The 57671-nt window shown below is 70.1% G+C and carries 48 protein-coding genes, 1 tRNA gene and 5 pseudogenes (1 of these 54 running past the window's edge); 30 read left to right on the plus strand and 24 right to left on the minus strand.

The features are described from left to right. The 5 genes from AB0H81_RS05870 to AB0H81_RS05890 all read left to right on the plus strand — a co-directional run. A partial coding sequence (locus AB0H81_RS05870; RefSeq protein WP_358369815.1) for a hypothetical protein occupies positions 1-739 on the plus strand: 739 nt, incomplete at its 5' end. Positions 740-837: 98 nt separating this feature from the next. Continuing rightward, the gene (locus AB0H81_RS05875; RefSeq protein WP_358369818.1) at positions 838-1590 is read left to right on the plus strand and encodes a response regulator transcription factor; all 753 of its coding nucleotides are present in this window, start codon (positions 838-840) and stop codon (positions 1588-1590) included. Beyond that, positions 1553-2575 (plus strand): ATP-binding protein, encoded by a 1023-nt coding sequence (locus tag AB0H81_RS05880; RefSeq protein ID WP_358369821.1) that lies wholly within the window; start codon positions 1553-1555, stop codon positions 2573-2575. Before AB0H81_RS05875 ends, AB0H81_RS05880 begins: the two co-directional genes overlap by 38 nt. Positions 2576-2703: 128 nt before the next feature. Next, positions 2704-3555 (plus strand): zinc metalloprotease HtpX, encoded by an 852-nt coding sequence (gene htpX, locus AB0H81_RS05885; RefSeq protein WP_358369824.1) that lies wholly within the window; start codon positions 2704-2706, stop codon positions 3553-3555. A gap of 28 nt (positions 3556-3583) precedes the next feature. Further along, a complete protein-coding gene (locus AB0H81_RS05890) occupies positions 3584-5071 on the plus strand; it encodes a hypothetical protein (protein ID WP_358369827.1) in 1488 nt (495 codons plus the stop codon). On the opposite strand, the gene AB0H81_RS05895 is transcribed toward AB0H81_RS05890, so the two are convergent. Both AB0H81_RS05895 and AB0H81_RS05900 read right to left on the minus strand, forming a co-directional pair. Further along, on the minus strand, positions 5046-5516 hold the full coding sequence (locus AB0H81_RS05895; protein WP_358370053.1) for an NUDIX domain-containing protein: 471 nt from the start codon (positions 5514-5516) through the stop codon (positions 5046-5048). The genes AB0H81_RS05890 and AB0H81_RS05895 overlap by 26 nt on opposite strands. A 269-nt stretch (positions 5517-5785) precedes the next feature. Continuing rightward, a complete protein-coding gene (locus AB0H81_RS05900; RefSeq protein WP_310707134.1) occupies positions 5786-6286 on the minus strand; it encodes a YajQ family cyclic di-GMP-binding protein in 501 nt (166 codons plus the stop codon). A 263-nt stretch (positions 6287-6549) separates the two neighbouring features. Between AB0H81_RS05900 and AB0H81_RS05905 the strand changes: the two genes are divergently transcribed. Then, a tRNA-Tyr gene (locus tag AB0H81_RS05905) sits at positions 6550-6631 on the plus strand. A 344-nt stretch (positions 6632-6975) separates the two neighbouring features. Here AB0H81_RS05905 and istB read toward each other — a convergent pair. Further along, positions 6976-7767: pseudogene (istB, locus tag AB0H81_RS05910) on the minus strand (IS21-like element helper ATPase IstB). After that, positions 7767-8411: pseudogene (locus AB0H81_RS05915) on the minus strand (IS21 family transposase); the annotation flags it as partial. The pseudogenes AB0H81_RS05915 and istB, both read right to left, overlap by 1 nt. Between AB0H81_RS05915 and AB0H81_RS05920 the strand changes: the two are divergent. From AB0H81_RS05920 to AB0H81_RS05935, 4 genes are all read left to right on the plus strand, one after another. Continuing rightward, entirely contained in the window at positions 8356-8916 is a 561-nt protein-coding gene (locus AB0H81_RS05920; protein WP_358370063.1) for a hypothetical protein, read from the plus strand. The pseudogene AB0H81_RS05915 and the gene AB0H81_RS05920 overlap by 56 nt on opposite strands. A gap of 126 nt (positions 8917-9042) precedes the next feature. Continuing rightward, positions 9043-9612 (plus strand): sigma-70 family RNA polymerase sigma factor, encoded by a 570-nt coding sequence (locus AB0H81_RS05925; RefSeq protein WP_358369830.1) that lies wholly within the window; start codon positions 9043-9045, stop codon positions 9610-9612. Continuing rightward, positions 9609-10484 (plus strand): hypothetical protein, encoded by an 876-nt coding sequence (locus AB0H81_RS05930; RefSeq protein WP_358369833.1) that lies wholly within the window; start codon positions 9609-9611, stop codon positions 10482-10484. Before AB0H81_RS05925 ends, AB0H81_RS05930 begins: the two co-directional genes overlap by 4 nt. Further along, the gene (locus AB0H81_RS05935; protein ID WP_358369835.1) at positions 10481-13612 is read left to right on the plus strand and encodes a S8 family serine peptidase; all 3132 of its coding nucleotides are present in this window, start codon (positions 10481-10483) and stop codon (positions 13610-13612) included. Before AB0H81_RS05930 ends, AB0H81_RS05935 begins: the two co-directional genes overlap by 4 nt. Before the next feature lie 116 nt (positions 13613-13728). On the opposite strand, the gene AB0H81_RS05940 is transcribed toward AB0H81_RS05935, so the two are convergent. The 5 genes from AB0H81_RS05940 to AB0H81_RS05960 all read right to left on the minus strand — a co-directional run bounded on the left by AB0H81_RS05940 (position 13729) and on the right by AB0H81_RS05960 (position 17928). Continuing rightward, complete coding sequence (locus tag AB0H81_RS05940) at positions 13729-13854, minus strand: hypothetical protein (protein WP_358369838.1); 126 nt, start codon at positions 13852-13854, stop codon at positions 13729-13731. A gap of 70 nt (positions 13855-13924) precedes the next feature. Then, positions 13925-14506 (minus strand): hypothetical protein, encoded by a 582-nt coding sequence (locus tag AB0H81_RS05945; RefSeq protein WP_358369841.1) that lies wholly within the window; start codon positions 14504-14506, stop codon positions 13925-13927. 35 nt (positions 14507-14541) lie between these two features. After that, the gene (locus AB0H81_RS05950; RefSeq protein ID WP_358369843.1) at positions 14542-15696 is read right to left on the minus strand and encodes an IS5 family transposase; all 1155 of its coding nucleotides are present in this window, start codon (positions 15694-15696) and stop codon (positions 14542-14544) included. A 232-nt stretch (positions 15697-15928) separates the two neighbouring features. Beyond that, complete coding sequence (locus tag AB0H81_RS05955; RefSeq protein WP_358369846.1) at positions 15929-17521, minus strand: multicopper oxidase family protein; 1593 nt, start codon at positions 17519-17521, stop codon at positions 15929-15931. Beyond that, entirely contained in the window at positions 17518-17928 is a 411-nt protein-coding gene (locus tag AB0H81_RS05960; protein ID WP_358369849.1) for a hypothetical protein, read from the minus strand. The genes AB0H81_RS05955 and AB0H81_RS05960 overlap by 4 nt, the downstream gene beginning before the upstream one ends. A 70-nt stretch (positions 17929-17998) precedes the next feature. Between AB0H81_RS05960 and AB0H81_RS05965 the strand changes: the two genes are divergently transcribed. Both AB0H81_RS05965 and AB0H81_RS05970 read left to right on the plus strand, forming a co-directional pair. After that, on the plus strand, positions 17999-18439 hold the full coding sequence (locus AB0H81_RS05965) for a MarR family transcriptional regulator (RefSeq protein ID WP_358369851.1): 441 nt from the start codon (positions 17999-18001) through the stop codon (positions 18437-18439). A 795-nt stretch (positions 18440-19234) separates the two neighbouring features. Then, entirely contained in the window at positions 19235-19609 is a 375-nt protein-coding gene (locus AB0H81_RS05970; RefSeq protein ID WP_358370066.1) for a hypothetical protein, read from the plus strand. Between the two features lie 276 nt (positions 19610-19885). On the opposite strand, the pseudogene AB0H81_RS05975 reads toward AB0H81_RS05970, so the two are convergent. Both AB0H81_RS05975 and AB0H81_RS05980 read right to left on the minus strand, forming a co-directional pair. After that, a pseudogene (locus tag AB0H81_RS05975) lies at positions 19886-20092 on the minus strand (ATP-binding protein); the annotation flags it as partial. A gap of 202 nt (positions 20093-20294) precedes the next feature. After that, positions 20295-20837 (minus strand): dihydrofolate reductase family protein, encoded by a 543-nt coding sequence (locus tag AB0H81_RS05980; RefSeq protein ID WP_358369853.1) that lies wholly within the window; start codon positions 20835-20837, stop codon positions 20295-20297. A gap of 139 nt (positions 20838-20976) precedes the next feature. Between AB0H81_RS05980 and AB0H81_RS05985 the strand changes: the two genes are divergently transcribed. The 6 genes and pseudogenes from AB0H81_RS05985 (at position 20977) to AB0H81_RS06010 (ending at position 28736) form a co-directional block, all read left to right on the plus strand. Next, positions 20977-21567 carry a TetR/AcrR family transcriptional regulator gene (locus tag AB0H81_RS05985; protein WP_358369856.1) on the plus strand — a complete coding sequence of 197 codons (591 nt, stop codon included), beginning with the start codon at positions 20977-20979 and terminating at the stop codon, positions 21565-21567. A 1251-nt stretch (positions 21568-22818) separates the two neighbouring features. Next, positions 22819-22947 (plus strand): annotated as a pseudogene (locus tag AB0H81_RS05990) (IS481 family transposase); the annotation flags it as partial. A 607-nt stretch (positions 22948-23554) separates the two neighbouring features. Next, positions 23555-23960, plus strand: a pseudogene (locus AB0H81_RS05995) (transposase); the annotation flags it as partial. 234 nt (positions 23961-24194) lie between these two features. Continuing rightward, entirely contained in the window at positions 24195-24470 is a 276-nt protein-coding gene (locus tag AB0H81_RS06000; RefSeq protein ID WP_358369859.1) for a hypothetical protein, read from the plus strand. A gap of 388 nt (positions 24471-24858) precedes the next feature. Next, positions 24859-28440 carry a hypothetical protein gene (locus tag AB0H81_RS06005; RefSeq protein ID WP_358369862.1) on the plus strand — a complete coding sequence of 1194 codons (3582 nt, stop codon included), beginning with the start codon at positions 24859-24861 and terminating at the stop codon, positions 28438-28440. Between the two features lie 155 nt (positions 28441-28595). Further along, positions 28596-28736 carry a hypothetical protein gene (locus tag AB0H81_RS06010; protein WP_358369865.1) on the plus strand — a complete coding sequence of 47 codons (141 nt, stop codon included), beginning with the start codon at positions 28596-28598 and terminating at the stop codon, positions 28734-28736. A 165-nt stretch (positions 28737-28901) separates the two neighbouring features. Here the strand turns inward: AB0H81_RS06010 and AB0H81_RS06015 are convergent, their stop codons facing one another. Next, entirely contained in the window at positions 28902-29186 is a 285-nt protein-coding gene (locus tag AB0H81_RS06015) for a hypothetical protein (protein ID WP_358369866.1), read from the minus strand. 233 nt (positions 29187-29419) lie between these two features. Between AB0H81_RS06015 and AB0H81_RS06020 the strand changes: the two genes are divergently transcribed. After that, positions 29420-30025 carry a hypothetical protein gene (locus AB0H81_RS06020; protein ID WP_358369869.1) on the plus strand — a complete coding sequence of 202 codons (606 nt, stop codon included), beginning with the start codon at positions 29420-29422 and terminating at the stop codon, positions 30023-30025. A gap of 35 nt (positions 30026-30060) precedes the next feature. On the opposite strand, the gene AB0H81_RS06025 is transcribed toward AB0H81_RS06020, so the two are convergent. Together AB0H81_RS06025 and AB0H81_RS06030 are read right to left on the minus strand one after the other, a co-directional pair. Further along, positions 30061-30516, minus strand: a complete 456-nt coding sequence (locus AB0H81_RS06025; protein ID WP_358369872.1) for a S26 family signal peptidase — start codon at positions 30514-30516, stop codon at positions 30061-30063. Further along, positions 30513-33338, minus strand: a complete 2826-nt coding sequence (locus AB0H81_RS06030; RefSeq protein ID WP_358369874.1) for a BTAD domain-containing putative transcriptional regulator — start codon at positions 33336-33338, stop codon at positions 30513-30515. The genes AB0H81_RS06025 and AB0H81_RS06030 overlap by 4 nt, the downstream gene beginning before the upstream one ends. 113 nt (positions 33339-33451) lie before the next feature. Between AB0H81_RS06030 and AB0H81_RS06035 the strand changes: the two genes are divergently transcribed. After that, entirely contained in the window at positions 33452-34333 is an 882-nt protein-coding gene (locus AB0H81_RS06035) for a family 16 glycosylhydrolase (protein WP_358369876.1), read from the plus strand. A gap of 149 nt (positions 34334-34482) precedes the next feature. Here AB0H81_RS06035 and AB0H81_RS06040 read toward each other — a convergent pair whose 3' ends face one another. Next, entirely contained in the window at positions 34483-35175 is a 693-nt protein-coding gene (locus tag AB0H81_RS06040; protein WP_358369879.1) for a glycosyltransferase family 2 protein, read from the minus strand. Beyond that, a complete protein-coding gene (locus tag AB0H81_RS06045) occupies positions 35172-36152 on the minus strand; it encodes an NAD-dependent epimerase/dehydratase family protein (RefSeq protein WP_358369881.1) in 981 nt (326 codons plus the stop codon). Before AB0H81_RS06045 ends, AB0H81_RS06040 begins: the two co-directional genes overlap by 4 nt. Before the next feature lie 129 nt (positions 36153-36281). Between AB0H81_RS06045 and AB0H81_RS06050 the strand changes: the two genes are divergently transcribed. Genes AB0H81_RS06050 through AB0H81_RS06060 form a run of 3 tightly spaced genes read left to right on the plus strand, consistent with a single transcriptional unit; the run spans position 36282 to position 38832 of the window. Next, entirely contained in the window at positions 36282-37598 is a 1317-nt protein-coding gene (locus tag AB0H81_RS06050) for a glycosyltransferase 87 family protein (protein ID WP_358369884.1), read from the plus strand. Next, positions 37595-38224, plus strand: a complete 630-nt coding sequence (locus AB0H81_RS06055; RefSeq protein ID WP_358369886.1) for a TIGR04282 family arsenosugar biosynthesis glycosyltransferase — start codon at positions 37595-37597, stop codon at positions 38222-38224. The genes AB0H81_RS06050 and AB0H81_RS06055 overlap by 4 nt, the downstream gene beginning before the upstream one ends. Continuing rightward, complete coding sequence (locus tag AB0H81_RS06060; RefSeq protein ID WP_358369888.1) at positions 38221-38832, plus strand: methyltransferase domain-containing protein; 612 nt, start codon at positions 38221-38223, stop codon at positions 38830-38832. The genes AB0H81_RS06055 and AB0H81_RS06060 overlap by 4 nt, the downstream gene beginning before the upstream one ends. 133 nt (positions 38833-38965) lie before the next feature. Here AB0H81_RS06060 and AB0H81_RS06065 read toward each other — a convergent pair whose 3' ends face one another. After that, the gene (locus AB0H81_RS06065) at positions 38966-40192 is read right to left on the minus strand and encodes a serine hydrolase domain-containing protein (protein ID WP_358370056.1); all 1227 of its coding nucleotides are present in this window, start codon (positions 40190-40192) and stop codon (positions 38966-38968) included. Positions 40193-40559: 367 nt separating this feature from the next. Between AB0H81_RS06065 and AB0H81_RS06070 the strand changes: the two genes are divergently transcribed. After that, a complete protein-coding gene (locus AB0H81_RS06070; RefSeq protein ID WP_358369890.1) occupies positions 40560-41339 on the plus strand; it encodes a helix-turn-helix domain-containing protein in 780 nt (259 codons plus the stop codon). On the opposite strand, the gene AB0H81_RS06075 is transcribed toward AB0H81_RS06070, so the two are convergent. Beyond that, positions 41332-42111 (minus strand): SDR family NAD(P)-dependent oxidoreductase, encoded by a 780-nt coding sequence (locus tag AB0H81_RS06075; protein WP_358369893.1) that lies wholly within the window; start codon positions 42109-42111, stop codon positions 41332-41334. The genes AB0H81_RS06070 and AB0H81_RS06075 overlap by 8 nt on opposite strands. A 260-nt stretch (positions 42112-42371) precedes the next feature. On the opposite strand from AB0H81_RS06075, the gene AB0H81_RS06080 reads away from it, so the two are divergent. Further along, entirely contained in the window at positions 42372-43313 is a 942-nt protein-coding gene (locus AB0H81_RS06080; RefSeq protein WP_358369895.1) for an RNA polymerase sigma-70 factor, read from the plus strand. A gap of 96 nt (positions 43314-43409) precedes the next feature. Here the strand turns inward: AB0H81_RS06080 and AB0H81_RS06085 are convergent, their stop codons facing one another. Further along, positions 43410-43583: a hypothetical protein gene (locus AB0H81_RS06085; RefSeq protein WP_358369898.1), complete on the minus strand. Its 174-nt coding sequence runs from the start codon at positions 43581-43583 to the stop codon at positions 43410-43412. Between the two features lie 37 nt (positions 43584-43620). Continuing rightward, positions 43621-44217 (minus strand): TetR/AcrR family transcriptional regulator, encoded by a 597-nt coding sequence (locus AB0H81_RS06090; RefSeq protein WP_358369900.1) that lies wholly within the window; start codon positions 44215-44217, stop codon positions 43621-43623. A 66-nt stretch (positions 44218-44283) separates the two neighbouring features. Here AB0H81_RS06090 and AB0H81_RS06095 point away from each other — a divergent pair, with 66 nt between their 5' ends. The 3 genes from AB0H81_RS06095 to AB0H81_RS06105 all read left to right on the plus strand — a co-directional run bounded on the left by AB0H81_RS06095 (position 44284) and on the right by AB0H81_RS06105 (position 47872). Beyond that, complete coding sequence (locus tag AB0H81_RS06095; RefSeq protein ID WP_358369901.1) at positions 44284-45210, plus strand: NAD-dependent epimerase/dehydratase family protein; 927 nt, start codon at positions 44284-44286, stop codon at positions 45208-45210. A 167-nt stretch (positions 45211-45377) separates the two neighbouring features. Next, the gene (locus AB0H81_RS06100; protein ID WP_358369904.1) at positions 45378-46763 is read left to right on the plus strand and encodes a hypothetical protein; all 1386 of its coding nucleotides are present in this window, start codon (positions 45378-45380) and stop codon (positions 46761-46763) included. After that, positions 46760-47872: a hypothetical protein gene (locus AB0H81_RS06105; RefSeq protein WP_358369906.1), complete on the plus strand. Its 1113-nt coding sequence runs from the start codon at positions 46760-46762 to the stop codon at positions 47870-47872. The genes AB0H81_RS06100 and AB0H81_RS06105 overlap by 4 nt, the downstream gene beginning before the upstream one ends. A 92-nt stretch (positions 47873-47964) precedes the next feature. Here the strand turns inward: AB0H81_RS06105 and AB0H81_RS06110 are convergent, their stop codons facing one another. Then, positions 47965-48261: a DUF3817 domain-containing protein gene (locus AB0H81_RS06110; protein WP_358369909.1), complete on the minus strand. Its 297-nt coding sequence runs from the start codon at positions 48259-48261 to the stop codon at positions 47965-47967. 217 nt (positions 48262-48478) lie between these two features. Between AB0H81_RS06110 and AB0H81_RS06115 the strand changes: the two genes are divergently transcribed. Next, the gene (locus AB0H81_RS06115; protein WP_358369911.1) at positions 48479-48955 is read left to right on the plus strand and encodes a DUF2690 domain-containing protein; all 477 of its coding nucleotides are present in this window, start codon (positions 48479-48481) and stop codon (positions 48953-48955) included. A 107-nt stretch (positions 48956-49062) separates the two neighbouring features. Continuing rightward, positions 49063-53247, plus strand: a complete 4185-nt coding sequence (locus tag AB0H81_RS06120) for a hypothetical protein (protein ID WP_358369914.1) — start codon at positions 49063-49065, stop codon at positions 53245-53247. A 36-nt stretch (positions 53248-53283) separates the two neighbouring features. On the opposite strand, the gene AB0H81_RS06125 is transcribed toward AB0H81_RS06120, so the two are convergent. The 3 genes in view from AB0H81_RS06125 to AB0H81_RS06135 are tightly spaced (each overlapping or abutting the next) and all read right to left on the minus strand, a layout consistent with a single transcriptional unit that may run on beyond the window. Next, positions 53284-55776, minus strand: coding sequence for an NACHT domain-containing protein (locus tag AB0H81_RS06125; RefSeq protein ID WP_358369916.1), 2493 nt, complete (start codon positions 55774-55776; stop codon positions 53284-53286). After that, positions 55773-56465 (minus strand): hypothetical protein, encoded by a 693-nt coding sequence (locus tag AB0H81_RS06130; protein WP_358369919.1) that lies wholly within the window; start codon positions 56463-56465, stop codon positions 55773-55775. Before AB0H81_RS06130 ends, AB0H81_RS06125 begins: the two co-directional genes overlap by 4 nt. Beyond that, on the minus strand, positions 56456-57671 hold the end of the coding sequence (locus tag AB0H81_RS06135; RefSeq protein ID WP_358369921.1) for an AAA family ATPase. 2342 nt of this gene lie beyond the right edge of the window; the window shows 1216 of its 3558 coding nt (coding positions 2343-3558); its start codon lies beyond the right edge, outside the window; the stop codon is at positions 56456-56458. The genes AB0H81_RS06130 and AB0H81_RS06135 overlap by 10 nt, the downstream gene beginning before the upstream one ends.

Below are 57671 nucleotides of genomic sequence, written 5' to 3' on the forward strand. Positions count from 1 at the left end.
CCGTGTGGCGGGTCTCGGAGACGTGCACCGAGCCGCAGTCGACGCCGTGGCGCTCCAGCCAGGAGTGGTAGTCGGCGAAGTCGTTGCCGACGCCGTCGCGCTGCTCGCCCTCCCGGTGGCGCCCGCCGCGCCCGCCCCCTGCGTCCCGTGGGCGGAGGGGACCATCCGAGCGGGGCTGTCCCTGGCGTACGACGGGTACGGCAGGGCGTGCACGTACCAGGACGGCGGCCGGTGGGTGTGGCGGCTGTCACCGCGGCCCGCGCGAGCCCCGGCCGAGACGCACGCCGCGCTGGCCCTGACCACCGGCCGCTACACGGACGTCCGGATCCGCGTACGGGCCAGGACCCTGCACCAGCTACGGCGCCCCACGCCCAACGCCTGGGAGGTCGCCTGGGTCGTGTGGCACTACACGGACGACGACCACTTCTACTACCTCGTGCCCAAACCCAACGGCTGGGAGCTCGGCAAGGTCACCCCCGGCTACCCGGGCAACCAGCGTTACCTCGCGACGGGCGCCCGGTCCTACGCGCTCGGCGTGTGGCACACGATCGAGGTCCACCAGGTGGGCGCCACGATCACGGCCAAGGTCGACGGCCGCCACCTGGTCCGCTTCCACGACCGCGAACGGCCCTACCGGGGCGGCCACGCCGGCCTCTACAACGAGGACGCGACGACCTGCTTCACCGACCTGCGCGTCGCATCCGCGGCGCGGCGGTTTCGCGGCGGCTCGCTGCGGTAAGTGAGGCCTGAACGGGGGAGGGATCGCCGGGGTCACGGTCGTGCGACCGCGCCGCCACCGCGCTCGCCGGCGATCGGTGGCTGACTCGAGGTGATGGCGTGGTGGAACGGCCGGGGGCGCTGGTCATCGAGGACACCGCGGAGATGCGCCGGCTGTTGTGCGAGGTCCTGCGGATGGCCGGTTTCGAGGTGTCGGAGGCGGCCACCGGGGCCGAGGGGCTGGACCTGGTCGCGCAGAGGCGGCCCGACCTGGTGACGCTCGACCTCATGCTGCCGGACATGGACGGCATCGAGGTGTGCCGGCGGCTGCGGGGGATGACGAGCGCGTACGTGATCATGGTGTCGGGTCGTACGGAGGAGGCCGACCGGCTCATCGGCCTGGAGGTGGGCGCCGACGACTACATGACCAAGCCGTTCTCGCCGCGGGAGCTGGCGGCGCGCGTCGCGGCGATGTTCCGGCGGCCCCGCCGCGAGCGGGAGAGCGCCTTTCCCGAACGGGCGGGGGTCCACGAGTTCGGCGACCTGGTCGTGGACGAGGAGAGCCGCGAGGTGCACCTGGCGGGCCGGCCCGTGCCGCTGACCCGCATCGAGTTCGACCTGCTGGCGCTGTTCGCCTCTAACCCCAGGCGGGTATGGCCACGCGAGACGTTGACCCGGGCGATCTGGCACACCGACTGGCCGGGCAACGCCCACGTGATAGACGTCCACATCGCCAACCTGCGGCGCAAACTCGGTGACGACGCCCGGTCCGGCCACTGGGTGCGCACGGTGCACGGTGTGGGCTACAGGTTCGGAGACGGAGGGGACATGCGCGATGGTCCCGATTCACGTTCTGCTGTGCGGGAGCGATGACGACGAGGCTCGCCGCATCGTCTCCCGTCTGGAGCACGACGGGGTACGGGCCACCCACGAACGGGTGGACAACGCCGAGGCGATGACGGAGGCGCTGGGGCGGCGGCCGCCGGACGTCGTCCTCTCCGGCGACCGGACGCCGTCCTTCACCGTGCTCGACGCGCTCCGGGTGCTGCGCGAGGCCGGCCTGGACATCCCGATCGTCCTGGTCGCCGGGCCGATCGCCGGCGAGCGGGCCGCGACGCTCGTACGGGCCGGCGTCCGCGACGTCGTGCCCGGCGACCGGCTCCACCTGCTCGCCCCGGCCGTACTGAGGTCGTGTCAGGCCGACCGGCTGGAGTCCCTCGGGCGGCGGGCCGGTGGATTCGCGCACGACCTCAACAACCTCCTCGGGGTGATCCTGGGCCACGCCGAGCTGGCCCTCGACGCGCTGCCCGAGGACGCTCCCGGCCGCGCCGACGTCGAGCGGATCCGCCAGGCGGCCGAGCGCGGCGAAGCCCTGGCCCGACGGCTCCTGGCGCCGGCCCGCGTGGACCGGCCGGGCCCGACCGATCTGAACGCGGTCGTCGAGGAGACGGCGAGCCTGGTGCGCCCGACGCTCGAGGGCGGCGTCGAGCTCGACACCCGGCTGTCTCCCGGGCTGCCCGCCGTCGGCATCGACCGGGCCCCGCTGGAGAACGCGCTCCTCAACGTGCTGGTCAACGCGCTGGCCGCGATGCCCGACGGCGGCCGGCTGACCATCGAGACGGCCCGGGCGGAGGGCGGCGAGCGGGTCCGGCTCACCGTCCGCGACACCGGCCACGGCATGCCGGCCGAGGTGGCCGAGCACGCCTTCGAGCCGTTCTTCACCACCAGGGAGCAGGGCACCGGCCTCGGCCTGTGCAGCGCCCGCGGCGCGGTGGAGGAGGCCGGCGGCCGGACCACTCTGGCCTCCGGGCCGGGCCGCGGCACCAGCGTCCACATGCACCTGCCCGAGGCTCGCTGACCTGCGGCGGACGTCGCGCTGCGCCGTCAGGCGCGGTCGCGCTGTGCCCTCATGTGCGCACGCCAGGGAACGATGGACCCCGCCATAGTCGTTGGAGCGGGTGAACCCCCACCACGAAGGGAGGGACCTTGCACCACAACGGCCTGCGCACCGCCGTCCTGCTGGGCGGCATGTCGGCGCTGATCCTCACCGTGGGTGCGTGGCTGGGCGGCGGCACCGGCCTCCAGGTCGCGTTCGTGCTGGCCGTGGCGGGCAACGCCGTCGCCTACTTCTTCTCCGACCGCATCGCCCTGTCCGCCATGCGGGCGCGGCCGGTCAGCGAGGTCGAGCATCCCGCCCTGTACCGCATCGTCCGCGAGCTTTCCACGCAGGCCCGGCAGCCCATGCCGCGCCTGTACGTGTCGCCCACGGTGCAGCCGAACGCGTTCGCCACCGGCCGGAGCCCGCGCAAGGCCGCCGTCTGCGTGACGTACGGACTGACACAGCTCCTGGACGAACGGGAGCTGCGCGGCGTGATCGGGCACGAGCTGTCTCACGTCTACAACCGCGACATCCTGGTCTCGTCCGTGGCCGGGGCGCTGGCCACGATGATCACCTGGCTCAGTTACGTGGCGGTCTTCTTCGGCGGCTCGGACGACGACGAGGGGCCCGGGTTCGTGGGGGCGCTGCTCATGATGGTGCTGGGCCCGGTGGCCGCGGGCATGGTGCAGATGGCGATCTCCCGTACGCGGGAGTTCCAGGCGGACGAGTCCGGGGCCCGGCTCACCGGCGACCCGCTGGCCCTCGCCTCCGCCCTCCGCAAGATCGAGATGGGCGCCCGCCGCCTGCCGCTCCCCGAGAACAGCCGCCTCACCTCGGCGTCCCACATGATGATCGCCAACCCGTTCAGCGGCTCGGGCTTCGGCCGGCTGTTCTCCACGCACCCACCCACGTCCGAGCGCGTCGCCCGGCTGGAACGCATGGCGGGCTACCGACGCTGACCTCCAACAGACGGACATAATCATCCCCATGGCCCGATCCCCCCGGCTCAGCGAGGCCGAGCGCAAGCTGTGGAACGCCTTCCCCACCGGGGAAACCGTGGAGCTCGCCCCCGTGACGACCGGCGTCGGCGCGACGGCGGGGGAGAACGCCCCCAAGGACGGCGACACCTGGGGCCCTGACCGGACGATCCGCGCCAGTGTGATCGCGTCCCTGCTGCTGGGAGCGCGCGAGGCCGCGCCCGGCTCCGTGGCGGCCGTGCGGTTATGCGGCGCGCGGATCACCGGCTCCCTGTCCATCCTCGGCGGGCGGGTGGAGCACGAACTGGTGCTCAGCGGCTGCCACCTGGACGAACCCGTGCTCTTCACCAACACGTCGACCCGCACCGTACGCCTGACGGACTGCGCGCTGCCGGGCTTCAGCGGCGGCGGCATGCGGGTCGCCGGCCACCTGAGCCTGTCCGGTTCGAACATCACCGGCACCGTGCGCCTGGCCCGTGCCGTGTTCGAGAGCGGGCTGTGGCTGGGAGGCACCCGCCTGACCGCCGACGACGTGTGGGCCCTGTCGGCCGGCTCGATGGTGGTGGAGAGCGGCGCGACGTTCCGGGGCGCCGACATCACCGGCGGCGTCCGCCTGGCCGGCAGCCGCGTGAACGGCGACCTCAGCTTCGAGGGGGCGGCCGTCCGCAACCCCGGCGACTACGCGATCAGGGCCGACGACATGGTGGTCGAGGGCACGGTCCACCTCTCGCGCGGCTTCACGGCGACGGGCTGCGTCCGGCTGCGCGGCGCGCGGGTCAGCGGCACGCTCTCCGTCAACGGCGTCCTGAGCAGCCCCGACACCCCGTACGCGCTGCACGCCAGCCACGCGGAGATACGCGAGCTCTACCTCAAGCCCGCCGCGCCCATCGACGGCGTCGTCAACCTCACCTACTCCCGTGTCGGCACCCTCCAGGACGATCCCGACACCTGGCCCGAGAAACTGCGCCTCAACGGCCTCACGTACGACCGGCTGCGCGGCAGCGGCGTGACGCGGCGCGTCGAGTGGGTCGCCCGCGACCCCGAAGGCTTCCGGCCGCAGCCGTACGAGCAGCTCGCCGCCTGGTACCTCCGCGACGGCAACGACGGGCTCGCCCGGCGCGCCCAGCTCGCCAAGCTCCGCGCCAGACGCCGCACCCAGGGACCGGGCCAGCGGACGTGGGGGCGGCTGCTCGACGTCACGGTCGGCTACGGGCACCGCCCCTGGCTGGCGGGGGTCTGGTTCGCCCTCCTGCTGCTCACCGGCACCGTCGCCTTCGGCCTCAACCCGCCACGTCCCCTCAAACCGGACGAGGCCCCGGTCTTCGATTCGTTCGCGTACAGCTTCGACCTGCTGCTCCCGCTGCCCACGTTCGGGCAGCGGGAGATGTTCGACCCGGCCGGATGGACGCAGGGGCTCGCGTACGGGCTGATCGTCGCCGGCTGGATCCTGGCGACCGCGCTGATCGCGGGCGCTACGCGGGTGCTCCGCCCCCAGTGACCTTGATGTGTCGGAGTATGCGAGCCAGATCCGGAGGATGGACGACCTCGTCCGTGGCGTCGAGTTCCTCGGCGCTCCACCACCGATGACCCACGGTGGTGGCCTTCTCGATCTCCTCCATGTCGTCGAACGAGACCTCGGCCATGCCCACCCGCACCGCGAAGAACGTCTGATCCTGCGTGACGGCGTACTCGGCGAACGAGAACTCGACCGTGCTCGTGCCGTACGGACCGGTGAACTCGCTCACCTCGGCCCGGATGCCGACCTCCTCACGCAGCTCACGCGCGGCGGCCTCCTGGAGCGTCTCACCCGCCTCCAGCGCCCCGCCGATCGTGAACCAGAAACGCTCATCGGGCCGCGCGGGCTCGAACCCGTACAGCAGCAGAACCCGGTCCAGGTCGTCGATGGGCAGAACCCGCGCGGTGAAGCGCCGAAGGGGAATCATCGTCACGCGGCCCGAGCCTACGCCTCACCCGCATCCGCGAAGCCGGGTCATCCTCCGCTCTCAGCTCGACTGAGGCCGCCCGGCGAAGGCACCCGTTCGGCCGACCTGGGGCCAAGGCCCAGGAGCAAGGGTGAGCTGCTCGCTCGACCTGGGCCCGAGGCGCGGGAACAGGGATGAGGTGCTCGGCCGGCGGGCCGGGGCGCGGACAGACACCGACGAAGAAGACCGATGGAAGAAGACCGCGCCCCGGAACGCCCCGCCCTCACGACCTAGCGATAGTTGACGAACTGCAGCGCGATGTCGAGATCCTTGCCCTTGAGCAGGGAGATGACGTCCTGCAGGTCGTCCTTCTTCTTCGAACTGACCCGCAACTCCTCGCCCTGGATCTGCGCCTTGATGCCCTTGGGCCCCTCGTCGCGGATCAGCTTGGAGATCTTCTTGGCGTTCTCCTGGTCGATGCCCTCCTTGAGGCTCACCAGCATGCGGTACTCCTTGCCCGACAGCTTGGGCTCGCCCGCGTCCAGGATCTTCAGCGACAGACCCCGCTTGACCACCTTCTCCTTGAACACGTCGAGCGCGGCGTTCGCCCGCTCTTCACTGTTCGCCTTGATCTCGATGTTGTCCTGCCCGGACCAGCTGATGCTCGCCCCCGTGCCCTTGAAGTCGAAGCGGTGCCCGATCTCCTTGACGGTCTGGTTCAGCGCGTTGTCGACCTCCTGGCGGTCGATCTTGCTGACGATGTCGAAAGACGAATCGGCCAAAACGCACATCCTCTCAGCTGCGTACGCATGTCTGCGGTGTCCGGCCCCGGCCTCCAGGCTCGCCGACCACGCATCGCGCCCCCGTGAACACGGACCCAGCGCACGAGCCTAGCCAGCATCGGCCCGTAGTGCAGTCCACCAGGCCCGTACCCCTCCACCCTGCCACCATCCCGGGAATCCGGGACCGCGATCCCCGGGCGGTACAAACCGGTGTCACGTGCACCCCGGAAGTCCGCTATTCTTCTGTCTGTCGCCGCGAGAGCGGAAGACACGGCAGGTTGCCCGAGTGGCCAAAGGGAGCGGTCTGTAAAACCGTCGGCTCAGCCTACGCAAGTTCGAACCTTGCACCTGCCACACCAGCAGAAAGAGGCCCTTCACCAGCGGAAACGCGGTGAGGGGCCTCTCTCGTTGTGTCCGGCTGTCCATGGTCATCGACGGCGGGCTACGGCCATCCGCGGCTAATACGCGGCTAAGTTTGAGGGCGCTGTGGCATCCCAGATCTTGGGATGCCACAGCGCGAAACCATCCCCGTGTGCGCAAGGAGCACCGCAACGCCCTGTGCACCTTCTGGGCGACCGTGGGACCATCCCCGCGTGCGCGGGGAGCACTCTTCCTGACCTGCGGCGATCTAATGTCAATGGCCATTTAGTGCGCCCCGCTGGCGGCCAGATATCGCCCCGCCGTGGTGATGGAGTGGATCAGGTGAAGGGCTTCACCCCCTGCCCCGAAGTGGCCTGAGTGAGCCGGAAGCTGTCACCCTGCGTCACCGCGACATGAGCGGGTGCAGGAGCCGATCGACAGTCGCGGTGGCGAGGGTCTTGGGCATGATCTCGTCGAAGCCAGAGGGGTGCAGGTTGGAGCTGACTGCCATAGCCCGCCGTTCGTAGGCGGCATCGACCAGGCGGAAGAAGCCCTCAGCGGCGTCTTGGGGAGACGGGCAGCAGACCGATGTCATCGACGATGATGCGGTCGCTGCGGATGAGCCGGGTCATCGCTCGGGCCAGGGAGTCGTCGACGCGGTGCCGGCGGACCAGGGCGCCCAGGTCCTCGATGGCGAACCAGGCGACGGTCAGCCCAGCTGCGATGGCGGCCTGGCCGAGTGCTTCGGTGAAGTGGCTCTTGCCCGTGCCCGACGGGCCGCAGACGCAGAGATTCTCGCGGCGGCGCACCCATTCGAGCGCTTTGAGGGCGTCTTGGGTGTGGCGCGGGATGGAGGAGGCGGTCTCGTCCCAGTCGCCGAAAGTCTTGCCGGTGGGAAACGCGGCCCGCTTGCGGCGGGTGCGCAGGTTGGCCGCATCGCGCCCGGCTGCTTCTTCTGCCAGTAGAACACGGACGACTTCGGCGGGATCCCAGCGTTGGGCTTTGGCCGTGGGGATCAGATCGGTCAGCGCGCGGCGGATGTGCGGCAGCTTCAGCCGTTTGGTGAGCTCGATGGCCTCGGTGAGCGGGTCGCCGTTGGAGCGGTGAACGGAACGCAGCGGAGTGGCCATCAGAGGGAGTCCTTGGGGTCGGTGTCGTGGTCGATGCTGTGGTCGATGTCGGCGGTGGTGGTGCCGAAGTGGGCCCAGGCCGAGGTGCCCGGCTGCAGGCTGTGGGTCTCGCTGGCGCGGGTGGGCTCAGCGCTGTCGACGCCTGCCTGGTAGTCCAGGATGGACATCAGGTCTTTGTCAGCGAAGCGGCCGGTCAGCGCGGCGGTGCCCAGCGCCCGGTCGACCTGGGCGACCGAGTAGAGCTTGGCCAGCGTGACGGCCTCGGCCATCTTGGCCTTGATCCGGCGCGTGCCCGCGGCCGCGGCTTCCACCAACCAGGACGCTGCACCCGGCCCGATCATCAAGAATGCCGCCTCCTCAGCCGAGGTGGCCTTCGGGGTCCGGTCGCCTTCCTTGTCTTCCCGGGGCGGGTAGTGCGCCTCGTCGATGACGGGGCTTCCAGGCTTGCTGCGCTGGTGGCGGGCGACCTCCCGTGCGGCGCCATCAGCGCCGATCGCGGTGACGATGAGCTCGTCACAGTGAAAGCGCGCCCAGACCCGGGTGTCGATCAGCTCGTGCGGCACCGAGTAGCGCACCGACTCCACCGAGATGGTGGAGCTCCACGTCACCCGGCGAGTGGTGCCGAACGCCGCGGTGAACGGCGAATACGAGCCCATGACCTTCCGCCCCGGGCTCGGCGGGCCAACGCTCATCGAAACGGAGATCAGCCTGGACTTCGTCAAGCTGCCAGCCGAGCACCTCATGGCCCTGAACCAGCAGACCTTCGCCTTCCCCGCGGACTTCCAAGAGGGCTTCATCGACGGCTCGATCTATCTCCTCTCGGCACACAACCGAGTGAACGTGACCCGCATCGGCTTCGGCCCGGCTGGCGCGGACCAAATCACCGCCAGCTTGCACGCCGCCTTCGACTTCGAACACGCTCGCACGGGAATCCGCAACCGCACCGCCGAACTGGACACCACCCTCCTGTTCCAGCTCGTGGACAGACTCCCCGCCCCTCAGCCGCCAACAAGACTGGGAACCGCCACCTATAGCTGGTGGTCACAGCCCACCTGTCGCTTGGCCGTCGAGCAGGGCCACCTATCGTTCACATGGCCATCTATCGTTCACAGGCACAGTGAGACTGTGAGCGATAAGTGGCGGATGTGAACGATAAGTGCCGCCGCCCACCTCACGAAGGGGTGGGTCCATCTGGCCGAGCAGGTGGGATAGCGTGACAGGTTTTCACCGGGTCCTCGCTGTCACGCCCGTACACTGCCGGACATTTACTGTCATGTGACATTCCTGAACCAGAAGGAAGCAGTGGAGCCCCGGCAGCGCTTTGAAGAGCTCTACATGGGGCACTACGCGGCCGTCTCCGGCTATGTCCGGCGTCGTACCGACCATCCGGACGACTGCGCCGACGTGATCGCCGAGACGTTCACCACAGCCTGGCGGCGGCTGGCGGACGTGCCGGCCGGTGACGAAGCCAGGCTGTGGTTATACGGAACGGCCCGGCGGGTCCTGGCCAATCATCACCGCGGCACCCTCCGTCATACGGCCCTGACGCTGCGTCTTTGCGAGGAGCTCGCCGCCTGCGCGGGCACGGCGGCAGACCGGGCGCCGACGAGGGCCGGGGACGCCTTCGCACGCCTGTCAGAGGACGACAGAGAGCTGTTGTCGCTGGTGGGCTGGGAAGGGCTCGGCACCGCCGAGATCTCCAAGGTGCTGGGCTGCTCGCGCATGGCGGTCCGCCAGCGCCTGCATCGTGCGCGTAAGCGCCTGGCCACCGAACTGGCCGCCATCGACATCGACCTGAGCACGTATGGCCCGCGCGCTGTGAGCCTCGCCAAGGAGAGCGCATGACCCCCGACGACATCGTCAAGACCCTGGCTCCCGACCCCGGCCCCGGGCTCACCCCTGTCGCACGGGAGATGCTGACCCAGATCATGGACACGGCCGAGCCCGAGCCGAGTGCCCGGCGCCCGCGGTGGCGGCCGCTGCTGGCGCTGCCGATCGCGGCGGCGGTCGCCGCGGCGGGCTGGTCGGCCACGGTCGTCTTCGGCCCCGCACCCGCCTCCGCGTTGGACATCAAGGAGGAGGGTGACCACTACGTGATCGCCGTCAAGGACCTGTACGCCAACCCCAAGGTGTACGAGACCCAGCTCAAGGACGCGGGCATGGACATCTCGCTCAAGGTCGCGCCGGTCACGCCGTCCTTCGTGGGCGAGATCTCCACCGACACGGCCGGCTGGAACAAGGGCCCGTTCCCCTACGCGGACAAGATCAAGACGATCGACCGTCCCGAGAACTGCGACTTTCGCCGAAGCTGCCCGATCGGGCTCACCATCGCCAAGGACTTCACCGGCAAGGCCGATATCCTGCTCGGCCGCGAGGCCCGCCCCGGGGAAAAGTACGAGGTCATCGGCATGCTGGAGGCTCAAGGCGAGCCCATGCACTGCCGGCCGTTCTTCAACCACCGGGTGAGCGAGGTCCGGCAGACCCTAGCCGGGCTCGGCCTGTCCATCGGTGAGTTCGTGGTCAAGGAGCCTGGCGAGCGGGCCGCCGAGGCGGAGACCAGGACGTCAGTACCCGACTCCATGTACGTGACCGGCGGCGCACTGTTCGAGTACGGCAAGGTCGGCCTCACCGTCAGCGAGAAGCCGATGGACGAGGAGCTCAAGCAGACCCTCCTGCGCAAGTACGGCTGCTCCGCGAACGACGGGAGCACGTCATGAAGGCGCTGATCGGCACGCTGCTGCTGGCGGCGACAGCCGCGACGCCGTTATCGACCGCCCAGACGAGCGCCGAACCCGCACGGAACAGCGCCGGATCCACGGGGAACGTGGTCACCCTCATCACCGGCGACCGCGTCATGGTAGCCGGCAAGGGATACCACGTGACGCCCGGCGACGGCCGCGAGGTGACGTTCACACGACAGGTGCGTGGGGGCCACCTGTACGTGATCCCGTCCGACGCCGGCCCGCTGATCGCCAAGGGCGTGCTCGACAGGCGCCTGTTCGACGTCACCCAGCTGCTGCGGTGGGGCTACGGCGACGCCACCCGTAAGGACATTCCGCTCATCCTCCAGTCGGCCGACGAACCCACCGCCCGGCTGCGGGGCGCCGGGCAGCCCCGGCGGCTCGCCGACGTGGGCATGACCACGCTGCGCCTGTCCAAGGCGAGCACCGCCCAGACGTGGCGAGACCTCACCAGCGGGGGCGCCCGCACGCTGGCCGCGGGGGCGGCCAAGCTCTGGCTGGACGGCCGTCGTTCCTTCAGCCTCGACCGGAGCGTCGAGCAGATCGGCGCCACCGAGGCGTGGAAACAAGGCTTCACCGGCAAGGGCGTCAAGGTCGCCGTGCTCGACTCCGGGTACGACCCCGACCATGCCGACCTGAAGAACGTGGTCAAGCAGTCACGCAACTTCAGCGAAGAACCCGACATCCGCGACAACCTCGGCCACGGCACCCATGTGACGTCGATCGTCGCGGGAGCCGGCGAGAAGTACAAGGGCGTGGCGCCGGACGCGGAGATCGCGGTCGGCAAGCTGGGCAGCAGGGAATTCACCGAATCGGCCCTGCTGGCCGCCATGGAGTGGGCTGCCGTCGAGGTCAAGGCCAAGGTCGTCAACATGAGCCTCGGCGGACCCGACACCCCCGAGCTGGACCCCGTGGAGCAGGCGGTGAACGTGCTGTCGGAACGTACCGGCGCGCTGTTCGTGGTGGCCTCCGGCAACGACCCTGTCAACCCGGTGGCAAGCCCCGGCACCGCGGACGCCGCCCTGACAGTCGGTGCCGTGGACCGGCAGGGCCAGCTGGCCGGCTTCTCCAGCAAAGGGCCGCGCGACGGCGACCACGCGATCAAGCCGGACGTCACTGCGCCCGGCGTCGGCATCGTGGCGGCGCAGGCCGGCGGCACCCATGTCGCGATGAGCGGCACCTCGATGGCCGCGCCGCACGTGACCGGGGCCGCCGCGATCCTCGCCCAGCGCCACCCCGACTGGACCGGTCGCCAGTTGAAGGCCGCGCTCATCGGCAGCGCGGCGCCCGCGGCGGACGTGACGCCGTACCAGCAGGGCGCCGGACTGGTGGACCTGGTCCGCGCGCTGGCCCAGCCCGTGGTGGCCGAACCTGCCAACCTGCATGCCCTCTTCCCCTTCGGCGCGGCCGAGCAGGTGGCGACCAGGAGCATCACCTACAGCAACTCCGGCGACACCCCGGTCACGCTCGACCTGACCGCCGAGGGCGACCTGCTCCACCTGTCCGCCAACCGCGTCGAGGTGCCCGCGCACGGACAGGCGCCGGTCACGCTGACGATCGACGCGCGCGGCAAAGCGACCGGCGACTATCCGGGAACCGTCACCGCCAGATCAGGAGAGCAGGTGATCCGGACGCTGGCTGGCATGTACGTCGAGCCGGAGGCCCACCACGTGACCATCACCGCCGTCGGCAAATCCGGCACACCCGTCGACCCGAGGGCCACCATCTACAATCCGGACACCGGTGCCGAACGCGACCTGTTCTTCGAGCAGGGCCGCGCCGACATCAGACTGCCCAAGGGCCGGTGGAACCTGCTGACCGACACCTCCGAGAGAGAAGGCACCACGATCGCGCACACCATCATCACCGTGGGCGAGAGCGACCAGCAGGTGACGCTGGACGCGCGCTTGGGGAAACAGGTCCGCTTCGCGATCGATGACCCGGACGCGGTCCAGGACAACGGCTTCGACTTCCAGGTGGCGTTCGGGAAGTGGTCCACGGCCTGGGCCTCGTTCAAGAAGTATCCCGACAGGCTGTTCGTCGTCCCGGCCCGCCAGCCCGGGCTGAAGTTCATGATCAGGAACATCTGGGCGAACAAGGCGGCCTCGTCCGTCTATGATCTCGCCCAGCGCCACATCGGCGAGCTCCCCGACGAACCCGTTTACGCGGCCAAGCGGCGGGGGCTAGCGAAGGTGACGGCGACGTACCGGGCCTCCGGCGCGGCCGCCCAGGCCACCCCCATGACGGGGGCGCGCCTTGGCGATGCCCCTGACGAGTTAATGATGGCGCCCCTGAAGGACATGGACCTGCCCGGCACGCTGACCCATCACCGGACACCCGGCCTCGTATGGGACAGCACGCTCCTGGCCGGGACCGCGACGATCGTGGACGAGGGAAGAACCGCGCGGCGCGGATCCGCCCGGGAACTGTGGAACGCCGCGGTGACGGGACCTTCGCTCGCCGGGCTCGGCGCGCGGCGTACCGGTGACAAGCTGGTGCTCAACGCCGGAGCCCTCTTCGCCGATGGTGTCGCCGGGCGGGCCGGGACGGACTCGGCCGCCACGGGTTCCGTCACCGTCGCCAGGGACGGGCAGGTGCTCGCCAGGGCCGACATCGCCGGTTGTGGGATCGACGATCCCGGTGCGTGCGCATTCCGCGCGAACCTGCCGGCCGAGGCGGCCACGTACACACTCAGCGCGTCCATGCGCCGGCCATCGTCCTCGACGCTGTCCACGGCCCTAGACGCTGTCTGGACGGTGCGGTCCGCGCGCACAGAGGGAGAACGGCCGCTGCCCCTGATGGCGATGCGGTACGCCCCGGCGGGACTCGACGAGTTCAACCGTGCCGCCGCCGGCTCACTGACCCGGCTGCCCATGTGGCTCGACGGAAGCACCCAGGTCGAGAGCGTCCGGCTGGAGATGTCCACTGACGACGGCGCGACCTGGCACCATGTTCCCACGGTTCGCGCAGGCTCAGGCTGGACGGCCGCCGTGCTCAACCCACGCACGCCGGGACATGTGTCGCTACGCGTGCGGGTCGCGGGAGCGTCCGGCACCGGTCTCACCCAGACCGTCATCCGGGCCTACGCCGTGCGGTCGAAATAACCGACCGTGAGCCGCCACCAAGGCTACGCCATTGTCCTGGGAGAACGGCCTGACCTCGCCGGTCTCCAGATCCCCATGCGCGTAGCCTCAGCGGCGGTGAGCTCGTGTAGTCGTCCTCAGGCGGCCGGCACGCCGGCCACGGCGAGCACCGCCATGAGGACGCACAGCATCACGCGGCGGTCCAGGCGCACGGTGGTCTGCAGCTTCCCGATGTCCCTGGCGAGCCGCTCCAGCGGCGCCACCTGTCGCTCACATCCGCCGTCTATCGCTCACAGCCTCACACAGGCGATCGCAGGTTCATCTGCTCCCGTTCTACGGCCACTCGATGACGAGTCGGCTGTTGGGCTTGTCGATGATGAAGCGCGGGTCGGCGACCTTCAGCTGATCGCGGTGGGCGGCTGTGGCCATCCGGAAGCCGGGGGTGGGGGCGTCGTTGCCATAGTTGCGGTCCCACTCCTGGATCGCGGCGACGACCTGCTCAGCGAGCCAGGCGGCGCGCGGGCCGTGGCCGATGACGCCGATCTCCCAGAACCGGCCGTCCGCGTCGTCGCCCTCGCGGACGGTCAGGTAGGCCAGGCTGTCGCCGTCGAGCGCGGCCATGGAACCCCATCCGAAGTGCGGGGTGAACCCAGGTCGCTGGCCGGGCATCCGGGACAGGCCGTTGGGCAGGACGCACGCCAGCCACAGGTAGACCCACTCGAAGGGTGAGCCCTGCCGGAACTTCACGCCGGCGTAGAGCTTGTGGGAGGGCTGGTCCAAGACGGTCCGCATCGCCTCCCGGTCGACGAGTTGCTCGCTGTAGGTTTCCAGCCGGACGTTGCCCTCCCCGGCCATGGAGATCAGGGTGCGGACGTCGTAGCAGATGCCCTTGCGCAGCGCGGGACGAATTGTCAATGGCCATTTAGTGCGCCCCGCTGGCGGCCAGATATCTAAGAGCCTGCTGACAAAGGCTTAAGAGCTTGTGGGCATGGGGCCGTAGAGGGCTGGTCCGATCTTGTTGATGTAACCCTGGTGGGACCATTGGGACAGTTGGACGCGGAAGCTGTTGATGTTCTCGATTCGAGGATGGCGGCCAGTTCGACCCCTTTCCAGGCTCGCCAGGGTTCGGCGGCCAGGAGTTGCAGGACCTTGCCGCGCCGGTCGGGGCTGGACAGGTTCGGAAGCGGGGGCGGGTCGCTCCAGCGGCCAGGGGGCGGTTGGCCTGCCAGTTCGCGGGTCAGGCGGCGGGTCATCTGGTGCACCGTGGCCCACCAGATCATGGCTTCGTGGTGTTCGGGTTTGCGTTCGTAGATCCGTACGAGCCGGCGGTAGCGGGTCAACCAGGCGAATGTTCGTTCTGCCACCCACCTTCGGGGCAGGATGAGGAAGCCGCGCAGGTCGTCGGAGCGCTTGACGATGGTGACGGTCAGGTGGAGGACGTCGAGTGCCCAGGCGAGCAGGCGTCCGGCGTAGCCGGCGTCCGCCCACACCAGTTCGATGGTGGAGAACTTCTCTCGCAGCCGGGCCAGCAACAGGTGTGCGCCGTCACGGTCTTGAACCGACGCGGCGGTGACGATCACGCACAGAAGCAGCCCGAGCGTGTCGACGGCGATATGCCGTTTCTGCCCCTTCAGCTTCTTGGCCCCGTCAAAACCGCAGGCCGCTGCCCCGACGGTCTCGGCCGCCTTGACCGTCCGGGAGTCGATGCACCCGGCCGTCGGCAACTCGTCGCGTTCGGCTATGACCCGCAGACGGCCGCGTAACCGCCCGGCGAGCCGTTCGGGCAGGCCACGCCGGGACCAGCGCAGGAAGAACGCGTACACCGCCTCATGCGGCGGGAAGTCCACCGGCAGAGCCCGCCACTCGATTCCGTAGCGGGTCATGTAGGTGACCGCGTCGAGCACCGCTCGCAAGTCATGCACCATCGGCCTGCCGGTGACTGCGACCAGCTCGGCCATCACCGCCCGCGCCTCACCTTCCAGCACCGCCCATTCGGCATCGGTCAGGTCCGACGGATATGACGGTTTCCGGCCGCGACATTGGCACCCCGGCGAGGCGCAATCGCCGGCGTTCACGAGCGCGGCGGCCAGGCCGATCCGGTCCATCGTCTATACCCGGTCGAACCCTGGCCTGCGCAGCCGCAGCGCGGCTTCGAAGTGAGGGCTGGCGGGGGCGAGGTGGGTGAGGTCGCGGGCGCTGACGGCCCTGGCACCGGCGTGTTCGGCGGCGTCGCAGTAGGCGTCATGTGTATGCCGAAGCCGCTGGGCGCCCCGAGACGAGTCTTCTCCGCCTGGCTGCCAGCCGGTAGGGATCCGACCGCACCGGAGACTTCCTCGGTCATCGGGTGGTGAAGTTGGCCATCATGGCCATGTCCTCGTGTTCCAGATTGTGGCAATGGAAAACGTACTTGCCGGGATAACCGTCGAATCTGATCGCGATTGCTGCTTCTTCCGAAGCCCGCAGGTCGATGGTGTCCTTCCATCCGGCGTCGAAGGCCCCGGGGCCGCCGATACCTCGGGAGAGCACCTGGAAGGGGCTGAGATGGAGGTGCACGGGGTGATGGAAGTCCGCGATGAGCCGCCAGACCTCCACGGTGCCGAGCTTCGGCGCGGCGGCGATGTCGTCGGGGCTGAATGGCCGCCCGTCGATGAGCCAGCCTTTCATGTGGTTGACGTCTCCCGATTGAAAGCGGAAGGTGCGGGTCATGACGGCCTGGGCCGCGGTGAGCGATTCGACTGTGGAGAGTTTGTCGGGAACGGTGAACGGCTCGTCGGCTTTCTCGCCGACGATGAAGCGCATGACCTGGGACATGTTCCCATCACCGAAGTCGTTGAGCAGCGTCACCGCGGTTCCAGGTTTGTAGCTGGAGAAGTCGATGATGACGTCGAGACGTTGCGCGGGGGCGAGCTCGACATGCTCATGACGAATTGGTGCGGCAAGGAGTCCGCCGTCGGTGCCGATCTGTGTCAGGAGGCCATCAGGCTGCGGGTCGAGACGCAGGTCGAGGCGTCTGGCATTGCAGGCGTTGATGATGCGCAGGCGGTATGTGGCGCCGTCGACTCTCGCAACCGGCCAGGGCGTGCCGTTGACGAGCATGACGTCTCCAAGGATGCCGGCGACGAATGAGCCGGTGACGCCGGGTGTCCTCATCAGGCTCCCGTCGATGCTCGGGTAGGCCAGAGAGCCGTCAGCGGCGAAGCTGCGATCGGTGATCATGACAGGGAGCTCGCGTGGGCCCGAGGGCAGGCCGAGAGCGTCCTCTTCGTCGTCTCGCACGAAGTGGAGGCCGGCGAGTCCGCGCCATACGCTCGGGCCGGTGAAGTCCATCCGGTGGTCGTGGTACCAGAGCATCGCCGCGCGCTGGTCGAGTGGATAGGTGTAGGAGCGGTGGCCTTCGGTGGTATCTCCGACCATCGAGCCGCCCATGTTGATGTGCTCCATGTTCATGTGCTGGTTCACGTAGGACCTGTCGACGGGGTAGACGAAGTCGATCGGGTATCCGTCGCTGTCGGGCGGGGTACGGCCGCCGTGCAGGTGCACCACCGTGGGAACGGGAAGGTGGTTGGTGTGCCTCACCACGGTCGTGCGGGCACGCCGGCTGACGATGGTGGGGCCGGGGAAGATCCCGTTGTAGCCCCAGATCACCGTCTTCACCCCCGGCAGGATCGAGGCCGTCGCCGCGGTCTGAGTGATCTCGTAGTAGTCGGTATCGGCGTCGCTGCGCACCGGCTTCAGTACGGGCGGGGTCTGGAAGGGCATCGTGAACGGCTGCGGGAGCGGCAATCGGCTGCGGAGCAGATTGCCGGTCGAGGTGAGCCCGCCCGCGCCGAGCGAGAACGGGATCCCCACTCCCAGGCCGATGCCGGCGATAAGGCCGGCGCCGATGAACGCCCGGCGGCTCAACGTGATCCGGTGGTTCTTCTCGGTCATCGGCGTCGCCAGGCCCAGACAGCCAGAGCGGTGGCGAGGAGGATGATCGCCACACCGAGCGGGATATGCAGGCTGATCGCTCGCGAGAAACCGAGAACGATCTGCAGCCCGATCAGGCCGAAGAGGCCGAGGCAGGCCAGGATGGGCCACCAGGGTCCGCGTCCGGGCCACCGCTGAAGTACGGCCGCAACAGCGGAGATGAGGATCGAGATGCCGGCGAAGGTCGCGTTCTCGCGGTGAACGTGCAGTGAGTCGTAGCTGCCGGAGAGGAACTGACCGGCGAGGACCGCCTGATCAAACAGCATGATCGCCGCGACTGTGCTCGCGATGCGGAACGCCCAGCACGGCCAGCGCGGCGCGGACCTGGATACCACGCCGGCATCCCCCGTTGATTGTGTCGTCGTCACACGCCGTCCTCGTCTCGCCAAATAGATTCACTTGAATCCGATCCATATGAATCTAACATAGGATGGAACCATGCCGAAGCCGCGCGGAGTCGACCTCCAACTCGGCCTGTTGCTGCGCCAGTCGCACCAACGAGCCGCCGGGGCACTGAACAACGCGCTCTCCTCACTGGGCCTGACCGGCCGCCACTTCGGCGTGATGATGCTCCTGCGCCGCGACGGCGTCTCGACCCAGCGCGACTTGATCCGACAGACCGGCAGCGACAAGGCGGGCATGGTCCGTACCGTCGAAGACCTCGAAACCCTCGGCTACCTCTCCCGGGCCCGGTCCACCACCGACAAACGGGTGGCCAATCTCAGCCTGACCGACAAGGGCATCGACGCTCTCGACATCGCCCAGCGCCTCGCGGCCGGCGCCGCGGAAGACCTGTTCGGATCATTCACCGACGCCGAGCTCGAAACCCTCCAAGCTCTCCTGACCAGGTTCGTCGCCCCGACAGAACGCGACGCATGACTCGCCTGACACGGGCAAGCGCGGGCCCGGGCTCGCCCAGGGCGAACACGGAGACGCAAGCCAAGCGGCCAGTTGCGTCGAGATCGGCGATGCCCTGTAAATGCGTCGGCTCAGCCTACGCAAGTTCGAACCTTGCATCTGCCACACCAGCAGAAAGAGGCCCTTCAGCGGCGGAAACGCGGTGAGGGGCCTCTCTTGTTGTGCCGGGCTGTCCGTGGTCATCGACGGCGGGTTACGGCCATCCGCGGGCAATACGCGGCTAAGTTTTGAGGGCGCTGTGGCGTCCCAGGTCTTGAGGTGTGTCCCAGCGCGGAACCATCCCCGCGTGCGCGGGGAGCGCAGCTCGATGACTGCGGCAGTGTCGCAGCCTGAGCTCGGTCCTGAAGCCTGGCCCTTGTCCGGCGTCTTAGCGGAGAACGGGAACGCATCGTTGACCACCAGTGCCGTCACCTTGAGCAGGCGGCGTGGTAGTCGTAAGCGTCGTGAAAGGGGGAGAGAGCCAAGCGTTCCGGCTGAGTTCCAGCATGTCCAGCGCCCGGAATGCCAACTCATCGTGTCGAAGTTTTCCTGCCGTGGTCAGGTAGGACCAGGCCGCATTGAAGCCGATCGGGCGATAGCAGCCGACAGTGCACCTCAGCGCGCGGAAGGGCCTCCGTAAGGAAGATCACCGTCGCGAACACGTCTGGCGTATGTCCCGAATCCCACAGCACGATCATCTCTTACTCACCACGAGAAACCGGCGGAGCAGTTCCTCGGGCGTCGACCTGTCCACCCCTGATCCGCGACAATCACGCTGTGCGTCTCTTGTTGAGGTCGGCCTTGGCCGGGGCCGCCGTGGCGGTCTTACTGCTGCTCCTCCTCGCCTGGCCGGCCACCGACTCCGAGCTTGAGCTGGCAATGGCGTTCGCGCTGGCGCCCTTCCCTCTCGGCATGGTGGCCGCGTGGGTGGCCCGCCTGCCCCACTGGCCGGCCGTTGGTCTGGTGGCTCCCTTCGTCATGCTGGCGGTCGTCGTCATCCAGCCGGACTATGACTCCTGGGTGTCCAACGAGACCCTTGCACTCGGCATGCTGATAGGGGTCCCCGGGGTGGTCGGCTTCATGCTCACGGCCCTGTTCTGTACCCTGCTCACCGAAAAGACCGCACGCCCAGCAGGAGGAGATACGGCGTAGGGCGCAGGTGGAAGCCCGATCACCGTGTCCAGTTCTCCGGCTGTTCCGGTCCCAGCGGCGGGCATGCAAATATGCGTGCAGCCTACGCAAGTTCGAACCTTGCACCTGCCGCATCAGCGGGAAGAGCCCCGTCACCAGCGGAAACGCGGTGGCGGGCCTCTCGCGTTGATCGCCCGTGAGTTCCGGTGATTCCCTCTGATCTCCCGTGGCATCCGGCACGGATCCGGCTCGACGATCATGCGACGGTTTCCCTGTGTGGACGCACGCGGCCTTGAGCAGGTGCGACTTGCCGGTTCCGGAGTCACCGCAGAGCGGCTGGCCCTTGTCGACCCACTCGCAGGTAGCGAGGGTATGGATGACGGCGGGATCAACGTTGGGGTTACTGTCGAGGTCGAAGGCCCGCAGGGACTTGTCGCGCGGGAACTGGGCGGCCTTGCCGCGGCGTTCGGAGCGGCGGCGCGCGCGGTCGTCGCACTCGGCCATGAGTCGAAGCGGGGTACTGGCCGACGGTTGGGGATGCCGGGTGGGCGTCCGGTGCCGGGCCTGGAGGGTTCGGGTGCACCGGCTGTCTGGGCAAGCGCGGGACACGGGTTCCGGAACCCGCTCAGGGTCGGGGCGGGTGGGGCTCGGACAAGTGACGAGGGCTCGTGGCGGACCCGATGGCTCGGAGGACCTGCAACTCTGGCTAACGGAGGACTCGGTAGCGAAGATGAGCCTCACTCGCGAAGGCTGATGTATCGAGGCGCTCAAGCTCGATGTGCCGCCCGAGGCCTGCGAAGAGCGAGATGCCGTCGCCGAGCAGGACCGGCGCAATGTCCAGGTGGAGCTCGTCGACGAGACCGAGCCGCAGGCACTGTCGTGAGATGGTTCCTCCGAGCAGGCTGACCCAGCCGTCCCCGGCCGCTTGCGTGGCCAGCCTGACGGCCTCGTTGATGTCGTCGACGACGAAGTTGTACGTGGTGCCGTCGCGCTCGATCGGCTCATGGGCGCTGTGGGTCATCAGGTAGACCGGGACCTTCAGCATGCCGCCATACGGGATCTCGCCGTCCTCGATGGTCTGGGTCTTGTTCGCGCCGCCGACCACCGCGCCGATCCGGCTCATCACTGTCTCGACGACGGCGTCATCCTCGGGAGCGGAGGGTCGGCCGAACATCCAGTCGACCCCGCCGTCCTCCTTTGCCATGAACCCGTCAAGAGTGATGGTCGCGTGGACGATCACGGTAGCCATGAGCCGCTCCTATCTCCGAGAGGTGAGTCGATCGACTCGCCTCTATTAACCTAGTCGTGTTCGTAATGGTGAGTCAAGGAACTCGCCTCGATGAGATACTGAACGAATGACACGTGGACGCTCCTCGTACCACCGTGCGGTGGCCGCGACCAATCGCGAGGCGATCCTCGGCGCCGCCGCGCAGCTCTTCCTGGAGTTCGGGTACGACCGCACGCCACTGGCACGTGTCGCCGAGCGCGCAGGGGTGTCCAAGGCGACGCTCTTCAAGCAGTTCCCGACCAAGGCCGAACTCTTCGAGGCAACGGTGCTCGCGGCAGGCGGATCGCCGGCTCCGGAACCGGTCGAGATCCCGACCGGCGACCTCTACGCGGGCTTGGTGGTGCTAGGTCGCGCGTATTCGGAACTGTTGACTCGTCCTCACATGGTCGCCCTGATGCGAACCGTGATCGCCGAATCGCACCACTTCCCCGAACTGCGCGAGCGGACCTTCGACTTCGGCACGCTGCCTGTGCTGCAGGCGCTGGGCCGCTATCTGCGGGAGGCGCACTCCGCAGGAAGCGCCGACATCGATGATCCGGATCTGGCATCCGCACAGTTCCTCGGCATGATCGCGTCCGCGATCTTCTGGCCGCGCCTCACGCACGGTACGTGGTCGATCACCAAGGAAGAGCAGTCGCGAGCGGTCGACGAAGCAGCCCGAACGATCGCCGCGCGCTTCGCAACTCCCTGACGTGATCATCCGCGTCAACCAACAACGGACCTGCTCACCGGCCAACCGGACCGTCACGTCCCCGAAGTCGACCTCGGCCTCCATTCCGGGGCGATACGACTGCGGGACGAACGCCTTGCCCGGGCCGCGGCCGGCCTCTGCCCAGATCTCGCCTCGCCGGTCAGCCACGTAGCGGCGGACCATCTGGTACGACACCTCGTCGGCACCGTCCTCCTGGACCAGCCGGTCGAAGATCCGTCTCGCTGTGTGCCGCTGCTTGCGCGGCGCGCCCAGATCGGCTCGCAACATCTCACCGATCACCGGTTTGAACGCATCCAGCCGAGTCGGCCGCGGCTCCATCCTCCCGCTCCAACGACCAAATGGTGCTCGTTCTCGCAGTCAGTGGCTGGCCGTCGATCCGCTGCCCCTTGTGGGCGCAATCGAGTATCAAGCAGCCATCCGGGCCGCGAGGGCGGCAAAGGCTGCGACTGTAGCAACCGGTGCAGTGCGGAGTTCAACTGCCTCTAGCGCCGCTAACGGTGAGCGCCTTAGGCAGCACCTAAGTCAACTTGAGAAATACGGTAAGGCGGGCCACCGAACACTCGAAAACGGAAGAGTCAGATACTATGGAGAAATAAAGCCTGCGAGAAAGCCTGGTGAAATGATCGGCCGCCGAACTGTGCGTGAATGGGATCCGGCTACGGGCGAGAAGCGCACCTGGCAGGAGACCATAGACGGATCTGGAAGGATCCGTCAGGTTCGCCCCCAAGAAAGCATCACGGGAGGGAAGAAGGTACACTACACCTTCGACGGGGACGGAAATTACACTGGGAAGTGGTAGCGCATGGAGCCCACGCGCGACATCTTGCGCAAAGCGATCACAGACATGCTCGACGGGCATCGGAGTCGAGAGGACGTCGCCTCATGGGCTGAGCGTTTGATGCTAGATCTAGAAGATGCGAAAATATCTGATCCGGTGGTCTGGGATTCTCTGCAAACGCTATCCGGGGCAGATCTCAAAGATGGCCCAGACAGTTACCTCCATAACGCTGAAGACCTCCGTTATTGGATAGCCGAGTTGTATTGACCGCAGAAATATTGGCGTGACGCGACAGAGCATCAGACGGAGCTACGCAGTCTTGATTAGCCCTAGATGTACTCGCCACATAGGTTGAGTAAGCAGTGCCACGCCCTTCGGGTTCTTGAAATGAGGGTGGGCCTGCGGGTTCGGTGTGGATAGCGACATCTACGTCGAGCTTCCCGGAGGCCCTCGTGTCCCACCGTAACGCCCCGCTGAGGGAGACGGGCCAGCTTCGGCTGGCCCGCTGTCTCGTCCGAAGACGGCTGGTCCTGCGCTGAGCCGCCGAGCGCTTTCAGGTGGCGATGAGCACGGCCAAGCGGTAGGCCGACCGCTACCGGCAGCACGGACAGTTACTGACGGTGCCAGATATCTTTCACACACGTACGATCCCCTAATCTGGCGCGAGCATAGAAGCCGGGCGATCGAGACCGTAGGGTTCAGGTGGGGGTCTTCTGCGACTATTACCGGGCGGCGAACAGGCAGGCCGCCGCAGAGAAGCCCGACAGTCCACGTGCCGTGGAGAACCCCATGGGCGGCGTACCGTCTTTTGACGCGGTGGACGCCAAGGGGATTAATCCCGATGTGATCCTGGGGAAGCTCATAGCCCTGGCCAGGGAGATTCTCCGGCGACGGTCGAGGAGTGGGAGGCTCTTCCGGATGACTCTCCGTACAAGGAAGGGCCGGGAATCGAAGAGCTCCCAGTAGACGTGCGCGACACGCTCGCCGGTCTCTCGGACGACAGGTTGGGGCAACTCGCCGAGGGCTGGGAACAGATCGAAAAGTACGCCGTTTTCCCGCCCGCCGATGGGGTTCTCCTGGAGGTCCTTACAGAGTTGCGCGATCTTGCTCGGCGAGGATGATCTACTGCTGGATCGGTGGCTAAGGTGCAGCGAGCCGTCGTCTCCGCACAAGTCGAAGGGGCTGTAGACCGGGCCGTCCCCGGTCGATCGAGGGCGGGCCGGCAGCGAGCGCCACCTGATCACCGAGGCAGCCGGTATCCCGCTCGCCGTCATCGTGACGGATGCCAACCATAACGACGTCACCCAACTCCCCCCGAGTGGTAGGCGCGGCCGGCCCAGGCGGTGCCCCGACAACGTTCTCGCCGATCGGGGCTACGACCGCGACAAGCGCCGCCGGCTGGTCCGGGAACTGCAGATCAAGTCGCTGATCGCCCGCCGTGGCACCGAGCACGGCTCCGGCCTGGGCAAAAGAACGCTGGGTCGTCGAGCAGACCTTTCCCCTCCTGCACGCTTTCCGGCGCCCGCGCATCCGCTGGGAGATCCGCGCCGACATCCATGAGGCCTTTCTGAAGCCGGCCAGTGCACTCATCTGCCGGCGGCGCCTCAGCTCATTGCGTCAGGTCTTCCAACTCGCACGCATATCAAAGGAATGCGTTTCAGGCTGCCACCGAAGAGTTGTTTGTCCAGCACGCCGTACGCGTGCTGGACAACTTCTGGACGGCTAGACCAGGGGATACGGCTCACCGAGTCACCCGACGAAGGGAATCGGCATGGAACGACAGTTCCGCAGGAAGCTCACGGGCGGTCTGGGGCTTGTGACGGCAGCCATGTTCGCAACCGCTGTCATCGCATCCGTACCCGGCCTGTCGTACGCCTCGACCGCGAGCGCCTCGTCGAGCAGCGACACCTCCACGATCCTCGCCCCGAACCGATGCCACCTCAGGACAGAGGCCAATCCGAACAGCGTGTGGGTCCCCCCGAACTACGAGAGCTGCTACAGGTGCATGGAGAGAGCGTCCTACCTGCACTCGAAAAACGGCGTCGACTACTACTGCACCTACAACCCGAGCAATGGCAAGACCGACCTGCACTACGACCTGTAAGGCCGGATCCGGCCCAGTCGTGGGCTGTCGCCGGCATTACCGGGCGTAAGTCGCGGTGCAGCCGCCCGTCTTACCTGCGGGGGCGGGACGGGCGGTTCATCGCGTAATCAACTCCCTATGGCTATAGTCGGTTCCGCTTGTCGAGCGGCGATCTTCGCAGTTCGACGACCGGCGATCGTACGGCCATGGGGACGGGTTCATGGGACGACCGGAACGGCCGCTCGACCCTGACGCGGGCCCGTTACAGCGGTTCGCGCACGAGCTGAGGCAGTTACGCGCCGGGGCCCCTCGGTCCAGTTACCGCGAGTTGTCCAGGCGCGCGCACTACTCGGTGACCGCACTGTCCGAGGCGGCAGGTGGGGGGATCTTTCCCACACTGGCGGTCACCTTGGCCTATGTCGAGGCCTGCGGCGGCGACACCGACGCCTGGGAGAAGCTCTGGCGAGAGGTCGCCGCGGAGCTGGCCGCCGCCGACGGCGCGGAGGATCAGATGGACCAGGACGCGCCCTACCTCGGCCTGGTCACCTTCGATCCTGACGACGCGGACCGGTTCTTCGGCCGGCGTGAGCTGGTGAACGAACTCTCCGCGCGATTACGCGACACATCCCTGCTCGCGGTGTTCGGTGCCTCAGGAAGCGGCAAGTCCTCCCTGCTTCGAGCCGGCCTGCTTCCGGCGTTGAGGAACAGCGCCGGCGCGGAAGGCCAGGACCGGCCGACGCTCCTTCTCACGCCAGGCGCGCACCCCTTGGACGAACTCGCGGTGGGCCTGGCCAACCTCAGCGGAACCTCCGCCCCCTCCCTGTACGCCGACCTGGTGGCCAACCCTTCGAACGTCCGGCTGGCGATCGGTCAGATACTGGCGGGCAGGCCGAAGAGCGCGCGCATCGTGATCGTCGTCGACCAGTTCGAGGAGGTCTTCAGCCTCTGCGACGACCTGAAGGAGAGATCCCTCTTCCTGGACTCGCTGCTCGCCGCGGCGGAGGAGACCAACGATCGAGCCCGCGTCGTCCTGGGAATACGCGCGGACTTCTACGCCCGCTGCGCCGAACATCCGCCGCTGGTGGCCATGCTGCGCGACCGGCACCTGCTGATCGGTCCCATGGAGGACGACGACCTCCGGCAGGTGATCGTCGGCCCGGCGCTCCGGGCGGAGCTCACGGTCGAGCGGGCGCTCGTCGAGACCATCGTCAGCGACGCAAGAGGTGAGCCCGGCGCGCTGCCACTGATCTCCCACGCCCTGCTGGAGACGTGGAAGCGCCGTAGAGGCGGCACGTTGACGCTCGCGGGGTACCGGGACGCAGGAGGCATCCAGGGCGCCATCGCGCAGACCGCCGAGCAGATCTACGACGGGCTCGACGCCGGTGAGCGATCTCTGGCCAGGAACGCGTTCCTCCGCCTGACGGCGCTGGGGCAGGGAACCGAGGACACGCGCAGGCGCGTCCCGCCGGCGGAGCTGCTGGCGGGGCCGGACGGGGCGGCGATGGAGGCCGTACTGTCCCGGCTGACGGCGGCGCGGCTGCTCACCGTCGACGAGGACAGCGTCCAGGTGGCTCACGAGGCGGTGATCCGTTCCTGGCCGAGGCTGCGCGGCTGGCTCGCCGAAGACCGGGAACTCGTCCGGCTCCAGCGGCGGCTCACCGACGCCGCCACCGAGTGGGAGCAGCACGGCCGCGAGGACGAGCTGCTGTACCGGGGAACGCGACTGGCGGCCTGGGAGGACCGCGCGCTCGACCGGCTCAACGACCTGGAACACGCGTTCCTGGCGGCCAGCAGGGTACGCGCGCGCCAGGAGCGGGCGGCGGCGGGCCGTCGTGTGCGCGCGGCTGTGATCAGCCTGGTGATGGTGGCGGCCGTGGTCGGAGTGCTGGCCGTGATGGCGCTGGTGAACGCGAACCGGGCGGAGAGCGAGCGAGACCTCGCGTACTCGCGCCAGTTGGCGGCGTACGCGCGTGGCCAGCTCCAGCTGGACCCGCAGCTCGGGCTGCTGCTGGCCCGGCAGGCGTACGCGGTCAGCCCGACGGAGGAGGCCGCGGCGGTGCTCCGGCAGGCCACCGTCGACTCGCGGATCCGGCTCATCGTTCCCATCGCTGCGGGCAAGGTCTGCGGCGTCGCATTCAGCCCGGACGGGCGGCATCTGGCCGCCGGCAGCGGGGACGGCACCGTACGGGTCTGGCAGGTGTCCGCAGAAGGGCTGCCCACCGGCGATCCGGTGGTGCTGCGCGGCCATGCCGGGGAGGCGTGGAACCCCGTGTTCAGCCAGGACGGACGCTACCTGGCGACAGGCGGCGTCGACGGAACGGTCAGCGTGTCCGACTGGGCCGGCGGTGGCGATCCGCTGGTGCTGCGCGGCCACCATGGTCCGGTGTGGGGCGTCTCGTTCGCCCCCGACGGGCAGCGTCTGGCGAGTGCCGGGGACGACGGCACGGTGCGGATCTGGAAGGCACCGGACGGCGGCAGGTGGACCGGCGGTTCGTCCGGAGGAGGCGGTGCTCCCGAGGTGCTGCGCGGCCACGATGGGCGGGCTCTGCAGGTCGTGTTCAGCCCGGACGGCCGGAGACTGGCCAGCAGCGGCGGCGACGGCACTGTCCGGATCTGGGACCCGGCTGGTAAGGCGAGAACGGTCGTGCTGCGCGGCCACGAGAATTCTGTGGAAGGACTGCAATACAGCCCGGACGGGCGGAGCCTGGTCAGCGGCAGTACCGATGGCACGGTGCGGGTGTGGGACGTGACCGGACAGAATGCGCCAGCAGTGCTGCGGGGGCACGACGGCACGGTGGAGGGTGCGGCGGTCAGCCGCGACAGCCGGAGGATCGCCAGCGTGGGCAACGACGGCACGGTCCGGATCTGGAACATGGCCAGCAACATCGACCCGCTCGTTCTGCGCGGCCATCGCGGTACGACCTGGAACGCGTCGTTCAGCCCGGACGGGCGCACGCTGGCGAGCGCGAGCGATGACGGGACGATGCGGCTGTGGGACGTGGCGTACGCCGGTGACGCGAGGATCCTGCGAGGTCACACCGGGGGGACCGTGTACGACGCCGCGTTCAGCCCGGACGGGCGGCGCGTCGCCAGTGCCAGTGTCGACGGCACGATCCGCGTCCACGACATCGACGGCGCCGGCGACGCGCTGGTCCTGCGCGGCCACAAGGCGGACGTTCTCGGGGTCGCCTTCAGCCCGGACGGACGGCGACTGGCGAGCACAGGCGCTGACAGCACGGTACGGATCTGGCACGCCGACGGGACCGGCCAGGCTGTCGTGCTGCGCGGCCACAGTGGACACGTGTGGAACACCGCCTTCAGCCCGGACGGCACGCGGGTGGTCAGCGGAAGCGACGACGGCACCGTACGGGTCTGGCGCGCTGACGGGACCGGAGCGCCGGTCGTCATGGACAGCCCTCAGCGCCAGGTCCGGTATGTCGGGTTCAGCCCCGACGGGCGGCGAGTGGCGAGCGCAGGCGTGGACGGCACGATCCTGATCCAGAACGCCGACGGGACCGGTCGGCCTGTCATGCTGCGCGGCCACCAGGGCCTGGCGTGGTGCCTCGCCTTCGGCCCGGACGGGCGGCGGCTGGTCAGCGGGGGCAACGACGGCACGATCCGCATCTGGAACACCGACGGGACCGGAGACCCGATCGTCCTGCGCGGCCATCAGGGCGTGGTGTGGAGCGTCGGCTTCAGCCCGGACGGGCAGCAGGTCATCAGCAGTGGCAATGACAACACCGTGCGGATCTGGATGCCGGCCGAGAGGGCCGAGCCAGTGGTCTTCAGCGGCTCCGGCACGACGGTCAACGCCGTGAGGTTCAGCCCGGACGGGTGGCGGCTCCTCTCGACCTACGACGACGCCACGGTACGGATCTGGCACTGCGAGGTATGCGGCCCCATGCGCGAGGTCCAGGCACTGGCCGCCAAGCGCACCATTCGCGAACTGACTCCAGAAGAACGCAAGATCTACCTCGAACAATCCCCTTGACCGCAGTCGTGGAGGTGTCGTCACGGGCGACGAGGACGGGGTGAGGTGGAACTCGATACCGAGCTTCCTGCCGTGGCCGAGCCCGCGGACTTCACCCGGCCCAGCGTGTCGTTCGCACTAGTCGATCGGTCAGGAGCACTCGATGGAGCACGTTGTTGTCACCCCCGATCGCCGGCCTGATGAAGGGCTGCGCGCTTGCCCAGGAGGGCGTAGGTGATGGGATGCATGTTCGCCTCACTGCTGACCAGGAGATCGAATCCGAGATCGATTTGATTCTGGAGCGGACGGCGGGCTGAGTTTCTTCAGCTCGCATCCTTTTCGCCTCTCCCGGACGTGCACCCAGCTTTCGCAGCGAAGTCAACCCCGGTACCGATCCGGCATCCTGCACTGCCGCACGCCGGCCCTCGCGTGGCGGCCGGCGTGCGTCTCGAAGGGATCAGGCTATTTCCGGCGTCGCTGATTCAGTCCACGTAGACGTGCAGGACCCAGAAAGGATACGGGGTGCCCACGCCTCGAGGTTCGCAATAGTAATTGATGATTTCCCCGCGTGCGCGTAGGTCCTGGCCCGTGAGATGACAGGCCCGCTCGTTGGACCACGTACTGTGGACATACCAAAGATTGTATGTCGAGACGCTGTTGTCGGATGGTTTCGCGGCGGTGGCTTGCGGCGACGCGTTTGCGGTTCCGGCCAAGCCGAAGCCGAGCCCCGCCGCTACCAGGATGGTGGTGAACATCGCTTTGATCATGAATTCCTCCAGTTTCTGTTCGTTTTCATGAAGAGCGAGTTGCGCGCCGACACTGGAGATCCTTGACCTGGATGACGCGAGGGTCGAGGGCATAGGGTGGCCATTCGGCGGACATTTCGTATGCCACGCCCCGTGAGGCCGGTGAATGGCCGGTGCATGTCCGGTCCGTGACCTGGACCGCCGCTCTCCTGCGACCAAGAATGCGTTGTGGAGATAGGCGCATGAGACGGCGAGTGTTCGCCGTCGTGACTGAAAGGCGCGTCATGCACTCAATCCGCCGGCGCTCGATTCGGCTGACGATCATCGCGGCGATCTTCGCCGCCGGCCTGCCACTGGTCGCATCTCCCGCAACCGCTCGGTCGACCTCGATCCAACTGGTCCAGCTTCATGAGCTGGCAACCCCGATCGGCGGCTACTTCTACACCACCAGCGAGGCCGAGCGGGACTCGGCGATCCGTGATCATGGATTCGGGCCGGCGGGTGTGCAGGCGGCTCGTTACATCTCACGAACGGTGTTCAGCGGCGGGGTGGGGCTTCACCGCCTGCGTGCTGTCGACCGAGCCTCCTACATCCTCGCACTGCCGGGCGAGGCGGCCGCTCTCCAGAACAGCGGCGCTTTCGTGGACGAAGGTGTTCTGGGCTACGTCGACGAAGACGGGAAGTTCGACCCACCTCGGCTGCCGACCGGCGAACGACTTGCCTATGTGTGGCGGATCAGTAACTCGGGGGTCTGGCGTGCGGTGAACGCACGAGTGATGGATCAGTACTGCTACGAGATGACGCCCCCTTGGCATCTCGACGGCGTACTGACCTACGCCTGGGCCCTCGAGGGGGCGTGACACCGCTCAGACCACCCACCGCGCCGTCCAAGTGGCTAGCCGAATCGGCGAAGGACCACGCCGTACAAGCGATCCGTCGTCAGGTAGCCGGAGTGGCGGGAGTCGTGCGAACGGTCCGGGTTGTCGCCGAGAACGACCAGGTGACCGGCCGGGACCAGGGTGCCGGGTGCGGCCCGCAGGGCGGGGACGGTGTCGCGCGGAATGGGGTCGCCCGGCAGTGCCGCGACGCGCTTGATGATCCAGCGGAGCCTCAGCTCCGCCCCACCGGCCGGGACGAGGTCGCTGAGCACGACGACCTGCCCGGCCCGCAGCGCCCCGGCCCGCGCCCGCCGGACCAGCACCCGTTCCCCCGGCCGGTACGTCGGCAGCATGCTCTCCCCCTCGACGGTCACCACCAGGTACCGCCGCCGTACCCCGACGACCACGGCGAGAGCCACGGCCAGGGCCACGGTGAGGCCGAGAACGGCGACGAGGGCCGTCGCCCCGCTCACCGCGACGGCCCTCTCGCCTCGGCCGTCACGAATTCCCCGTCGTCCCGGTGCTCGGCCGCCACGTGTTCCGCGTCGTCCCGGTACCCGGCCGCCTGCCGGTCGAACAGCCGGGCGTACGTGCCGCCCACGGCCAGCAGCGAGGCGTGCGTGCCGGTCTCGATGACGACGCCGTCGGCCAGCACCACGATCCGCTCGGCGTCCCGGACCGCGCCGAGCCGGTGGGAGACGACGACGCTGGTGCGTCCGGACCGCAGCTCGGCGAGCCGGCGGTGCACCTCGTGCTCGGCCTCCGGGTCCAGGCCGGAGCTGGGCTCGTCGAGGATCATCAGGTCCCGGTCGCGGCGCAGGAATGCCCGGGCGAGCGCCAGCCGCTGCCATTGCCCGCCGGAGAGCAGCACGCCGGAGTCCGGGCCCTCCTCGTCCTCCTCCGAGGGGAATCCGCGGCTCAGCAGGGTGCGGTAGCCGTAGGGCAGGGCCGCCAGGGTGTCGTGGACACCGGCGTCCCGCGCGGCCTGCTCGATCCGCGCCGGGTCGGCCGCGGCCGGGAGGTCGCCGACCGCGATGTTGTCGGTGGCCGTCAGCTCGTACGGCACGAAGTCCTGGAAGGCGGCGCCGATGCGGGCGCGCAGCGTCTCCAGCGTGCTCGCCCGCGCGTCGCCGACGGCGTCGTAGCAGTCCGCCGCCTGCTTCCAGGCGTCGAGTGCGGCGGCGTCGCCCGCCTCCACGTGCGTCTCGCCCAGGCGGACCAGCGTCTCGGCGGCGGCGAGCGGGTCGTCGCAGCCGCGCAGCAACTCCGCCGCCCGCTCGAAGGCCGCCATCGCCCCCGCGAGGTCGCCGCTGAGGCGCAGGACGTGGGCGACGCTGTCCCAGGCGTGCCCCTCGCCCTGGGCGTACCCGAGGCCGGCCAGGAGCCGCTGCGCGCGGCGGCAGTCGGCCAGCGCCTCGTCGTACGCGCCGGTCTCGGCCTTCAGCCAGCCCGCGTTGTTGAGCGCCCGTGCCTCCCCGACGGCGTCGCCCGCGCTCCGGAACAGTGCCTGCGCGCACAGCGCCCGCTCCAGCGCCTCGCCGGGGTCCGTCGGGCTCAGCGCGACGCTCAGGCCCAGGAGGACGTGCGCGTGCAGCACCGGTTCGTCGAGGTCGCGGTGCCTTTCGGCGGCCTGCTCGAAGTGCTCGATCGCCTCGCGGCGCCGGCCGAGCCGGTAGTGGGCGCGGGCGGCGCTGTTGTGGCAGCGGGCTTCGGCCAGCCGGGCCTTGAGCCGCCGGGCCGCGTCGAGCGCCACCGCCTGGACGCGCAGGATCTCCTCCCACAGGCCACGCCGCTGCATGAACTCCGTGAACGCCCAAGCGAGCTGCCACGCCTGCCGGTCCAGCCCGGCCGCGGTCGCCTCGGCCAGCAGGGCCGGCAGCGCCACGACCTCGTCGGCGTACCAGCGCAGGGCCTCGGCCTCCCCGGCGAACCACTCGACCGCGACGCCCCGGGCGGGAGGTTCCGGGCGCAGGTCGTCGCGGTGCGGGTAGCACACGGTGTTGGCGGCGCACGCCGAGTGCAGGTAGTAGTCCAGCAGCCGGAGGGTCGCCGCGTGCCGGGCCGCCCGGCCGCCGGCGCCGCGTCCCTGCTCGGCCGCGTACGCCCGGAGCAGGTCGTGCAGGTGCAGGCGGCCGGGCGGACGAAGTTCGGCCAGGTTGGCGCGGTCGAGGTGCGCGGCCAGCTCCCGGGCGCGTGTCACCGGCAGGGCGGCCAGGCTCGCCGCCGCCGCCAGGGGCAGGTGCGGCCCGGGGTGCAGGCCGAGGCGGCGGAACAGTCCCGCCGCGGGGGCGGGCAGGTCGCGGTAGGAGCGCCCGAACACGCCGCGCAGGTCGACCGCCGGGTCGACGTCGGCGAACGGCTCCGGGCCCGCCACGGCCCGCTCCAGGTCCGCGGCGACCTCGGCCAGCGGCAGCTCGGGGCGCTGCGCCAGCCGGGCCGCGACGATCGCCAGCGCAAGCGGCAGCCGCCCGCAGCGCCGGATGATCAGCGCCGCCGCCTCCGGCTCCGCCGCCGGTCGCTCCTCGCCCAGCCACGTCACCAGCAGGTGGTACGCGTCGTCGCCCGGCAGGACGTCCAGGCGCATCAGGTGCGCGCCGGCCGTGACGGCGAGTCCGGCCAGCTCGGCGCGGCTGGTCACCACCGTCAGGCATCCCGGCGCGGTGGCCAGCAGCGGGCGGACCTGGGCGGCGCCCCTCGCGTCGTCGAGCACCACGAGAACCCGCCGACCGGCCAGCAGGCTGCGGTAGAGCCCGACCTGCGCCTCGGACCCGGACGGCACCTGCGCCTCCGGCACCCCCAGCGCGCTGAGGAAGCGCGGCAGGACCACGGACGCGTCGTCGGCGTCCACCCCGCTGAGATCTGCGTAGAGCTGCCCGTCGGGGAAGCGGTCGCGGTGCAGGTGGGCCCAGCGCAGCGCGAGCGACGACTTGCCCACCCCGGGCGGTCCGGAGATGGCGCAGACGGCCGCGGTGACCGGCCGTTCGCCGCAAGCGATCACGGCCAGCCGGTCGAGCTCGGCAGCCCTGCCGACGAAGCACCTCAGTCCGACCGGTAGCTGCGCCGGGACCACGCCGACGGGCTCGGGCGGGGCGCCGGAGCGCAGCAACGTCCGGTGCGCCTGCTGGAGGGACGCGCCCGGCTCGACGCCCAGCTCCTCGTCGAGCGTCCGGCGCACGTGCGCGAAGTGCGCCAGGGCCTCGGCGGTGCGCCCGCACGCGTGGAGCGCCTCGATCAGCGGCGCCGCCTGATCCGGCAAGCCCGCGGCCTGTTCGGCGAGGACGCGAAAGCGGCGCACGTCTGCGAGCGACGTATGCCCGAAATATGGTGCAAGATCAACCTGAATATGGGGCGCTGTCCGCGAGCACGACCATCCGCACCGGCTCGCACTCCCCGATGAGAAAGGATCACATGTCCGAGGAAATGATCAGCCGCCGCAAGCTCATCACCATGGGTTCCGCGGCCGCCGGCAGCGTGTTAGGGCTCTCGCTCGTCCCGGCCGAAGCCCAGGCCGCCTCCAGGGCCCGCGCCCGCCGCAGCGCGGCCACGTGGGAGAACCTCGTCGAGAAGTCCTCCTTCAGCAGCACCACGGCCTTCAACCAGGAGTGGAACTACAACTACCCCTGGGGCAACATGCACAACGGCGCCGCCAAGATGCTCCCGGGGCAGGTCTCGCTCTCCGGCGGCGTGCTGACCCTGACCGCGACCCGGCTGAGCCAGTCCACGGAGAAGAGCCCCAGCGCACCGCAGGCTCCGATCTGGTGGAACTCCGGCACCGTCCACGCCAAGGAACAGATCATCGTCAACGATCAGTTCCCCGAGTACGACATCGAGGGCGAGTTCCGCACCCAGACCGGGCAGGGCATCTGGCCCGCGTTCTGGACGACCGGCATCGCCCCGAACTGGCCCCCGGAGAGCGACATCCTCGAGTACGTCGGCGACTCCACGAACCTGTTCAACACCTGGACCAAGGAGGCCGGCGAGAACGACCCCGCCGAACGCTACGAGCTCAGCGGCCACAACCCTGACACCTGGCACAAGTACCGGGTCTGGATGACGAAGGACGGCAACGACGTCCTCCTCGACTACTACTTCGACGGGGTGTGGAAGGCGAGCCACCGGGGCGTCGGCTGGGCCGGCATCCCGCAGTACCTGATCATGAACCTGCAGATGGGTTCCTGGGCTTCGGGGATCGAGAAGACCGACCCGCGCTGGGCCCAGCAGCCGGGCCCCTCCGGCAACACCTACTTCCGGGCGCGCAACGTGTGGTTCGGACGTACGCGTAACTGGTAGGTCCTTGGCCGGACGTCATCACGGCCGCGCCGCCCGAGCCCGCGCTCCCCGTGGGCATCGCCGGTGTTCGTCCACTGCGTGTCGGCCTCAGGCTGGGAGACGTCGGCGAGGAGGCGTCCCCAGCCGGAAGCCGCCGCCCGCCTTGGGCGTCACAGGCTCCCGGACGATCGTGGATGCTTCGCGGCAAGGGCCGTCTCGGCCATGACGCGTCGCATGTCCGCGACGGCGCGCAGCGTCCCGCGCACGGTGCCGGTCACCTTGGAGCGTCCCGTCCGCGGCAGGTAGGGCACGTCCACCTCGGCGATCCGCCAGCCGGCCGCGGCGGCACGCAGCACCATCTCCAGGGGGTAGCCGAAGCGGCGGTCGGTCAGGCCGAGCGCCAGCAGCGACGCGCGCCTGGCGGCCCGCATGGGGCCGAGGTCGTGCAGGGGCGCGCCCGTGCGGCGGCGCAGGCCGCGGGCGAGGACGGCGTTCCCCAGCCGGGCGTGCGGGGGCCAGGTCCCCGCGGCCCCCGGCACGCGGCGTCCGAGGACGAGGTCGGCGCGTCCGTCGAGCACCGCGGCGGTCACCCGCGGGAGCTGGGCGGGGTCGAGCGAGGCGTCGGCGTCCATGAAACAGACGACCTCGGCGAGGGAGGCCAGCAGTCCGGTGTGGCAGGCGGCGCCGAAGCCGCGCCTGGGTTCGTCGACCACCCGGGCGCCGAGGTCACGCGCGATCCGCGCGGAGCGGTCGGTCGAGCCGTTGTCGACCACGATCGGGCGGTAGCCGTCGGGCATGCGCCCGAGCACCCAGCCGAGCGCGGCCTCCTCGTTCAGGCAGGGCAGGATCACGTCGATCGTCATGACCGGGCGAACTCCTTCATGCCCGCGTCGAAGCCGATCTCGGCGCGGAAGCCGAGCTCGGTCTCGGCTCGTCCGGGGGAGGCGACGATGTGGCGGACGTCGCCGAGACGGAAGTTCCCGGTGATCCGCGGGCTCGGCCCGCCCCGTTCGGCGGCCAGCGCGCGGGCCATCTCACCCACGGTGTGCGGGGTGCCGGAGGCGATGTTCCAGGCCCGCAGCTCGCCCGGCCGGGCGGGCGCCGCCACGGCCGCGAGGTTCGCCCTGGCCACGTCGCGTACGTGGACGAAGTCACGGAGCTGACAGCCGTCCTCGAAGACCTGTGGCGCCCGGCGCGCCTGGAGTTCGGATCGGAAGATCGCCGCCACACCGGCGTAGGGGGTGTCGCGCGGCATGCGCGGCCCGTAGACGTTGTGATACCTCAGCGCCGCCGCGCTCCCGCCCGTCTCCCTGGCCCAGTTGGCGGCCAGGTGCTCCTGCGCGAGCTTGCTGGTGGCGTACGCGTTGCGCGGATCGGGTGGCGCGTCCTCCTCGATCACCGCGCAGCGCACCGGCTCGCCGCACCGGGGGCAGACCGGGTCGAACCGGCCCTCCTCCAGGTCGTGGACGGCACGCGGCCCCGGCCTGACCGGGCCGTGCGCGGCGCACTCGTAACGACCCTCGCCGTAGACCACCATCGAGGACGCCAGCACCAGCCGCCCGACCGCGTGCCTGGCCATGGCGGCCAGGAGGACGGCAGTGCCGTACACGTTGACGGAGGCGTACTCGGGCAGGTCGGAGACGTCCACGCCGAGGCCCACCTTGGCCGCCTGGTGCACGACGACATCGACGCCCGGCAGCAGCGTGTCCAGGATCTCCGCGTCGCGCACGTCGGCGCCGTCCCGCAGATCCAGGCCGGCGACGTCGTGACCCGCGGCCTCCAGCGCCTCGGCGACGTGTCCACCGATGAACCCGGCCGAACCGGTGACCAGCACTCTCACGCCACCGACCGTAGCCCGTCGCCTCGGCCACGCCGAGGCTGCGTAAGCGGTTCGTAAGGGTTCTTACGGAGGGCGAACAGCGGCCGCCGTCACGGTGCCGGAGCGGCCCCGGGATGCCAGGCTGCCGCTGTGAGCCGAAGCTTGCTCGTCGTCAGCGGGACCCTCGTCGCCCTGGGGGCCGTCCTGCTCAGGATGGTGGCCGGGCCGCCCGGCCTCGGTTGGTACCTGCTGGCCTGGGCGCTGTTCGCCGCCGCCGTGTGGCTGGCCCGGCGGGTGCCGGAGCGGCGGCTCGGCGCGCTGGTCGTCGCCGGCGGGATCGGGCTGGCCGCGACCGGGCTGGCGGCCCCGCCGAACAGCAGCACCGACTCCTTCCGGTACGCGTGGGACGGCCGGGTGCAGGCCGCGGGCATCTCCCCCTACGACCACCCGCCGGCCGACCCGATGCTCGTCCGGCTGCGCGACGACTGGCTCTTCCCGCCCGGCTGCGGCGCTCCCGACCTGTGGACACTGCCCGGGGGCGGTTGCACGCGGATCAACCGGCCCACCGAGCCCACGATCTACCCGCCGGTCGCGCAGGGGTACTTCCTGCTGATCCACTGGCTGTCGCCGGAGGGTTCCCGGCACAAGGTCCTCCAGGTCGGCGGCTGGGTGATGGCCGTGCTGGTGCTGGCGGCACTGAGCCGGGCCGCGGGCGCCCGCCGGACGGCGTACTGGGCGTGGTGCCCGGCGGTGCCGGTCGAGGCGGTGAACAACGCGCATGTCGACATGCTCGCCGTGCTGCTGGTGGTACTGGCCTTCAGCACCGTCCGCGCCGGTCGCGCCCGCGGCGCGCTGCTCGGCGCGGCCGTGGCGGCCAAGCTGCTGCCCGCGACGGCGCTCCCCGGCGCCCTGTCCGGCGTGCTGGCCGACGGCGTGGCGTGGCGCCGCGTCCTCGGCGTCGTGGTGCCCGCCGTTCTCGTCGTGGCGCTGTCCTACCTGCCCTACGTGCTGGCCTCGGGGGCCTCGGTCGTGGGATACCTGCCGGGCTATCTCAAGGAGGAACGCTACGACGGTCCCGGCGGCGGCAACCGCTACGCGGTCCTGCGGCTGTTCATGCCGGACTCGTGGGCCCCTTATGCCGCGGTCGCGCTGCTCGGCCTGGTAGCGCTCCTCGTCATGCGGTACGGCGACGCCGACCGGCCCTGGCGGGGGGCGCTGCTGGTCAGCGGCTCGCTCCTGCTGCTGTTCACCCCCGGCTACTCCTGGTACGCGCTGCTGGTCGTCGCGCTGACCGCCATGGACGGACAGGGGGAATGGCTCGGCGTGGCCCTGGCCGGCGCGGTCGCCTACACCGCCGGCCCGGCCGCCCCCGGCAGCCTGGGGACCCCCTTCTACGCGGCGGCCGCGCTGGCCGTGCTGATCGGCTGGGCCGTACGCCGGTCCCGCCAGGTGGAGGTACGGCAATGAACCCGCAGATCGTGATCATCGCCAAGGAGCCGCTGCCCGGGAGGGTCAAGAGCCGGCTGACCCCGCCGTACAGCCCCGTCGAGGCCGCCGCCCTCGCGGAGGCGGCGCTCCGCGACAGCGTGCGCGCCGTCGCCGCGGCTCCGGCCACCCAGCGGGTGATCGCCCTGGACGGGCTGCCGGGCCGCTGGCTGCCCCCGGGATTCGTGGTGATCCCGCAGCGCGGCGACGGCTTGGACGAGCGCCTGGCGGCGGCCTTCACCGACGCCCGCCGGCTGCGGCCGGACCCTGTCGTGCTGATCGGCATGGACACCCCGCAGGTCACCCCCGCGCTGCTGCGCGAGGCCGGGGAGGCGCTGGAACGGCACGACGCGGTGTACGGCCCGGCCGCCGACGGCGGCTTCTGGCTGCTCGGCCTGCGCCGGCCGGACCCGGCGCTGCTCCTGGGGGTGCCCATGTCGCATCCGGAGACCGGCAAGCACCAGCTCGACCGGCTGGAACGCGCCGGGCTGGCCGTTCACCACCTGCCCGAGCTGACCGATGTCGACACCGCGGCGGACGCCGTCGCGGTGGCCGCCGAGGTGCCCGCGTCGTGTTTCGCAGCCGCGCTGCGGGAGCTGGGCCGATGATCGGGGAGCTCTACGCGGACGCCCTCGCGGGGGAGGGCGCCGAGATCGAGTACGTGGACGGCACCCGCGTCACGCTGGAGACCGCGCGTTGGTTCGAGCCGATCGACGGGGATGAGGAGTTCCTGAGCCGCTGCTCCAGCCCCACGCTGGACGTCGGCTCCGGTCCCGGACGTCTCACGGCGGCGTTGACCCGGCGCGGGATCCGCTCGCTCGGCATCGACATCACACCGCGGGCCGTCGCCCTGACCCGCCGCGCCGGAGGGTTCGCCCTGCTCCGGGACGTCTTCCAGGACGTGCCCGGCAGCGGCCACTGGGCGACGGCGCTGCTCGCCGACGGCAACATCGGCATCGGCGGCAACCCCGAAGCGCTGCTGCACAGGGTCAGGCAGCTTCTTCGGCCGGGAGGTACGGTCCTGGCCGAGGTCGCGCCGGCCGGGACACGAAGCCGGGTCGACCGGCTCCGGCTACGCCGGGGGCCGCTTGTCGAGGAATGGTTCAGCTGGGCGACCGTTTCGGTGAGCGACATCCGGAGGGTCGCGCTGGCCGCCGGGTTCGTCGAGGTCGACTGCTGGACCGCGCAAGGCCGCTGGCTGGCACGCCTCCGCTAGACCCGCCCCGGCCGGCGTCCGGCGTCGGCTGAGCGGGCCGGGGGCGGGAGAGGGGGTCACGGATGCCCGACACGCCGGGCGAACCCACCCGTGGCGGGGTGGAGGACGGCGAGGTGGGGGCACGGGCTCGGTGTCAGTCGATGGCCTGGTAGAGCGTGGTCCAGAAGTCGTGCATCAGCTGCACCGGATCCGGGACGGACGCCCCGACCTGGGTGAGCAGGATTCCGGTGATCTGGTTGGCCGGGTCGGCGTAGGTCGAGGTGCCGCTGCCGCCGTCCCAGCCGAACTGGCCGATGGGCGCGTAGTCGCCGCGGTAGGTGCGCACCGCCATCCCGAAGCCCCAGCCGCCGTGCTGCCCTTGGCCGTGCGAGATGTGGACGCTGTCGCGGGCCAGAGCGGTGCGGGCGGCGTTCTGCTCGGGCGTGAGCTGGTTGGTGGTCATCAGCTCGACGGCGGGCCGGGACAGGATCCGCTGGTTGCCGTGCGTCCCGCCGTTGAGCAGCATCCGGAAGTAGGCGTGGTAGTCGTCGGCGGTGGAGACCAGCCCGCCGCCGCCGCCCTGGAACGCCGGAGGCCGGCTCCAGCGTCCCCCCTTGGCCTCGTCCCACACGAGGAACTCGCCGGTCTGCGGGTCGGGGGCGTACAGGGTCGGCAGCCGGTCGATCTTGTCGTCGGGCACGTGGAAGGCGGTGTCCTTCATGCCGAGGGGGTCGAAGATGCGCTCGCGCAGGAACGTCTCGAACGACTGGCCGGTGACCCTGGCCACCAGCACGCCGAGCAGGTCGTTGCTGATGTGGTACTGCCAGCGCTCGCCGGGCTGGTGCATCAGCGGAAGCGCGCCGAGGCGGCGCATCCACTCGTCCGGCTCGGGCATCGGCTCCGGCAGGTTGGGCGTGAGTCCCTGCTCGAAGATCGCGCCCATGATCGGGCTGCCCAGCGCCGTCATGTCCATGCCGAGCCCGAACGTGGAGGTCAGCACGTCCCGTACGGTGATCGGCCGCCGCGCCGGGACGGTGTCGTCCAGCGGACCGTCGATCCGCTTGAGCACCTGCCGGTCGGCCAGTTCCGGCAGCCACTGATCCACCGGGTCATCCAGCCGCAACCGGCACTCGTCCAGCAGGACCATCGCCGCCGCCATCGAGACCGGCTTGGACGTCGAGGCCATCCGGAAGATCGTGTCCCGGCTCATCGCCGCGCCACCGTCATGCCGCATCGTCCCGATCGCCTCGACATGCGTCTCATCACCCCGGCTGACCAGGGCGACGACCCCGGGGATCTTCCCCGAGTCGACATGCCGCGCCAGCACCTCACGCAGCCTGCGCAGCCCTGCTTCGGAGAAGCCGTTGTTGTTGTTTCCCATCATGAATCTCCTCGCCTACAGCGTTCGATCAGTCGGAGCCGCCCCGGCGTAGTGCTCGGCGGGCGCGGCGGATCAAGCATTCCCGGTCATGGGGACTCCCTCTGCGGCGTCATCGGCATCCGCCGCTGTTCGGGAATCTCTGAACGTCTACGACCCTACATTGCGTTCATTCTTTCGTCAACGAGCTATGAGAGCATCTTGCCCGCTGTATCTGCGAGATCGGACTTCCTTTGCAATGAGTGTGACGCCAAACGCAATGAAGGATCATGATCGTGCTTTGCAATGAACTACAGGGGGACTCATACTGTGCAGCGGGGCGTGCGGGCGCAGGGCTCCGCGCATGTCGACAGCTGGGAGACGAGCACCGATGCCCGGAGGCAGACTCACGAACGAGGACCGTCAGCACATCGCTGCGGCGCTGGCCGAAGGGCTCGGATACGCGGAGATCGGCCGGCGTCTGGGGCGGCCCGCCTCGACCATCATGCGGGAGGTCATCCGCAACGGCGGCCCCGACGATTACGGGGCGGACCGGGCGCACGAGGCCACACGGCACCGTGCGCGCCGGCACAAGCAGCCTCAGCCTCCGGCCCCGCCGACACCCGACAGCGCCCATGGGCGCGACCCCCGAGCGGTGCAGGACTTCACGGAGTCCTTCACGGCTCTGCTCGTCCAGCAGGGCCTGCCCCGGATGGAGGCAAGGGTGCTGGCCTGCCTGTACGTCACTGACTCCGGCGCTCTCACCGCCGCTGACCTGGTCCAGCGGCTTCGCGTCAGTCCGGCGTCGGTCTCGCACGCCGTCGCCTTCCTCGAACAGCAGGGAATGCTGAGCCGGGAACGGGCCCCCGGGGCGCGGCGCGAACGCTATGTCATCGACGATGAGATCTGGCTTCGGAGCATGCTCGCGGCTCTGCAGATGAACGACGCCCTGGTGGCCGCATCGCGGCGCGGGGCCGAGATACTCGGGGCCGGCACCCCGGCGGGCGCCCGCTTCCAGTCATCCGCCGAACTCCTGCTCCTCGTGAGCGAGGCCTTCCGGCAGGTCATGGAGCGGTGGCGGCACAGCCACGCCACCGGGAGCGCCCAGGTCTCGACGCCCTCGCCCGGCTCTTCCACCTGGACCTCGGCACCCGAACCCCGTGCTACCTGAGCGAGATCCTCGACCCCACCATCGACGACGGATCGGTCACCGAGCTTCCTGATCCAGGTGGCCGTGAGCCTCCGCCGACAGGTCCTGCCAGTCCGCCCAGGTCTTGAGCCGGTCGGCGTAGGCCTGCTGGATCATCGGGTAGAAGCCCTGGCCGAACAGCACCCGCAGGGGCGGGTTGCCGGAGTCGACGAGCTTGAGCAGGGCCTGGGCCGCGGCGGCCGGGTCGCCGGCGGGCTGCTTTCCGGCGACCGCGCCGAGACGTCGGCGGAGACCGTCGTAGGCCGGGGCGGGCTTCGTTCAGGCCTTCGAGGGCCCACTTGGAGGCGTGATAGGCGCCGCCGAGCGGCATGGCGATGACCCCGGCCGCCGAGGACAGCTGGATGATGTGCCCCGAGCGCTGCTCGCGCAGGTAGGGCAGCGCGGCCTGGATCACCCACACCGCGCCGAACAGGTTCGTCTCCAGCTGGTCGCGCAGTTCCTGCTCGGTCAGCTCCTCGATCGCGCCGACCTGGGCGTAGCCGGCGTTGTTCACGATGACGTCGAGCCGGCCGAAGTGCTCCTTGGCCCGTTTGACGCCCTCGAAGACGGCGGCCTTGTCGGCCACGTCCAGCTCCAGCGGGAGCACCGCGTCGCCATGGACGGCGACCAGTTCGTCGAGGCTTCCGATGTTCCGGGCGGTCGCGGCCACCCGGTCGCCGCGGGACAGGGCGGCCTCGACGAAGTTGCGGCCGAGGCCGCGGGACGAGCCGGTGACGAACCAGACCTTGCTCATGATGTCTTTCCGTTCTGCTGCGGTGGCGGTTGTGCGGCGGTCATCACGCAACGGGGCCGAGGCGATCACTCGTGGAGTCGTGTGCCACGCGGATCGTTCGCGCCGCGTCCTGACGAACATGAGGCGCCGGCGCCCGGGTCCCTGTGACAGTGCCGTCATGTGATGTGCGTCACCTGTCACGGGTGTCACACGGCGGCCGGGGCCGGCGTCTTGTGCGTGGAGCACAGTTGAGGCTGAGGACGTACAGGCAGGAGCCGGGCATGAACGAGCGCAGCGAGCCGACGAAGGGCACAGCCGAGCCGATCGCTGGTGCCGGCCGGATGGACTCCGCCACCGAGGCGTTCGTCGCCCACCGCAGCCTGCTGTTCACCGTCGCGTACGAGATGCTCGGATCGGCGGCCGACGCCGAGGACGTCCTCCAGGAAACCTGGTTGCGCTGGATGAAGGTCGACATGGAGCAGGTGCGCGACCAGCGCGCCTACCTGGTCCGGATCGCGACCCGGCGGTCGCTGGACCGGCTGCGCACCATGAGGCGCCGCAAGGAGGCGTATGTCGGCCCCTGGCTCCCCGAGCCGCTGCTCACCGCGCCGGACGTCGCCGAGGACGCCGAGCTCGCCGAGAGCGTGTCGATGGCGCTCATGCTCGTCCTCGAGACGCTCTCACCGACCGAGCGCGCCGTCTTCGTGCTGCGCGAGGCCTTCGACGTCGGCTACGACGAGATCGCGGCCGCCGTCGACAAGAGCCCCGCGGCCGTCCGCCAGATCGCGCACCGCGCCCGCCGGCACGTCGAGGCCCGCCGCCCTCGCGAGGTGGTCTCCGCCGGCCAGACCCGGGCGGCTCTGGAGTCGTTCCGGCGCGCGCTGGAAACCAACGACCTGCAGGGCCTGCTCGACGTGCTCGCCCCCGAGGTCGTCCTCATCAGCGACGGCGGCGGCGTCAAACAGGCCGCGCCGCGGCCGATCACCGGTGCCGAGAAGGCGGCCCGCTTCATCGTCGGCGGCGTCGGCAAGGCCCAGGTCGCGCTCACCGGTGACCCCACCGTGGTCAACGGCAACCCGGCACTCGTCCTGCGCGTGGACGGCGAGGTCGACGGCGTCATGGCGGTCCGGGTCGAGGACGCCCGCATCACCGGCCTCTACTACGTCCGCAACCCGCAGAAGCTGACCCGCATCGCATCCGAGACCCCGCTCACTCTGCGATGAACACCGTCGGCGCGACCTGGACCTGACGGTGGCGCGAGAGGATGCTCGGTCCCCCGGCGTACCCGCGGGCCTGGGCCGGACGTCCTCCCGGCCTCGTCATCGATCTCCAGCGAGTCGCGCCCGTGCCGCCGCCGCGATCTCGCCGGCCTGGCGTCGGATCTCGTCGTCGGTCGGCGGCGTGCCTTCGTGGACGGCCTGCGCGACGGCCCACGGCTCCTGGTGCGTGTTGATCGGCGGCATTCCGCATTCGGTCAGCACCTGACGTGCCAAGGATGTACGGGATGAAGCCCCGCGGCCAGGGGGCCGGTCATCTGCCGCGCAGTCCTCGGATCATGGTGTCGAAGGCGTCGTCCCAGTGGCGGCGCGCCTCGTCGGCGTCGCCGAGCGCGCCCCGCAGGTGGAGGCTGCACAGTCCGTGCGCGAGGGCGTTGAGCCTGACGGCGAGGTCGTGGGGATCGGCGGGGGCGAAGGCGCCTTCCCGCACGCAGCGGGCGACGGCGGCGACGAGGGTGTCGAAGGTCGGCTGGATCAGCGCGGCGGTGGCGGCGTCGGGCTGGAAGGCGGGGATCGGCCGCCCGAACATCAGCTCGTACAGGTGCGGGTTGGCCAGGGCGCTGGCGCGGTAGGCGTGGCCGAGGGCGAGGAGGTCGGCGACCGGGTCGCCGGTGCGGGGGGCGGCGGTGAAGGCCGCGGCGAGACGTTCGAACCCGGCCAGGAACATCTCGCGGACCAGGCCGGCCTTGTCGCCGAAGAGGTTGTAGACGGCCGTGGTCGACACCCCTGTCTCCTGGGCGACGCGGCGGGTGGTCAGCGCCGCCGGGCCTTCGGTGGCCAGGAGCCGGCCGCCGGCGTCGACGAGCTCGTGGCGGAGCTCCTCGTAGTCACGGTTTCTAGGTCTTGCCATAGCCGCAAAGGTACCATAACGTTGTTACATAACCTTGATTTGAAACGAGCTTCCAGGAGTGAACGCATGTCTGATCTGCACGTTGTTCTCGGCGCCACCGGTGCGATCGGCTCCGCCGTCGTGGCCGAGCTAACGGCTCGCGGCCATCGGGTCCGCGCCGTGAGCCGGGGCGCGGCCACCGGCCCCGGACACCTGCGGGCCGATGTCACCACCACCGACGGCGCCATCGCCGCCTGCCGGGACGCCGCGGTCGTCTACCAGTGCGCCCAACCGAGCTACGGGCGCTGGGCCGAGGAGTTCCCCGGTCTCATCCGCACGATCCTGACCGGGGTGGAGGCCGCCGGGGCCAAGCTGGTCATGGCCGACAACCTGTACGTGTACGGACCGGTCGACGGCCCCATGACCGAAGACCTGCCGCACGCCGCCACCAACCCCAAGGGCCGGGCCCGTGCCGAAGTGGACCGGCTGATCCTCGACGCCCACCGGTCCGGACGGGTCCGCGCGACCCTGGGACGGGCCTCCGACTACTACGGCCCCGGCGGCGTCAACACCGTCTTCGGCCCGACCGTCTTCTCCGCCGCCCTGGCCGGCAAGACCGCCCGCTGGGTCGGCGACCTCGACCAGCCACACACCGTCGCCTACCTTCCCGACGTCGCCGCCGCACTGATCACCCTCGGCGAGCACGCCGAGGCCGACGGGCGCGCCTGGCACCTGCCCGCCGCCGAACCGGTCACCGGACGCCGCTTCCTCGACCTCGTACGGGCGGCGGCGGGCGGCGAGCCGAAGATCGCCGGACTGGGCAGGGGGATGCAGCGCCTCATCGGCCTGTTCAACCCGACCGTGCGCGAACTCGGCGAGACCTGGTACCAGCGCGACCGCCCGTTCGTCTCCGACGACTCGGCCTTCCGGAAGGCGTTCGGCCCGGTCACCGTCACCCCGCACGCCGAGGGCGTCGCCGCGACCCTCGACTGGTACCGGCACAACGCCGCCTGAAAGCCGGCCCGCCGACGAAAATGCCTGGAGCCGCATTCGTGATCATTGGTACCGTCGTCTCCAGTCGGCCGCGGGACTTCGGTGCGACTTCCGGAACCCGCCTATGAAGCGATGCCTTCGCAGTTCGTGCCCTCACTCCCCGGCCGGCCCGAAGCAGAGGGGCGATCATGGAGACGTTCGCCGACCTGGTCGAGTGCGAGGACGTCATGCTGTTCGTCAACGCGGCGATCGCGTCGACCGGGCAGCGCGAGTTTCACAGCACGCAGGGCGCGCAGCGGCTCTCGCTCCGCTTCCTGCACAGCTACATCGACGGTAACTACCCCGAGGTCTACGCGGCGACGCTGGCCCTGGAGATCAACGACCACAACGCCGCGATCATCATCCGCAACCTGCTCGTACGGCAGGGCGGCGACGGCGCCCTGATCGCGTGGCGGCTGTCGCGGATGGCGCCGCAGCGCGTCTACCGGCTCTTCCAGGAGCTGCGGCGCCTCGGGATCAACAACCGGCGCACCCGGGCGATCATCGCGGGGTGGCTGTCCGGCCGCCCCGACCTGGCCTTCGACGCGGTCAAGTACCGTACGGCGCTCAAGGACGCGGTACGCCACGCCCACCTGCGCCTGGAGGGCGAGCTAAGCGACTTCCTGTTCGCGCCGCGCAGCCGTCCCAGGTTCGACCACCCGCTGCTGGAGGCCTGGCGTCGCGCGCACTACGAGAAGGCCGCCATCTACGAGCTGCCCTACACCGTGGCCGAGGGGTTCGCCGCGCGGCACGGGATCAAGCGCGAGATCTTCCTGGAGCGGATCGCGCCGCGGCTGACCAGGCTGGAGCGGCTCCGGCTGGCCGAGTCGGCGCGCGACCAGGGTGTCGAAGCCGACCTGGACGCGATGCCGCTGGTACGGCTGGCCTCCTACGCGCTGTCGCTGCCCTTCCCGGCCCGGGCGCGCCGCCGCACCGAACTCACCGCGGCTTTCCGCGCGTCCGCGGCGCGCGCCGCCGGAGCGCGCGCGGGAACCTGGGGCCGGGTCGCGGCGGTCCTCGACGACAGCTTCTCCGCCTTCGGCTCGGTCACCAAGCGGCGCCGGCCGCTCGCGGTCGCCGTGGCCTGCCACTACCTGCTGGAGGCGCTGGCGGGCGACTACCGCGGGCTCTGGCTGTCGGGCGGCGACGACCCGCTGATGTCGCAGCCGACCGGTCCCACGCCGCTGGGGCAGCGGATCATCGACGGGCTGGGCACGGCACCGGAACGGCTCGTCATCGTCTCCGACGGCTGGGACAACGCGCCGCCGGGCTTGGCCGCGGAGGTGCTGCGCGTCTGGCGCACCCGGCTGGACCCGGACCGGAAGGTGAGCGTCGTGCACGTCAACCCGGTCTACGACGCCGGCGGCTTCGACGTGCGCCGGCTGGCGCCGAGCGTGCCGACCGCGGGCATCCGCGACGCGGAGGACCTCCTCGTGCTGGTCGAGCTGGCCCAGTTCGCCGAGGGACGGACCGGCCTGGCCGAGCTGCGCGGCTACCTGGCGGAGCGGGTCGCGGAGAGGGCGGCGGCACGATGATCGACCTGACCGGGCTGCAGACGCGGCCCGCGCAGACCTGGGGATCGGTGCGGCTGGTGCCGCTCGTCCGCCGCGAGCCCATCCGCGACCTGCGGCTGCACGCCAAGATCTACGGCGACGAGCTCTCCATGGTCGCGCTGCCGGACAAGACCGGCTACTGGGCCTACATCCCGCACGCCTTCGTCGCCTCCTGGACCGGCGACGGTACGCCCGCGGCCGCGTACGGGACCCAGATCGGCGAGCCCGCCCGCCACATGGGCATCAGGACGCGGCGCCGCATGGCGCGGCGCGTCGACAAGAACAGGCTGCGCTTCCTTCCGCTGCACCTGGCCGTGGAGGGCTACCTGGCGCTGCACTTCGGCGGGCCGGAGATCCTCTGGGAGGAGTGGTCGCGCCGCGACCTGTCGCCGCGCGTGGAGGCCGCCTACAGCGGCGCCGAGATCCACGGGCTGGAGGACGCCCTGCGGATCTTCGAGATCTACCCCGGCCAGTGCGGGCTGATGATCTACGTGGCCGACTCGCTCGCCGCTGCGACCGTGGTGCCGCACCCCGACGACTACCGGGCGCTGCACCCGACGCTCATCCATGACCTGTACGGCGAGCTGATCTACGAGTACGCCCTGTATCACCCGGTACGCGACTTCCCCGCCGTGGTGGACACCTCGCGCGTGGCGTCGCTGGACGACCTTCGGCAGGCAGCCGAGCGACACGAGCAGGAGTGGGCGTCCTTCCACGACACGATCATGGCGGCCGGGATGCTGTCGTCTCCCGGCCGGGTCGACGAGGTCTACCGGTTCGGGCCGTTCCGCCTCTCCCGGTTCCTGCCGCACTTCGAGCTGCAGCGGGAGAACCACATCGGGGAGACGATCACCTCCGAGGACGGTCAGGTGGCCTACCTGAAGACCTTCCGCCTGTCGCAGGCGCAGGTCAGGCGCGGCTACCTGCTGACCAAGCTGGCCGCGCACGACTGGCACATCGAGCGTACGGCCGCCGCCATCGGAACCTCGCCGGGGGACCTCGGGCTACGCCTCGAACGCGCCGGCTTCGGCCGGCTGCTGCGGCAACACGTCCTGGACCACTACCGGAAGGTCAACAAGCAGCTGCGGTGAGCGGTTCGTCGCTGCGGTAGCCGGCTTCGGAGACGAGGGCTGTCATTCGTCGGTGCAGCTCGGACACGAGAGGCGTGCTCCGGTGGTCAGGGTCAGGCAGGTTGGGCGGCCGGTGTGCGCGCTGCCATCCGGCGTTCGAACCACACCGAGGTGAACGGTGGCACCGCGCACGCCAGGCCGAGCACCACTGTGCCGCGGCTCCAGCCGGCCTCCCGCGCCGAGAGCATCACTCCGGCCACGTACAGCACGAACAGCGCCCCGTGGATCGGCCCGAACACCTTCACTCCGAGTTCGCCGGTCGCGGTCACGTACTTGAAGAACATCCCGACCAGCAGCCCCGCCCACGAGCACGCCTCGGCCACCGCCACGACCCGGAACCAGCGCAGCATGCCTCACCCTTCCGTTCGAATGATCGCGCATACTCTACAGGCTGTAGAGCATGGAGGACGATCGAGCACACGTGACGACGGTGAATGGCCGGTACATGGCCGGTGCACGCCCTGGTTCGGCGATCTCCCTGGGCCAAGAATCCGATTGCGAAGATCCTCGCGCACGACGAGAACGCGAGGCGAAAAGGGTTCATCGACACGGAGGTCCACCATGTACATGCGACTCGCCGCCACCGTCGGAGCCGCGGCCACCGCGCTGTTCACCGTGTTCGGCGCGGGCGCCGTCGCGTACGCCCAGCCGGAAACGGCGCGGGCCACCTGCTACGGGAACACATGTTCCGGTAAGGACCCCAATGCCACGGGATGTGCTCCCGGCGCGCAAGTTCTCGCCGACATGGTGATTCTTGGGGCTCCGGCTGCCAAGGAATATCTCGTCCGGCTCTCTTATTCGCCGACCTGCAACGCGAGCTGGACCGACATCCAGGCCATCAACCAGCCGGACTGCCTGTACGAGGAGCGCATCTGGCACGAGGCGGTCAACAACAGCACCGGCGCCCGGACGAGAACCGCGTCGGTGAGCGACGGGTCGAGGTGCAGCACGTACACCGTGATGATGAGCAGGGTGGGGAGGTCCACCCGGGCCTGTGCCCACAGTTCCTGGGAGAACCGCGACCACTGTACGGCGTGGAAATAGCCGGGCCGGTCCAGCCGAAAGACGCGTCGCCCTCCCCATGATGCGGGAGGGCGCGCTGCTGCCAATGCAACGCCTGTGCGGTTCCCCCCAACGGCTTAGGAGTAGTCGTGCGCGCCCGAAAATCTCTCGCCGTCCTTTCCGTCATCTCCACGCTGTTATGGGCACCGATTCCCGCGGTCGCCGGGCCCACGCAGCCGCCGCCCCAGGCGGATCTCACGGTCCCGGCGGCGAAGTCCCCCCCGCCGGAGAGCGTCGACTCGGGCAAGCGGGCCGAGGTGCTGGGCGGCGGGTGGCAGAAGTCGTCCGATCGGGCCGTGGCCACTGCCGGTGACGCCACCGGGTTCCACGTGCTGGTGGCCGACGCCAAGGACGGCTATCGGTGGCGGACGGCGGCCTCGCTGTCGGAGCCCGGGTTCGACACTGACGCGTGGATCGGCAACATCTGTGTGACCGCCTCCGGCCAAAGGGCGGTGGTGGTCTACGCGCCGCGTACGTTCACCAACAAGAGCGTGTTGAACGAGCGTGGCGGGTTCACCGCGATCGTGGACCTGAACGGCGGGCCGGTGCGCAAGCTGCCGTTGCAGACCACGCTGGCCTACTTCAACCCGGGCTGCGGCCCGTCGGAGTCGGCCGTCCTCACTCAGGACGGCACCGAGGACCGCGGCGCCACCCGCCTGTTCCGGCTCGACACCGCCAGCGGCAAGCTGGCCGACCCCATCCAGGTGCCCGGCCAGCTGACCTCTGCGGTGCCGGCCGTGGACGGGATCGTGGCCGCCGACTCCGGCGCGCTGGTCCGAGTGCACCCCGACGGCAAGCGCACGGTCGTGGCGTCCGCGAAGGGGGTGCCGTACCGGCTGGCCGCCGACGCCGACGGCGGTGTGGTGTTCGCACAGGTCGAGGACGAGCGGACGGCCTCCGTACGCCGGGTCGATCTGAAGGCGGGAGACGCGGTCACCACGTTGGCGACCGGCGCCATCACGGAGCTGAGCGTCCGGGCGGCCCGCGGCGGCCGGGTGTTCGTGACCGGCGTCAAGACCTCGCCGACCGGCGTCAAGGCGTCGCCGGCCGACCCCAAGGCCACGCCGCGCAGCGTGGCGCTCGCCGACGTGCCGCCCGAGGCCGGGATGTCGCTGTCCGGCGACGTCGCGGTGACCTCGGTGCTGCGCGCGCAGGCCGAGGACCCGCGGGTGCCGCCCAACGACCCCGGCGCTCCGCAGCGGGTGAACATCACCGCCACGTCACTCGCGACGGACAAGACGTTCACGCTGGCGGTGACCCCGGCCGCGGGGGCGGGGGACGGGGCGAAGCCGAGTCCGGCGCTGGGCCGGGTCCGGGTGGCGGCGGCGGGTGGTCCCGACGATCCGGGCGACGGCGATCAGCGTTACTGCTCGGTGGAGCGCAACGACCCGCGCAACCAGGCGATGCAGCCCAAGCCGCGCCAGGTGGAGTGGGCCGTCGACCAGGCCGTGGAGGGCAGGCTGACCGTGCAGCGGCCGGCCAACTGGAAGAACCTCGGCATGCCGGCCTACACGCCGCAGGGCCTGTTCCCGTTGAAGGCCCTGGAAGGCGGAGGCAAGGTGCCCGCGCAGGTCATGATGGGCGTGGCCGTGCAGGAGTCCAACACGTGGCAGGCTGCCCGGTTCGCCATCCCAGGGGTGACCGCGAATCCGTTGATCGGTAACTATTTCGGCATCGAGTACTACAACGATGACGAGGGAGACGACTGGACGATCAACTGGGGCGAGGCCGACTGCGGCTACGGCATCATGCAGATCACCGACGGCATGCGCCTGGCCGGTAAGACGAAACCGGGCGAGACCGCGCTGCCGTACAACCAGCAGAGGGCGATCGCGCTCGACTTCACCGTCAACATCGCCAGGGGCCTGCAGATGCTGCAGGACAAGTGGAACGAGGCCCGTCGCGCCGGGCTGATCGTCAACGACGGCAAGCCGGAAGGGCTCGAGAACTGGTTCTTCGCGGTGTGGGCCTACAACTCCGGCCTGCACCAGCCGAGCGGCCAGAACCCGTGGGGGCTGGGCTGGCTGAACAACCCCGTCAACCCTCGCTACCCGGCCGACCGGCCCCCGTTCATGGAGACCTCCTACAGCGACGCCGCGCATCCGCAGTTCTGGCCGTACCCGGAGAAGGTGCTGGGCTTCGCCGGCCACCCGATCGAGCTCATCGAGAGCCCCGGCACCCTGGTGTACTCCCACCTGTACGCGTGGTGGAACAGCACGCAGGACCGCGTGGCCGTCAAGCCGCCGGTGATCCAGTTCTGCGAGGCGAGCAACGACTGCTACCCCGGCGAGTCGCACCTGCCGAACGATCCTGACGTGGTGGGCGAGCCGGCCGGCCCGTGCGCGCACAAGAACCCCGCCAACGGCCTGTACGACCTGAAATGCTGGTGGCACCGGCCGTCCACCTGGAAGAGCAACTGCCCCGTCACCTGCGGCCACGGGAGGCTGCGCTTCGACCCCGGCTACGCCTACCAGGAGGACGCGACCAACTACCCGCCGGTCTGCACACTGACCGGGCTGCCGGCCGGCGCCCTGGTGGTCGACAACCTTCCCCAGGATGTCCCCTCGGTCCGTCCGAACTGCACCAAACCGGCGAGCTCGGGGACCTTCGGCTTCACCTTCGAAGCGGCCGGCGACGGCACCTACCCCGGCAAGATCGACATCCATCAGATAGGCGCGGCGTACGGTGGCCACTTCTGGATGGGCAACACCCACAACTCTCCCAGCCGCGAGGCCGTCGGCACCTGGACGCTGAACCAGGCCCGCACCGGCCCCATGAAGATCCTGGTGCACATACCCGATCCGGGAGCCCGCACCAGGCTCGCCCAGTACCGCGTCAACGCCGACGGCGGCGGGCGGCGGCGGACCGTCAACCAGGCGGGCACCGGGAACCGGTGGGTTAACCTCGGCACGTTCATGTTCAGCGGCACGACACCGCAGGTCAGCCTCAGCAACCTCACCGCGGACGGCGACGGGACGGCGCGGATCGCCTGGGACGCCGTCGCCTTCGTCCCGGTCACCGGCCAGTACCACGAGGAGGACGTCGAGGCCGTCGCGGTGTACGACGAGGACCAGAACATCGACACCGCGCCCCCGGGTTCCTGGCTCGCCGGCCCCCTGAAGGACCGCGCGACCCTCTACCAGTGGGCCCGTGACTCGGCGACCGGCATCCTCGCCGCCACCAACCTCGGCACGTCGACCAGGAAGGTGATCGGCGACTGGAAGCAGCAGGTCGAGGAGGCGGGGACGGACCCGGTCAACCATCCCGACGGGAACAGCATCGCCAAGTGGATCGGCTTCGCGCAGTCGTACACCGACCGGCCGACCGGCGATCAGCGGCCGGCCTGGTTCGACGACCTGAACCACTTCAAGATCAGGACCAAGGCCACGGTGTCCTTCGTCACCGAAGGCGTCGGCAACCTCGCGAAGATCATTCCAGGCACGGAGTTCGCCTCGTACGAGCACCGCACCGGCAACTCGCATCTGCCGCCGTTCATGCTCGACCTGTTCGGCGCGATCGAGCGGGACTACGGGATCGCCAGGCCGAACCTCTGGTACCGGATGGTCGACCTCAACGTGCACGACGGCGCCTGGCGATCCGCCGACCCGAGCCTGAACGGAGAGCTTCCCGGCCGGGCGTACGCCGAGGGGACCAAGGCTCCAGCGCTGACCAACAAGTCCGGAACCCCGGAACCGGACAATCCCACCTGCGTCAAGGCTCAGACGACGGCGGGCGGCTCGACCGGGTACCGCCCCATGCTCAGCCAGTCGGGCCCCACGGACGCCATGGAAGCCTGGTCCGCCCGCATCGGCGGCGACGGGCGGATCCCCGCCGGAGTGAAGCAACTGGTCCAGGACCTCACGGATGTGTTCTTCGATGACGACGCCGCGTCAGGGGTGAACGCGTCGCTGTTCAACGACGCCCCGCCCATCTGGCAGGAACTGCACTTCCTGGCCTGCGTGGACGGAACCGTCACCAAGGTGGACCCGTACACGCCGGTGCTGCGGGCCAGCTACATGCCGGACAACTACCTCTACCACCGGGGCGTGGCCATCGACAGGGACGGCGCGCGAACCGGAAGCAAGGCGCCCGTCCTTCGCGGGCAGTGGTACGAGTTCACCCAGATTCCCGAGACCGCCTCGAACACGGCCTACGGGCCGTGCAGATCCCTGAACCTCAACGAGCGCGCCGGCAATCCCTGGGAAATGGTGATGTACATACCAGCCGATCCAGGGATCAATCCGCCCTTCAAGCGGTTCTGTTCCTCCGTCTGATCCGATCCCGGCCCCGCCGCTCGACGCGTGAAGACGTCAGTCGGCGGGGCCGGGCCGCGTCAGGTGGTCCTGCAGTTCGCGGTGCCGGAACTGGTACGTGGCGCCGCTGACGCGCAGCAGCCGGGCCTCGCAGGCCCAGTCCAGGAAGGTCCACAGCCGGAGCGGGAGCAGGCCGCGCGTGGCCGCGACCACCAGGCCGATCATGGTGCGGGTCCAGGCGATCGCGCCGAAGGCCAGGCCGAAGGTCACCCCGCCGATGAGCGCGCACGCCAGCGACTCGACGACGTCCTGGTTCATGACGAACACCAGGAACGCGGCGACGCCGCCGGTGAGGCCGAAGGCCAGCCCGATCGTCGCGTTGCGGTGGAGGGCCTCCCGCGGATGCGCCAGCTCCGCGTCCATGCTCCAGCCCCCGGTGGCGATCTTGAAGGCGACCCCGAGCGCGAAGGCCAGCAGGAAGGCGCCGGCCACGCCCACGGCCAGCGGCAGCGGGCCGGCGTGGGCCAGCCGCAGCGGCGCCAGCCCGGTGAGCGCGCCGCACAGCCCGAAGCCCAGCAGCGTGACGGGTTCGGCCCGGACCGCCTCGGACACGGTCATGCGCTCGGCTCCCCGCCGGCCGGCCGCGGTCAGCCCGATGACCGCCCCGAGCGTCAGCCCCCCGATTCCGCCCGCGCCGACGGCGAAGGCGGGACCGAAGATCGTCCCTCCGGTCAGGACGAGCCCGGCCAGGCCGCCGGCCACCCCGACGAGGACGCCCGCCGCGGCGCCGAGCGCACCGCCGGTCACGCGCGGCCCGCGGGGGACGTTGGCCCGTCCACCGGCCGCGGCCGGCCACGGCGACAGCGACAGGCCGGTCGCGATGCCCACCCAGCTCACCATGATCGCCAAGGTGAGCATCCGATCCGGTTCGAGCCCGCCGCGCAGGTCGCCGGGGCTGTCGACCGCCGAGCCCGTCCAGAAGGCCAGCATGGCGATGACCGAGAGGATCATGCAGCACAGACAGTGCAGCGCCCGGACCCGGCGCCGGCCGCCGATCGGCCACAGCAGGTGGGGGACGATGTCGATCGCCGTCAGGCCGGGCGGCGGCCGATCCGCCTCGGCGGTGCGGGCGGCCTGCCACCGCAGGTGGGCCGCCAGGTGCACGAGCCACGACCGCACCTGGTCCGGCTGGTACGGAGTGCCGTGGGCGGCGCGGGGCGTGAGGCCGGTCGCCGCCGGGACGTACGCCTCCAGCAGCCTGCGGCCGATCCGGTCCGCGCCCTCATGGGGGTCGGCGTCCGGGTCGGCGCGCAGCAGCTCGGCCGGGTCGGCGCCGGACTCCACGGCGGTCACGGTCAGCAGCAGCCGCCACGGTGTGGCCAGAGCGATGCGAACGGCCTTTCCCGCCGGTCCGGACAGCGCCACCCGGATGCCGTCGCGGTGTCCCGCGCACGGATGGCCGTCCGGCCAGCGGGCGCGCAGGTAGGTGCCGATCTGTTCGGTGGTCAGGTTCTGGAGATGGACGCGGGCGGCGTCGTCGAGCCCGGCCCCGGCCTCGCGCAGCTCGGCGTGCCGGTCGGCCCGGCAGGTCACGACGACCGCTCCCGGCCGCCGCCCGGACGGGTCGCTGTACCGGTTGAGCTCGGCCAGCAGCCCGATCGCCCGGCGCGGCGGGCCCGTCGACGGCTCGGGGTCCAGCTCGTCCAGTCCGTCCACCACCGGCAGCACCCGGCGCTCCCGTACCAGCCGCTCGGCGTCCTTGACCGCGAGCCCGAAGTCCTGCGCGAGCTGCTCGGCCAGCCAGGGTTCGAACGGCCTTCCCAGGGTCCACCGGGCCGCGTTCACGCGCACCGGCACCTCCGGTGGCCGGCCGGGCCGCCCGCCGGCGGGAGGGGACTCCAGCAGTTGCAGCACCAGCTCGATGGCGAGCACCGTCTTGCCCGCCCCGGACTCGCCCACCACCAGCAGCCGCCGCGGGCGCAGGTCGTCGAAGAAGCGGCCGATGGCGTGCAGGTCGTCGCCGCGGGTGGAGTCGGCGTACCTCTCGAAGGTGACCGGCGCGATGGTGTAGCCGCCGAGCAGTCCCTTGCGCGCCCGGTCCTCCTCCCGGACCACTCGCCGCGTCAGCAGCTCGACCGCGGGATCCCGCTCGGGATGATCGGCGGTCTCCGGAAGCTCCGGCACCGGCTCCGGCGGGACAGGAGGAGGCGGCGGGTCTGCGAGGGCCGTCCTGGCGGCCCGCCAGCGTTCGAGCTCGCCGGGGATCAGCTCGGCCGGGAAGTCGCAGGAGCGGAGGCAGGCGGTGACGAAGGCCCGTACGAAGTCCCATCGCGGCAGCTTGTCGCTCTGCCGGAGGACGTGCGAGGTCGTGCTCTTCGGCAACGCGTCGACCAGGGTTCCGTCCGAGGCCGCCGTCCGGCCGCCGAGGGAGCGCAGCCTGCTCAAGGAGGGCTCGCCGGCCCACTGCCGGAGCTGGACCAGTGACCGGATGAAGTCCTCCGTGCCGGCGGCCTCCAGGGGGTCGGGCGGACCGGGACGGCCTGCGGTCATCGCTGCCCCGTCCTGACCAGCGACCACGTGAATGTCGCGCTGCCGCGCCGCGGCCACCGGCCGTCCCGGCACAGCCCCTCCAGCGCCTGGACGTGGCGTGACTCCATCAGGAAGTTGCGTGCCTCGTCGGCCTCGACCAGGTCCCGGCCGACCGCGATGGGAACGAACCCGTGCCGGGGGATGTAGACCCATCGGCCGCGATCCCAGTCATAGGGGTCGAACCAGCGGTGACGGACCGTGCCGGACACGCGCACCTCCCGTCCGTCCCGGGTGAGGACGAACGAGCCCTGCGAGCGCAGCAGGCTCATCCTGCTGACGTAGAACAGCTCCGTGCCGATGAACGCGTTGATCCGCGCGTCCCAGTAGTCGTGCAACCAGGTGGACGCGCCGTCACGGAGCAGCCTGGCCTCCCGGGTGAGCTGCCGTTCGAACCGGCGCTGGTTCTTGCGTTCCGCCTTCTTGATCACTTTGAACGAGCGCAGCCAGCGCAGGGACATCGTCCTGGAGGCGCCCGCGCCGTCCATGAAGTGCTCCAGGAAGTCGGACGCGATCGGGTGGAACTGGCGGCCCCCGTCGACGATGGAACGGAACAACCCGACCAGTTCCGGGACGGGCCTGCCCGTCCGGCGCCGTAAGCCTCGCAGGAACATGCTCGCTCTCTCCGTGGTGGGGTCCAGGGTCACGGACACGTCTGGCGGTACTCCTCCTCCTGCCCCACGTAGGTCTCCCATTCGTCGCGGGTGAGGGAGCGGCCCGCGTTGGCGCACGCCGCGGCCACCAGGTCGGGGGGCGTGCGGACGTTCCACAGCCGCGCGGTGCCGTCGCCCGCGACCGAGGCGACGGCCGTCCCGTCCCCGCTGTAGGCGACCGCGGTCACGCCGCTCGTGTGACCGGTCATCGGGGAGCCGAGCCGCCGGTACGTCCGCAGGTCCCACAGCTGCACACCACCGGAGGCGAGGCCGGTGGCGAGGACCTCGCCGTCCGGGCTGAACGCGAGCGTGTTCGCCAGGTCGTCCTTGACGATCAGGGCGACGCCGGCCGGGCGGCGGCGTGCCAGGTCCCAGAGCCGAACGCTGTGGTCGGCGGCCGTGACGGCCAGCTTCGACCCGTCGGGGCTGAACGCCAGGGCGTTGACGATCCCGCCGCCGCCCGCGAACGACGGGCCCTCGATCTCGCGCCGGGTGGCCACGTCGAACAGTCGTACCCGGTTGTCGAAGCCCGTGGTCGCCACGGTCGCGCCGTCGGGGCTGATCGCCATCGCCGTGATGACGTCGGTGTGGCCGGGTACGCGGATGCGCGGCCCGGTCTCCCGGCGGCGCGCGATGTCCCAGAACGCTATGGCCTGGTCCTGGTCGACGACGGCGAACCTGCCGTCGCGGCTGATCCTGGCCACGCCCTTGAGCGTCCCGTCATGGGCCGCCTCGCGGCGCCCGGCGACGTCCCAGAGTCGCAGGCCGTCCGGATGCGACGCCAGGAGCATCCGCCCGTCGGGAGTGAACTCGAGCCGGTACACCGCGCGGCGCGTGCCCCGAGGAACCAGCGGAGGGCCGAGGGGACGCTGCGTGGCCACGTCCCACAGCTGGATCGCGGGGTTCTTCTCGCCGGGCGCGCCGGTGGCCAGGGTGCGCCCGTCGCTGCTCAGCGCCACGGCCGCCTGCGCGGGCATGCGGGTGCCGATCTGCTGGTGGATCCACGGGTCGGCCAGCCGTACCACCCCGTCGTCGCCGGCGGCGGCGAGCAGCTTCCCGTCCGGACTGAACGCCACGCCCTCCAAAGGGCTGAGGTTGTCGGCGAGCGCGAGCACCTGTTGCCGGCTGGCCGTGTCCCACACGACGGTGCGGCCGCTGTCCCCGCCGGTGGCGATCCGCGTGCCGTCGGGGCTGAAGACGATCGCC

It is taken from the genome of Nonomuraea sp. NPDC050691 (assembly GCF_040654455.1).
Lineage (GTDB): Bacteria > Actinomycetota > Actinomycetes > Streptosporangiales > Streptosporangiaceae > Nonomuraea.

Excerpts from the sequence above, each read along its gene's own strand:
- AB0H81_RS06065 (WP_358370056.1), bottom strand. The coding sequence starts at position 40,192 with ATGGGAAACAACAACAACGGCTTCTCCGAAGCAGGGCTGCGCAGGCTG.
- AB0H81_RS06035 (WP_358369876.1), top strand. The coding sequence starts at position 33,452 with ATGTCCGAGGAAATGATCAGCCGCCGCAAGCTCATCACCATGGGTTCC.
- AB0H81_RS06075 (WP_358369893.1), bottom strand. The coding sequence starts at position 42,111 with ATGAGCAAGGTCTGGTTCGTCACCGGCTCGTCCCGCGGCCTCGGCCGC.
- AB0H81_RS06070 (WP_358369890.1), top strand. The coding sequence starts at position 40,560 with ATGCCCGGAGGCAGACTCACGAACGAGGACCGTCAGCACATCGCTGCG.
- AB0H81_RS06110 (WP_358369909.1), bottom strand. The coding sequence starts at position 48,261 with ATGCTGCGCTGGTTCCGGGTCGTGGCGGTGGCCGAGGCGTGCTCGTGG.
- AB0H81_RS06060 (WP_358369888.1), top strand. The coding sequence starts at position 38,221 with ATGATCGGGGAGCTCTACGCGGACGCCCTCGCGGGGGAGGGCGCCGAG.
- AB0H81_RS05895 (WP_358370053.1), bottom strand. The coding sequence starts at position 5,516 with ATGATTCCCCTTCGGCGCTTCACCGCGCGGGTTCTGCCCATCGACGAC.
- AB0H81_RS06000 (WP_358369859.1), top strand. The coding sequence starts at position 24,195 with ATGTTCGCAACCGCTGTCATCGCATCCGTACCCGGCCTGTCGTACGCC.
- AB0H81_RS06105 (WP_358369906.1), top strand. The coding sequence starts at position 46,760 with ATGATCGACCTGACCGGGCTGCAGACGCGGCCCGCGCAGACCTGGGGA.
- AB0H81_RS05950 (WP_358369843.1), bottom strand. The coding sequence starts at position 15,696 with ATGGACCGGATCGGCCTGGCCGCCGCGCTCGTGAACGCCGGCGATTGC.
- AB0H81_RS05980 (WP_358369853.1), bottom strand. The coding sequence starts at position 20,837 with ATGGCTACCGTGATCGTCCACGCGACCATCACTCTTGACGGGTTCATG.
- AB0H81_RS06015 (WP_358369866.1), bottom strand. The coding sequence starts at position 29,186 with ATGATCAAAGCGATGTTCACCACCATCCTGGTAGCGGCGGGGCTCGGC.
- AB0H81_RS05890 (WP_358369827.1), top strand. The coding sequence starts at position 3,584 with ATGGCCCGATCCCCCCGGCTCAGCGAGGCCGAGCGCAAGCTGTGGAAC.
- AB0H81_RS06095 (WP_358369901.1), top strand. The coding sequence starts at position 44,284 with ATGTCTGATCTGCACGTTGTTCTCGGCGCCACCGGTGCGATCGGCTCC.
- AB0H81_RS05880 (WP_358369821.1), top strand. The coding sequence starts at position 1,553 with ATGGTCCCGATTCACGTTCTGCTGTGCGGGAGCGATGACGACGAGGCT.
- AB0H81_RS06125 (WP_358369916.1), bottom strand. The coding sequence starts at position 55,776 with ATGACCGCAGGCCGTCCCGGTCCGCCCGACCCCCTGGAGGCCGCCGGC.
- AB0H81_RS05900 (WP_310707134.1), bottom strand. The coding sequence starts at position 6,286 with ATGTGCGTTTTGGCCGATTCGTCTTTCGACATCGTCAGCAAGATCGAC.
- AB0H81_RS06055 (WP_358369886.1), top strand. The coding sequence starts at position 37,595 with ATGAACCCGCAGATCGTGATCATCGCCAAGGAGCCGCTGCCCGGGAGG.
- AB0H81_RS06080 (WP_358369895.1), top strand. The coding sequence starts at position 42,372 with ATGAACGAGCGCAGCGAGCCGACGAAGGGCACAGCCGAGCCGATCGCT.
- AB0H81_RS06090 (WP_358369900.1), bottom strand. The coding sequence starts at position 44,217 with ATGGCAAGACCTAGAAACCGTGACTACGAGGAGCTCCGCCACGAGCTC.
- AB0H81_RS05965 (WP_358369851.1), top strand. The coding sequence starts at position 17,999 with ATGCCGAAGCCGCGCGGAGTCGACCTCCAACTCGGCCTGTTGCTGCGC.
- AB0H81_RS06100 (WP_358369904.1), top strand. The coding sequence starts at position 45,378 with ATGGAGACGTTCGCCGACCTGGTCGAGTGCGAGGACGTCATGCTGTTC.
- AB0H81_RS05920 (WP_358370063.1), top strand. The coding sequence starts at position 8,356 with ATGGTGGAGCTCCACGTCACCCGGCGAGTGGTGCCGAACGCCGCGGTG.
- AB0H81_RS06115 (WP_358369911.1), top strand. The coding sequence starts at position 48,479 with ATGCGACTCGCCGCCACCGTCGGAGCCGCGGCCACCGCGCTGTTCACC.
- AB0H81_RS05955 (WP_358369846.1), bottom strand. The coding sequence starts at position 17,521 with ATGACCGAGAAGAACCACCGGATCACGTTGAGCCGCCGGGCGTTCATC.
- AB0H81_RS06040 (WP_358369879.1), bottom strand. The coding sequence starts at position 35,175 with ATGACGATCGACGTGATCCTGCCCTGCCTGAACGAGGAGGCCGCGCTC.
- AB0H81_RS05935 (WP_358369835.1), top strand. The coding sequence starts at position 10,481 with ATGAAGGCGCTGATCGGCACGCTGCTGCTGGCGGCGACAGCCGCGACG.
- AB0H81_RS05930 (WP_358369833.1), top strand. The coding sequence starts at position 9,609 with ATGACCCCCGACGACATCGTCAAGACCCTGGCTCCCGACCCCGGCCCC.